This window comes from Geobacillus sp. WSUCF-018B (assembly GCF_002809985.1).
Taxonomy (GTDB): Bacteria; Bacillota; Bacilli; order Bacillales; family Anoxybacillaceae; genus Geobacillus; species Geobacillus thermophilus.
Genome location: NZ_PIJF01000026.1, coordinates 1 through 40544, shown reverse-complemented (window position 1 = coordinate 40544; position 40544 = coordinate 1). Strand labels below are relative to the sequence as shown.

General features: G+C 53.4%; 36 protein-coding genes and 3 pseudogenes. 23 read left to right on the top strand and 16 right to left on the bottom strand.

Annotated elements, in window-relative coordinates; genetic code table 11:
• Positions 1 to 126: 126 nt before the first annotated feature.
• Together CV944_RS09400 and CV944_RS09395 are read right to left on the bottom strand one after the other, a co-directional pair.
• Positions 127 to 273: a BH0509 family protein gene (locus CV944_RS09400; protein WP_033008327.1), complete on the bottom strand. Its 147-nt coding sequence runs from the start codon at positions 271 to 273 to the stop codon at positions 127 to 129.
• Positions 274 to 390: 117 nt separating this feature from the next.
• A complete protein-coding gene (locus CV944_RS09395; protein WP_100664106.1) occupies positions 391 to 1524 on the bottom strand; it encodes an MFS transporter in 1134 nt (377 codons plus the stop codon).
• 151 nt (positions 1525 to 1675) lie between these two features.
• Here CV944_RS09395 and cax point away from each other — a divergent pair, with 151 nt between their 5' ends.
• A complete protein-coding gene (gene cax, locus CV944_RS09390; protein ID WP_033013951.1) occupies positions 1676 to 2728 on the top strand; it encodes a calcium/proton exchanger in 1053 nt (350 codons plus the stop codon).
• Between the two features lie 141 nt (positions 2729 to 2869).
• Positions 2870 to 3658, top strand: a complete 789-nt coding sequence (locus CV944_RS09385) for a YfkD famly protein (protein ID WP_033008303.1) — start codon at positions 2870 to 2872, stop codon at positions 3656 to 3658.
• Between the two features lie 90 nt (positions 3659 to 3748).
• On the opposite strand, the gene yfkAB is transcribed toward CV944_RS09385, so the two are convergent.
• A complete protein-coding gene (gene yfkAB, locus CV944_RS09380) occupies positions 3749 to 4873 on the bottom strand; it encodes a radical SAM/CxCxxxxC motif protein YfkAB (protein WP_033008306.1) in 1125 nt (374 codons plus the stop codon).
• A 231-nt stretch (positions 4874 to 5104) separates the two neighbouring features.
• On the opposite strand from yfkAB, the gene CV944_RS09375 reads away from it, so the two are divergent.
• The 8 genes and pseudogenes from CV944_RS09375 to CV944_RS09340 form a co-directional block, all read left to right on the top strand.
• The gene (locus CV944_RS09375; protein ID WP_094239571.1) at positions 5105 to 6652 is read left to right on the top strand and encodes a fumarate hydratase; all 1548 of its coding nucleotides are present in this window, start codon (positions 5105 to 5107) and stop codon (positions 6650 to 6652) included.
• A 289-nt stretch (positions 6653 to 6941) separates the two neighbouring features.
• Positions 6942 to 7733: a delta-lactam-biosynthetic de-N-acetylase gene (gene pdaA / locus CV944_RS09370; protein WP_100664105.1), complete on the top strand. Its 792-nt coding sequence runs from the start codon at positions 6942 to 6944 to the stop codon at positions 7731 to 7733.
• Positions 7734 to 7832: 99 nt separating this feature from the next.
• Complete coding sequence (locus CV944_RS09365; protein WP_100664104.1) at positions 7833 to 8699, top strand: DNA-3-methyladenine glycosylase family protein; 867 nt, start codon at positions 7833 to 7835, stop codon at positions 8697 to 8699.
• Positions 8696 to 10099 (top strand): 23S rRNA (uracil(1939)-C(5))-methyltransferase RlmD, encoded by a 1404-nt coding sequence (gene rlmD, locus CV944_RS09360; RefSeq protein ID WP_100664103.1) that lies wholly within the window; start codon positions 8696 to 8698, stop codon positions 10097 to 10099. The genes CV944_RS09365 and rlmD overlap by 4 nt, the downstream gene beginning before the upstream one ends.
• Before the next feature lie 435 nt (positions 10100 to 10534).
• Positions 10535 to 11572 carry a M14 family zinc carboxypeptidase gene (locus tag CV944_RS09355; protein ID WP_015373944.1) on the top strand — a complete coding sequence of 346 codons (1038 nt, stop codon included), beginning with the start codon at positions 10535 to 10537 and terminating at the stop codon, positions 11570 to 11572.
• A 71-nt stretch (positions 11573 to 11643) separates the two neighbouring features.
• Positions 11644 to 12966 carry a M14 family zinc carboxypeptidase gene (locus tag CV944_RS09350; RefSeq protein ID WP_015373945.1) on the top strand — a complete coding sequence of 441 codons (1323 nt, stop codon included), beginning with the start codon at positions 11644 to 11646 and terminating at the stop codon, positions 12964 to 12966.
• A gap of 174 nt (positions 12967 to 13140) precedes the next feature.
• A complete protein-coding gene (locus tag CV944_RS09345; protein ID WP_063330001.1) occupies positions 13141 to 13497 on the top strand; it encodes a lmo0954 family membrane protein in 357 nt (118 codons plus the stop codon).
• A 25-nt stretch (positions 13498 to 13522) separates the two neighbouring features.
• Positions 13523 to 13783, top strand: a pseudogene (locus tag CV944_RS09340) (PspA/IM30 family protein); the annotation flags it as partial.
• A 170-nt stretch (positions 13784 to 13953) separates the two neighbouring features.
• On the opposite strand, the gene CV944_RS09335 reads toward CV944_RS09340, so the two are convergent.
• Positions 13954 to 14421, bottom strand: a complete 468-nt coding sequence (locus CV944_RS09335) for a DUF1640 domain-containing protein (protein WP_100664102.1) — start codon at positions 14419 to 14421, stop codon at positions 13954 to 13956.
• 187 nt (positions 14422 to 14608) lie between these two features.
• Here CV944_RS09335 and CV944_RS09330 point away from each other — a divergent pair, with 187 nt between their 5' ends.
• From CV944_RS09330 to CV944_RS09295, 7 genes are all read left to right on the top strand, one after another.
• Positions 14609 to 16066 carry a protein adenylyltransferase SelO gene (locus tag CV944_RS09330; protein ID WP_100664101.1) on the top strand — a complete coding sequence of 486 codons (1458 nt, stop codon included), beginning with the start codon at positions 14609 to 14611 and terminating at the stop codon, positions 16064 to 16066.
• Positions 16067 to 16586: 520 nt separating this feature from the next.
• On the top strand, positions 16587 to 18302 hold the full coding sequence (locus CV944_RS09320; RefSeq protein ID WP_100664100.1) for a putative bifunctional diguanylate cyclase/phosphodiesterase: 1716 nt from the start codon (positions 16587 to 16589) through the stop codon (positions 18300 to 18302).
• 83 nt (positions 18303 to 18385) lie between these two features.
• On the top strand, positions 18386 to 20092 hold the full coding sequence (locus tag CV944_RS09315; RefSeq protein WP_100664099.1) for an ABC-ATPase domain-containing protein: 1707 nt from the start codon (positions 18386 to 18388) through the stop codon (positions 20090 to 20092).
• Between the two features lie 158 nt (positions 20093 to 20250).
• Positions 20251 to 20619, top strand: coding sequence for a Na-translocating system protein MpsC family protein (locus CV944_RS09310; protein ID WP_020754892.1), 369 nt, complete (start codon positions 20251 to 20253; stop codon positions 20617 to 20619).
• 327 nt (positions 20620 to 20946) lie between these two features.
• The gene (locus tag CV944_RS09305) at positions 20947 to 22449 is read left to right on the top strand and encodes an NADH dehydrogenase subunit 5 (protein ID WP_100664098.1); all 1503 of its coding nucleotides are present in this window, start codon (positions 20947 to 20949) and stop codon (positions 22447 to 22449) included.
• Positions 22442 to 25066, top strand: coding sequence for a DUF2309 domain-containing protein (locus CV944_RS09300; protein WP_100664097.1), 2625 nt, complete (start codon positions 22442 to 22444; stop codon positions 25064 to 25066). Before CV944_RS09305 ends, CV944_RS09300 begins: the two co-directional genes overlap by 8 nt.
• A gap of 150 nt (positions 25067 to 25216) precedes the next feature.
• Positions 25217 to 25534, top strand: coding sequence for a DUF3870 domain-containing protein (locus tag CV944_RS09295; protein ID WP_033005473.1), 318 nt, complete (start codon positions 25217 to 25219; stop codon positions 25532 to 25534).
• A gap of 85 nt (positions 25535 to 25619) precedes the next feature.
• Here CV944_RS09295 and CV944_RS09290 read toward each other — a convergent pair whose 3' ends face one another.
• Both CV944_RS09290 and CV944_RS09285 read right to left on the bottom strand, forming a co-directional pair.
• Positions 25620 to 26819: an acyl-CoA dehydrogenase family protein gene (locus tag CV944_RS09290; RefSeq protein WP_033005485.1), complete on the bottom strand. Its 1200-nt coding sequence runs from the start codon at positions 26817 to 26819 to the stop codon at positions 25620 to 25622.
• A 107-nt stretch (positions 26820 to 26926) separates the two neighbouring features.
• On the bottom strand, positions 26927 to 28111 hold the full coding sequence (locus CV944_RS09285) for a CaiB/BaiF CoA transferase family protein (protein WP_100664096.1): 1185 nt from the start codon (positions 28109 to 28111) through the stop codon (positions 26927 to 26929).
• A gap of 481 nt (positions 28112 to 28592) precedes the next feature.
• Between CV944_RS09285 and CV944_RS09280 the strand changes: the two genes are divergently transcribed.
• Positions 28593 to 29423: a glycosyltransferase family 8 protein gene (locus tag CV944_RS09280; protein ID WP_047817790.1), complete on the top strand. Its 831-nt coding sequence runs from the start codon at positions 28593 to 28595 to the stop codon at positions 29421 to 29423.
• 109 nt (positions 29424 to 29532) lie between these two features.
• Here CV944_RS09280 and CV944_RS09275 read toward each other — a convergent pair whose 3' ends face one another.
• From CV944_RS09275 to CV944_RS09260, 4 genes are all read right to left on the bottom strand, one after another.
• Positions 29533 to 29718 carry a YfhD family protein gene (locus CV944_RS09275; RefSeq protein ID WP_011229952.1) on the bottom strand — a complete coding sequence of 62 codons (186 nt, stop codon included), beginning with the start codon at positions 29716 to 29718 and terminating at the stop codon, positions 29533 to 29535.
• A gap of 89 nt (positions 29719 to 29807) precedes the next feature.
• Complete coding sequence (locus tag CV944_RS09270; protein WP_078172606.1) at positions 29808 to 29936, bottom strand: YfhE family protein; 129 nt, start codon at positions 29934 to 29936, stop codon at positions 29808 to 29810.
• A gap of 131 nt (positions 29937 to 30067) precedes the next feature.
• Positions 30068 to 30622: a GNAT family N-acetyltransferase gene (locus CV944_RS09265; protein ID WP_100664095.1), complete on the bottom strand. Its 555-nt coding sequence runs from the start codon at positions 30620 to 30622 to the stop codon at positions 30068 to 30070.
• A 245-nt stretch (positions 30623 to 30867) separates the two neighbouring features.
• Entirely contained in the window at positions 30868 to 31785 is a 918-nt protein-coding gene (locus CV944_RS09260; RefSeq protein ID WP_100664094.1) for a TIGR01777 family oxidoreductase, read from the bottom strand.
• Between the two features lie 93 nt (positions 31786 to 31878).
• Between CV944_RS09260 and recX the strand changes: the two genes are divergently transcribed.
• The gene (gene recX, locus CV944_RS09255) at positions 31879 to 32706 is read left to right on the top strand and encodes a recombination regulator RecX (RefSeq protein WP_047817793.1); all 828 of its coding nucleotides are present in this window, start codon (positions 31879 to 31881) and stop codon (positions 32704 to 32706) included.
• Positions 32707 to 32708: 2 nt separating this feature from the next.
• Complete coding sequence (locus CV944_RS09250) at positions 32709 to 33047, top strand: YfhH family protein (protein WP_033009882.1); 339 nt, start codon at positions 32709 to 32711, stop codon at positions 33045 to 33047.
• 80 nt (positions 33048 to 33127) lie between these two features.
• Here the strand turns inward: CV944_RS09250 and CV944_RS09245 are convergent, their stop codons facing one another.
• From CV944_RS09245 to fdhF, 5 genes are all read right to left on the bottom strand, one after another.
• Positions 33128 to 33289 carry a YpzG family protein gene (locus tag CV944_RS09245; protein WP_071880153.1) on the bottom strand — a complete coding sequence of 54 codons (162 nt, stop codon included), beginning with the start codon at positions 33287 to 33289 and terminating at the stop codon, positions 33128 to 33130.
• A 71-nt stretch (positions 33290 to 33360) separates the two neighbouring features.
• Positions 33361 to 33522, bottom strand: coding sequence for a small, acid-soluble spore protein K (locus CV944_RS09240; RefSeq protein WP_033009883.1), 162 nt, complete (start codon positions 33520 to 33522; stop codon positions 33361 to 33363).
• A 116-nt stretch (positions 33523 to 33638) separates the two neighbouring features.
• Complete coding sequence (locus CV944_RS09235; protein WP_063330010.1) at positions 33639 to 34619, bottom strand: metal-dependent hydrolase; 981 nt, start codon at positions 34617 to 34619, stop codon at positions 33639 to 33641.
• A 247-nt stretch (positions 34620 to 34866) separates the two neighbouring features.
• The gene (locus CV944_RS09230) at positions 34867 to 35355 is read right to left on the bottom strand and encodes a helical membrane plugin domain-containing protein (RefSeq protein WP_033009885.1); all 489 of its coding nucleotides are present in this window, start codon (positions 35353 to 35355) and stop codon (positions 34867 to 34869) included.
• Positions 35348 to 38311 carry a formate dehydrogenase subunit alpha gene (fdhF, locus tag CV944_RS09225; protein WP_100664093.1) on the bottom strand — a complete coding sequence of 988 codons (2964 nt, stop codon included), beginning with the start codon at positions 38309 to 38311 and terminating at the stop codon, positions 35348 to 35350. The genes CV944_RS09230 and fdhF overlap by 8 nt, the downstream gene beginning before the upstream one ends.
• A gap of 268 nt (positions 38312 to 38579) precedes the next feature.
• Here fdhF and CV944_RS09220 point away from each other — a divergent pair, with 268 nt between their 5' ends.
• The 3 genes and pseudogenes from CV944_RS09220 to CV944_RS09210 form a co-directional block, all read left to right on the top strand.
• Positions 38580 to 38927 carry a Na-translocating system protein MpsC family protein gene (locus CV944_RS09220; RefSeq protein WP_100659752.1) on the top strand — a complete coding sequence of 116 codons (348 nt, stop codon included), beginning with the start codon at positions 38580 to 38582 and terminating at the stop codon, positions 38925 to 38927.
• 261 nt (positions 38928 to 39188) lie between these two features.
• Entirely contained in the window at positions 39189 to 39980 is a 792-nt protein-coding gene (gene fdhD, locus CV944_RS09215) for a formate dehydrogenase accessory sulfurtransferase FdhD (protein ID WP_050368230.1), read from the top strand.
• A gap of 16 nt (positions 39981 to 39996) precedes the next feature.
• Positions 39997 to 40155: pseudogene (locus tag CV944_RS09210) on the top strand (MFS transporter); the annotation flags it as partial.
• 29 nt (positions 40156 to 40184) lie between these two features.
• Here CV944_RS09210 and CV944_RS09205 read toward each other — a convergent pair.
• Positions 40185 to 40544 (bottom strand): annotated as a pseudogene (locus CV944_RS09205) (IS982-like element ISBs1 family transposase); the annotation flags it as partial.

Genomic DNA, 40544 nt, shown 5'->3' with positions numbered 1-40544 from the left:
ACAGAGTCGGAATTTTGTTCCGTTTGGTAAAATATACAAAAACCAGAGAGGGCTGACTCCAAAAGTCCGCTTTTTGGCGGACTTTTGGGTCAGCCCCTTTCGCTGGGGCGGTCAGCGAACGGCGCTTTACTCCACAATTTCTTCATGATGGTGGTAATACCGCTCGTAAATGTACTCGATCTCGGCGTCAGTCATGCAGGCGAGCTCTTCCCGCGACAACCCCCGCACTTTTTCGATAAACTCGATCATGTTTTTCCGTTCTGCTCTGCTCATCATCGCCACTCCTTTTTCTGTTTTAAAACAGTAACTTGTTATCTTGTTTTTATTATATAACAGTGAAAATAAAATGGTCAATGATTTTTTTAAAAAAAACAAAAAATAAAAAAGCGGTCAAGCCGCTTTTTCCTGTTCCTGCCGTCCGGCAAGGCAGACGGCGGGGATGAGAAGAACAGCGGTGACCGTCAGAAAAAAGGCGTTCGTTGCCGCATCGACGGCGCTTCCGGCAAGGGGCGGGCCCACCATGCTGCCGAGGCTGTACAGCATTCCGCACAACAAGTTGCCGGTCGGGAGGAGCGCTTTCGGCAACAAGTCGGTCATATAGGCAATGCCAAGGGAGAAAAGGGAGCCAGTAAACATGCCGGCGGCAAACAGACAGGCAGCGAGCCCGACAGTGGACGCACCGACCGTGAGCGCGGCCAAAAAACAGCTGGCGCCGGCCAGCAAGGCGCAAGTGATGACGGTCCGCCGCCCGAACCGGTCGCTGAGCGCCCCGAGCGGGAGCTGAAAGACGATGCCGCCTAACGAGAAAAACGGCAAAATGAAGGCGATCTGTTCGGCGCTCATCTGCTTGCGCAAGGCATACAGCGGGAACACGGAATGAAGGGACGCTTCCAAAAAGCCGTAGGCAAGCGGCAGCAAGAGCGCTGGCCATGCATGTTTCCATGCACCGACCCACCGGCCGGCGGCTGAGGAAGAGCGTTCAAACGGCTTCGGTTTTTCCTTTGGCAGCCAAAAGACGGCCACCCATCCGCTGAAACTGAGGAGAGCGGCCAAATAAAACGGCCACGCCTCATTGATCGAGGCGAGCGAAGCGAGAAGCGGGCCCGCTGTAAAACCAAGGCCGAATGCCAAACCATACAGTGACAGACGCCGCCCGCGCTTAGCCGGCAGCGAAAAGTCGGTGATCCATGTCTGCGTCGCGAAATGAAGCATATGGTCGCCGACCCCGATCAAAAAACGGAGAGCCAGCCAAATAAAAAATGAAGAAAAAAGTGGAAAAAGAGTAAGCGAACATATTACAATAGAACCACCAAGGAGAATGATGGGTCGATACCCATACTTCACCAACGGCCGCTCCAGAAACGGTGAAATGGCCAGCACGCCGATATATAGAGCAGCAGCATGCACCCCGTTGACGGACGAAGGGACGCCGCGTTCATCAAGCAACATGGCTAACAGCGGAAGCAACATTCCTTGGGACAAGCCAGAGATGGCCACGACCGCAGTTAAAATGGCAAAACGCATCGTCATACCCTCACTTCTTTAAATTGGCCAGCCCGCGAACAAACAGAATCCGTCTTTTCACGGCGGAACGGCTGGCCCGTATTCCATCGTACATACAAGCAACGATCAATGCAACGAAAAAATGTTGATGGGAAAGGTGGAAGAAACACAAATGAACAGGTTGTTTGCCTGGATGGCATGGATCGGCGTGCCGGTGTCAGTAATCGGCGGCTTTCTTCACTGGCCGACCGTCTTGATGTTTGGGCTGTATTGTTTGACGATCATTGCGCTCGCCAGCTATATGGGGCGGGCGACAGAGAGTTTGGCCATCGTCGCCGGACCGCGCATCGGCGGGCTGTTAAACGCCACCTTTGGCAATGCGGTCGAGTTGATCATTTCGATTTTTGCCTTGCAAGCCGGACTCGTGGATGTCGTGCTCGCCTCCTTGACCGGCTCGGTGCTGGGAAATTTGCTGTTGGTTGCCGGGTTATCGTTTTTTGTCGGCGGTTTGAAATATAAACGGCAAGAATTCAATATTTATGACGCCCGCCATAACGCCGGGCTGCTGACGTTTGCCATTTTCGTCGCGTTTGTCATTCCGGAAGTGTTTACAATGCAAATGGACGGCGGCGAACGGCTTGCGTTGAGCGTCGGCATTTCGATTATTATGATTTTGCTTTACATCGCTGCCCTTTACTTCCGGCTTGTCACCCACCGCGGCGTATACCAGCATAAATCGGACGAAGCGGAAGAACATGAGGAGCCGGAATGGGGAAAAGGAAAAGCGACCGCCATTTTGGCACTGGCTACGCTCGCGGTTGCCTACTTGTCAGAGCGGCTCGTCCATACGTTCGAAACCGTGGCGGAGTCGTTTGGCTGGAGCGAGCTGTTTATCGGGATCATCATCGTCGCCATCGTCGGCAATGCGGCGGAGCATGCTTCGGCTGTCATGATGGCATACAAAAATAAAATGAACGTCGCCGTCGAGATCGCCGTCGGCTCGACCTTGCAAATCGCCATGTTCGTCGCGCCGGTGCTTGTGCTCGTTTCGCTTTTGTTTCCGGAAAAAATGCCGCTTGTCTTTTCACTTCCCGAACTCGTCGCGATGGCCGCTTCGGTGCTCTTGATGATCGTATTGTCCAACGACGGCGATACGAACTGGTTTGAAGGGGCGACGCTGCTGGCGGCCTATATCATTATGGGCATTGGTTTTTATTTGCTTTGACGGATTCACCCGGGAGGTTGGCGCTCGGGTTTTTTGGACAGAGGCACGGCGCCGGGACGGAAGAAATTTTCACTGTCACGGATAAACGGTGCGTTTTGACGGAAAATAACAGTGAATATGAGATAGAAAGGAGCGAATGCGATGAAAAAATGGGCGGTTTCGCTGTTTGCGAGCGCACTGCTTCTGTATGCGGCAGCGTTCCCGGCATTGGCGGCTTCCGGAAAGCCGGCGCCCGGTGCGGTGATCGATATCTCGAAAGAGAACACATACCCGAATCCAACGCAAGACTTGCCGCATCTAGAGCCAAGCTCGTTTACGAAACAGCTGCTGAAATCGGCCAATGTGAACATTGAGAATCCCGAATTGATCCATCTCTTTAATGAATCTTCGGCGACCGACACGCCATGGGCCGTTGGCTATCGAGCGACGATTTATTTAGGCCAATGGCCGCTCAACTACCAATCGCTCGAAACATCAACAAATTGGGAGTATCAAAAGGTCAATACGAATTTTCTCGACAACCGCGGCGGCGACACAGCACAAAAACTGTATTACAAACAGGAAATGCAAAAATACGTCCGTGGCGGCTTGACGGTGAAAGTGCCGAATGAAGACGCCGTCAAACGGATGATGTTGAACAAGGCCATGGAAAAAACAAATTTACCGCTCGCTTTCAGCACCGTTGTCGGTCTTGGCACGAAAAAGGATCAGCCGTACAACGTGCCGGCGAAAAAAATGGGCTATTTGTATGCGTATGCTCCGGCTGTGAATGAAAAAGGGAAAGTGACGTACGGGGAAGTGTATATCGTCTTGAAAGGAAACAAAAAGAAAATCGTTGTCAAAAACGTGACGACAAGAGGGGTCGGGGCATGGATTCCGGTGCAAGACCGGCTGTATATGTCCTATGTCGTCAGCGAGCAGCCGCGATAAAAGAGTCGGGCCCAAAAAGCAGGCGCGTTTTGGGCCTCCTCTTTTTTATGCGCATGGCCGATGATGCGCTTGCCTCTGCGGCGTTGCTGTTTATCGGGCGATGCGCGCCGCCCGTTTTGTAAAATCGACGCCGCGGTAATACGTCTGCTTGACGAGCACATTGGGCCCTAAGCAGCGCGCGGCCGGACAGTGGCAAAGAAGTTCATTGGCGATTTTCGAGCGCCGCCATCGGTTATACACATCCGGCAATGAATCGCGGACGATGTTGCCAAGCGGCGGTTCATCGCCGAAATCGGTGACGATGACATCGCCGGTGAAAATGTTGACATTAAGCCGCGAACGGCCGTCAGGGTCGTTGCGGACGGTGACGTTTTTGCTTTCATACAGCCGCTTTAATAGGCGAAGATCGTCTTCATTGTCGCTGCACGGGTAAAATGGCAGCGTGCCAAACAACATCCAGACGTTTTCATCGCGAATGTCAAGCAAATGGTGGATCGCCGCGCGCAGCTCATCGAGACTTAGCGTCTCTAAGGCGCTGGCAAAATCGCTTGGGTACATCGGGTGAATTTCATGGCGCCGGCAGCCCATTTCCTCAACGACTTGGCGATGGATCGTTTCCAAATGGCGGACGGTCCGTTTGTTTAACATCGTTTCCGCCGATACCATCACGCCGGCATTGGCCAGCGCTTTTGCATTGTCAAGCATGCGCTGGAAGTATTTCTCGCGTTGGGCGCGCGTCGGTTTCCGCTCCATCATAGCGAATCCACCGTCGATGAAATCGTCGATTGTCCCCCAGTTGTGGGAGATATGGAGCACATCCAAATACGGAATCACTTTTTCGTAGCGGGACAAGTCAAGCGTCAAATTCGAATTCAGCTGCGTTCGCACCCCGCGCTCATGTGCATAGCGGAGAAGCGGAACGACGTATTGTTCAACCGATTTTAATGACAGCATCGGCTCGCCGCCGGTGATGCTTAATGAGCGTAAATGCGGAATTTCTTCAAGCCGGCGGAGCAACAACTCAAGCGGCAGCGCCTCGGGATCTTTCGCTGTCAACGTATAGCCGACGGCGCAATGTTCACAGCGCATATTGCAAAGCGTCGTTGTCGTAAACTCGACGTTCGTCAGTTCCAACTTTCCATACTCTTCTAGATCAACGTACGCCTCCCACGGATCGTACGCCGGCGTAATGGCCGGCATGGCGGATGAACGCATCGCTTTCTCCTCTCTCTATAAAAAAGTTCCATCGTTCATTATTAGCCGCCTTAGCAGCCCTTGTCAATCGTTTTAGCTGTTTTGCCTCTACCCCATTCGTATGATGAGAAAGGAGCCATCATGAGATGGAAAAGAAAGATTTTTTACACAACAGCGAGAAACGGAGTATAATAGAAAAAGATAAGGACAACTGCCTATGCACGATGAACAGGGGAAGGGGCGTTTAGACAAATGGAAAAGTTCCAGCAAAGCATGTACGACTTGATCGTCGAGACGTCGACGAAGCTGCCGAAGGACGTCCGTCGAGCGATCGCTCGGGCGAAAGCGCGCGAAAACGCCGGCACGCGGGCGGCGATGGCGTTGGATACAATCGTTGGCAACATTCAAATGGCGGACGAAAACGTATCGCCGATTTGCCAAGATACGGGCTTGCCGACGTTTAAAATCAAAGTGCCGGTCGGCGTCAACCAAATCGAAATGAAAAAAGCGATCCGGGCTGCCATTGTCGAAGCGACGAAAAATGGCAAACTGCGCCCGAACTCGGTCGATTCGCTCACCGGCAAAAACAGCGGCGATAACTTAGGGGAAGGCGTGCCGGTCATTAAATTTGAACAGTGGGAAAACGATTACATTGACGTTCGCCTTATTTTAAAAGGCGGCGGCTGTGAAAACAAAAACATCCAATACAGCCTGCCGTGTGAACTCGAAGGGCTCGGCCGCGCCGGCCGTGATTTGGACGGCATCCGCAAATGCATTTTGCATGCGGTGTATCAGGCGCAAGGGCAAGGGTGCAGCGCCGGCTTCATCGGCGTCGGCATCGGCGGCGACCGCTCATCCGGCTATGAGCTCGCCAAAGAACAGCTGTTCCGTCCGGTTGATGACGTCAACCCGATTGAAGAATTGCGCCAGCTGGAAGAATACATTATGGAAAACGCCAACAAGCTCGGCATCGGCACGATGGGCTTTGGCGGCGAATCGACGCTGCTTGGCTGTAAAATCGGCGTCATGCATCGCATCCCGGCGAGCTTCTTCGTCTCCGTCGCCTACAACTGCTGGGCGTTCCGGCGCATGGGCGTGAAAATCGATCCGGCCACCGGTGAGATCATCGAATGGCTGTACCAAGACGGCGAAGACGTCGATTTTGCAAAAGAGTTGGAAAAAGCGGAAGCCGCTGCGGCGCTTGAACAAGGAGAGGCGCGCGTCATCGATCTCGTTCCGCCGCTGTCGGAAGAACAAGTGCGGAAGCTCCGCGTCGGCGACGTCGTCCGCATCAGCGGCGTCATTTACACCGGCCGCGACGCCATTCATAAATATTTGATGGATCACGATGCCCCCGTCGATTTGAACGGGCAAATCATTTACCATTGCGGCCCGGTCATGCTAAAAGACGAAGACGGCCGCTGGCACGCCAAAGCCGCCGGCCCGACGACCAGCATCCGCGAAGAGCCGTATCAAGGCGACATTATGAAAAAATTCGGCGTCCGCGCTGTCATCGGCAAAGGCGGCATGGGCGCAAAGACGCTGCAAGCGTTAAAAGAACACGGCGGCGTGTACTTAAACGCCATCGGCGGCGCGGCCCAATATTATGCGGACTGTATCAAATCAGTCGAAGGCGTGGATCTCATGGAATTTGGCATTCCAGAAGCCATGTGGCATTTGCGTGTTGAAAACTTCACCGCCGTCGTTACGATGGACTCGCACGGCAACAGCTTGCATGAAGATGTAGAAAAATCATCGTTGGAAAAACTGGCCCAATTCAAAGAACCGGTGTTCAAATAAACGTGAAGAAACGATTGGCAGCGTGACTCCCCAAAAGCATCCGCTTTTGGGGCTTCTTTTTTGTGAAAATGCCTTGCTTTGATCAACCCTTCTCATGCTGGCGGTGAGCAACGCCTGCCGATGGATGTTTTCCGTGCAAATCCGCCGCCTTGATCAGCTATTTTCATGCCAAGGTGGCGAGCAACGCTCGCTCATGAATGCTTTTTTTGCAAAAAATGGCGTGCGTAAAGCAGCTGAGGGCGAAAACAATAAAAAAGAGGAAAAGACGGCGGCCAAGGAGGAACCAGGCATGAGATGGCTCATTTCTCTCGTTTTGGCGATCGCGCTTTTTCCCGCTTCTGCGTTTGCCGCAAGCAATCAAGCGATCCATTGGGGATTCAAGCGGAGCGAAAACCACGAGCCCCCGTCGGCGGGAAAAGAGCTCGATGAGCTGCTTGCCAAATATGACGCGTTTTATTTAGGCGATACGAGTGAAAAAACGATTTACTTGACGTTTGACAACGGCTATGAAAACGGCTATACGGCGCAAATTTTGGACGTATTGAAAGAAAAACATGTGCCGGCCGCCTTTTTTGTCACCGGCCATTATTTGCAAACCGCGCCCGATTTAGTCAAACGGATGGCGGCGGAAGGACACATCATCGGCAACCATTCGTGGCACCATCCCGATTTAACAACCGCAAGCGATGAGCGGGTGCGCGAAGAGCTGGAAAAAGTCAAGGAAAAGACGGAAGAGCTGACCGGGCAAAAAGGGATGGTGTACCTTCGTCCGCCGCGCGGCATTTTTAGTGAACGGACGTTGTCCCTCGCCCGCGAGCTCGGCTATTACCACGTCTTTTGGTCGCTGGCGTTTGTCGATTGGCAAACCGACCGTCAGCGCGGCTGGCAATATGCCTATGACCAAATCATGAAACAAATTCACCCAGGCGCGATTTTGCTGCTGCACTCCGTGTCCAAAGACAACGCCGAGGCGCTGCCGAAAGTGATCGACGACTTGCGCAAACAAGGGTATACGTTTGCCAGCTTAGATGAATTGATGGCGAAAAAGATGGGACTCCATCCGTGGCTGTTTCGCCCATAAGCGGTTTCGTTTGAAAAATGGCCCCACCCGTGAGCCGCTTGGTTCAGCGGGTCTTTTTCGTTATAATGAGGATACGGACGAAAGAAACAGGTGAATGCGATGTGGACAAAAACAGTGACGGTGCCGGCGCCGTACGATTTCGCCCACGCCCTTGAGCGGCTTTCGCTCGACCCGCTGTTGGCCGTGGATCGGGAACGGCAGCGCATCACCGTGCCGCTCGCCCTCGACGGCTGTTTCGTGCCCGTAACGGTGGAAGGCGTCGGCACAAAAGATGACCCGAGATTTGTCGTTTCAGCTCCTTTTCCCGAGCGGCAAGACGAGGTGATGGAGCGGATTTCGCATCTGTTTCAATGGCGGACGCCGCTCGGGCCCATTTACGAGCATTTCCGCCGCACTGACCTGGCGCCGCTGTTTGCCGAGTATGAAGGAATGCCGCTTGTGCTCGATTTTGATCTATATTTTTGCCTCATCAAATGTTTGATCCATCAGCAACTTCATCTCAAAGTCGGCTATCGGCTGACGGAGCGGTTTGTGAAAACGTTCGGAACAGAAGTGGATGGCGTTTGGTTTTACCCGCGCCCGGAAGAAGTGGCCGCCCGTTCGTACGAGGATGTGCGCGCCTTGCAGCTGAGCGGGCGGAAAGCGGAATATATCGTCGATGTGTCGCGTCTCATCGCTGACGGAAAGCTGCGGCTTGATGAACTTAAGCAGATGGAAGACGGCGAGGTGATGGAGCGGCTGACCGCCGTGCGCGGCATCGGCCCGTGGACGGTGCAAAACTTCCTCCTCTTCGGCCTTGGCCGTCCAAACGTCTTCCCGCCGGCGGATATCGGCTTGCAGCGGGCGGTTGAAAAACAATTCGGGCTTCCGAAGCGGCCGACCGCAAAAGAGATGGCGGCGCTTAGCGAGCGGTGGAAGCCGTACGCCAGCTATGCGGCGCTTTATTTATGGAGAAGTATCGAATGAGAGGGACCGATATGGCAAAGCAACAAACGAACATCAAAATCAAAAAAGGCGACCAATTTCCTGTGACCATTCAACGGATCGGCATTAACGGCGAAGGGGTCGGCTATTTCCAAAAACAAGTCGTCTTCGTCCCCGGCGCGTTGCCGGGGGAAGAAGTCGTCGTCGAAGCGACGGACATCCATCCAACCTACGCCGAGGCGAAAATCAAGCACATCCGCAAGCGCTCGCCAAACCGTATCAAGCCGCCATGCCCGCTCTATGATCAGTGCGGCGGCTGCCAGCTCCAGCACTTATCGTACGAAGCGCAGCTTGAAGCCAAACGCGACATCGTCATCCAAGCATTGCGCCGCCACGCCCGCCGCCTCGATGTCGACAAACTCGACATCCGCCCGACGATCGGCATGGCCGACCCGTGGCAATACCGAAACAAAAGCCAATTTCAAGTCGGGATGAAAAGAGGGAAGGTGCTCGCCGGGCTGTACGGCCTGAACTCACACCGGCTCATCGACTTGTCGGAATGTCGCGTCCAACACCCACAAACGACGCGCGTGACCAACATTGTCAAAACGATTTTGCAAGATTTGCGCATCCCCATTTACAACGAGCGGACAAGAACAGGCGTCGTGCGGACGATCGTCGTCCGTGTCGGCTTCCATACGGGCGACATTCAGCTTGTGCTGGTGACGGCGACAAAAGACATTCCGCGCAAAGAGTTGTTGATCGAGGAAATCCACCGCCGCCTTCCGGAAGTGAAATCAATCGTGCAAAACATCAACGGCGAAAAAACCTCGCTCATTTTCGGCGACGAGACAGAAGTGCTAGCAGGAGATGAATACATTCAAGAAACGCTCGGTGATTTGTCATTTGAGCTCTCCGCGCGCGCCTTTTTCCAGCTTAATCCCATCCAAACGGTGAAATTGTACGATGAAGTGAAAAAGGCATCCGCTCTCACCGGAACAGAGAGGATCGTTGATGCCTATTGCGGCGTCGGCACGATCGGGCTGTGGCTCGCCCGCGATGCGAAAGAAGTGCGCGGCATGGACACGATCCCCGAAGCGATTGAAGACGCCAAGAAAAACGCGGACAAACATGGCTTTACGAACACGCACTATGTCGTCGGCAAAGCCGAATATTGGCTGCCCAAATGGGTGAACGAAGGCTGGAAGCCGGACGTCATCATCGTCGACCCGCCCCGCGTCGGCTGCGACCGAGCGCTGCTTGAGACGATCCTTCGCGTTCGCCCGCAAACGGTCGTCTACGTCTCATGCAACCCATCCAGCCTTGCCCGTGATCTCGATGCCTTGGCGGCCCAATACCGCGTCGACTACATCCAGCCGGTCGACATGTTTCCGCACACGGCGCACGTTGAGGCGGTGGCGAAGCTGGTGTTGGAAATGTAAACATGAAGTAAACTTGTTCCGCTCCTTAGGAATGATTCACAGCAGACAAGAAAGTCATATATTTTTTGAACCGATTGAAACTGATGGCTTATTGTAAAAAACGCACGTAGCAAAGCGCCTTTTCCTGTCAAGGAAAGGCGTTTTTTCTGTTTGCTGGTGGGAAAGGCGGAGGTTTGCCGCATATTGTAGGTGAAAGGGAAAGAAAGGTTGAATCCGAGGGCGTGCTTAACATATAGGAGAGCTCACTTCTAGATAAAGGGAATAGGCTCTTTGTATGGCTGGATTCTTCCGAGTCTTCATACTGATCCAAGGAGGATAGCTCGTTTATCCTATCTTTTTTGTTGATATTAGTTATAAATTCCTGTTTTATCCATAGACGAAAGGAAAATGAAAAAAATTTAGAATAAAATGAGTAAATGATAAGGAGGGTGAGCAATGAAGAAAAAATTACTCATGTTGACCGTTGCTGGGGGCCTTCTGGCGAGCAGTGCCGCTATCCAGTTGCCGTTTGTAGAGGCGGTCGGCAATGGGCCGAATTATGGAGGGCATGAAACGGTTAGAACCGCTATACTCCACACTTATGAAGAGATGGTTGCCTTCTTAAAGGAGCAGGACGCTAAACAAGAACAGATGGAATTAGAAGTGATTGGGCAATCCATCAAAGGAAGAGACCTATATCTCGTCAAGTACATCAAAAACCCGGATCATCCGACCATTTTATTTTTGACTCAACAGCATGGCAATGAGCAATTGACGACAGAAGGAGCTCTGGAGTTTATTAAACATCTTGGGACAAGGAAAATGAAAGACGTCTTGAACCATGTCAATGTACTAATCGTGCCGATGCTAAACCCGGACGGGGCGATGGGGGATGTTGATTTTCCGCTCGATGATTATATCGCAAGCGGAGACCGCCATTTGACGAGGTATAATGCCGTTGGCGCTGATTTGAATCGCGATCATGTAAATAAACAATATCCGGAGACAAAGGCGCTACATAACAACGTGCTCCGCAAATATCACATCGATTATATGATCGACTTGCACCATCAAGGGGCAAACAGTGAACGGGACGGCAAGTTAGTATCCGGCTCTATTCTTTATCCAACTTCTCCTAATGCAGATGAAGAAGTTGTTTACCGTTCCAAACAATTAGGGGCTGTAATTTTTGATGCCATCGAGCCGACAGGATGGGGGCATCTTGGAAAATATGTTGGCGGCTCATCAGAGGCCATTGGCCGAAATGGCATTGCAGTTGAATATGGAATTTCGACATTGCTATTTGAGATGCGTGGGATGTCAGACCATTACATTGGTAGCTATGTTATTGGACAAAAAAGCAACGGTTATTTAATTCGACAAACGGTTGTCGCTTTGGATGCGGCAGTTAGGGCAATCGCTGACGGCTCGATTCATGAAAAAGATGTTTCTTTTTGGGACACCCTGCCTTATCAAGAGCGGAGATCTGAGTAGTAGATCGGCTCTCCGTTGAAACGCGCAGAGAGATTATATCACTTTTTTTTAAATTGAAAGGGGATACGCTCATGAAAGGAAAACGCCCAAAACTTATATGGCCAACTGCTTTGGCGCTTACGCTTGGATTGTCCTCCCCCGTTTTTGCGGATCCGCAGTCAAGACCGAACGGCCCGTATGTCGAAGATAGCCAAAATATTTCGTTATCAAGCTTTATGTCTAATGAGGAATTGGCGGCTACCCTTCAGAAGCTGGAAGCTGCTTCCCAAGGAAAGATGAAGGTTGAAATCGCCGGGTATTCAAACTGGGCGCCTGATGGATACAAGACGGCCGAGGATAAAGGCTATCCTCTTTACTTAGTGAAGTTTGGAGACGCCGACCCGAATAAGAAACGTATATTCATTACAGCCCAAATTCACGGAAATGAGCAAATCGGCGCCGAAGCAGCCATTGATATTATGAGAAAGCTGTCTTCCAATGACCAGGAAGTTCAAAACATTTTAAAGAAGGTATCGATTTGGATTATGCCACGCATTAACCCTGAAGGGGCCGATAATACGTATGAAGGAAAATGGTATCCGACCCGTTATACACACCAGACGTGGGAACCGGAGAAGCTAGGGCTTTCGGAGGACACAGCTGCCCCGTGGTATTATAGGGCGGACGGGAGCGAGAGAGCTCAAAATAATGACGGCCGCGTCTATTATGGCATCCCTGGTTATGACCAAAATCGGGATTATAACCCGAACTTGAACTTTCGGATAGAGGATTATCATCCAAGTGATGTTGCGGCGTTTTTAAATAACAAAGAAACGAATAACAGCTTATATGGCGGTTTTTACGTTACGGCGGAGGCGAGAACGGTGACAAGTGTGTTTCAACAATTCAAGCCAGACGTATACATCGATCTTCACCATCGGGGATTTAACACTGTTTCCGATGATGACAACCGCTCCGTTCCCGTACAGCTGGCCGCCGTTGTCGCGGATCCATATACAGATCCGTTTACAGGAAAACATTATGAGGTGGATGAAGATGTCTTGACACTTAGCAAGCAAGTCAATGCCTTGGCTGCACAATCACTTCAAAGAGGCCAGTCACATTTCGGAGCGGTGCAAAAGTATCCTGACGTAAACTTGCCTGGCACGGCCCTCGGGGCGTTTGCATTGAACGACACCGCTATTATGTTGATTGAAATCAAAGGACAATCGCAAACGCTAGGACAAAAACAGTCCGGCATGTTAAGGCAAACGGTTACAACACCGCTCTACGAGGTGTTCAAAGCCATGGCTGACGGCTCCATTCATGATATTGACCCGGCGCTGTATGATGCCATTCCGGAGGCTGACAATCGCATCAGTGATCCAACAACAAGGGATGATCAACACTTCTAAAGGGATGGAATTGTTTCTGAAACTGGCAGTCATGTCAACATGGCTGTCAGTTTTATTTTTTAAGGCCTCGTGAAACGAAAAATACGCCTCCAGTCGTAGACAAAATATATCTATGGAACATGATGGGAAACGGATTGTCCGCAGTATGATGGAAAACGAAAGGAGGCGAAAGGATTGGCAAAAAAGATCGGGCTGTTCGTTGCTGGCGCGGTGGCGTTGTTTGTGCTGCTGTTTCATCTTGGACCGCTTGTCGGGTTGGCAATCACGCTGGCGGTGCTGTACTATGCGTTCAAGAAATGGTTGAAAGCCCCGTCGACATTCGGGAAAGTGGTGTGGGCGCTCATTGGCTGTGCGGCGTTGGTGGCCAGCGCTTGGAATGTGCCGGCGCTTATCGCGCTTGTCGCGGCGTATGTGCTGTATGTTGTGTATCGGAAATGGAACGGAGTGAAAGATGAGCGCATCGTTCCAGAAGCAGACGACCCGTTTGTCAACTTTGAAAAACAATGGGCGGAGCTGCAGAAGCATTATTAAATGATGGAAAGGGAGCGGATCAACGGTGAGTGTATTCTCTCGCTTGAAAACGATCATTGAAGCCGATGTTCATGAATGGCTTGACGAAAAAGAAAAGAAAAACCCGATCGCGCTTCTCAATCACTATTTGCGCCAATGTGAACAGGAAGTCGAGCGGGTGCGGCAGCTGCTTGAGCGCCAGTATGCGCTGAAAGAGCAATTTGCCCGCGAACATCGCGAAGCCGAACAGATGGCGGAAAAACGAAGCAAGCAGGCGGAGGTGGCGGCGCAAGCGCGGTGCATGGAGAATGTGCGAGGTCGAACGCGATTCATTTTTGGATCAGGAATAGCTGCTCTGTGAACGTGAAAACCGCTCCGTTTGCTCGGCGTAAAGCGAAGACCAAGAAGAATGATAAAACGGGAGCGGTTTTCGTTTGCGGTGGATCGGGACATTTGGGTTGATCGGCGAAAGAGGAGTTACGCTTGCTTGGCCAATTGGCGAAGTTTTCGGTCGTGATGGAGCACCTTCGTGGTCAACACTTCGACCGAGGTTTGCGTGTCTGTCAGTTCTTCTTCTAAGCGGTCGATTCGCTCATTCAGTTGTTGGTTTATCTGATGCATTTCTTCGCGAAGGGCGTCGATTTTGGCCTCAAGCCGAGTTTCAACAGCGTGGATTTCCGACCGCAGCTGCTGCCCCATTTCTTGCATCTCGCTGCGGAGTTGTTGCCCCATTTCTTGCATCTCATTGCGCAGCTGTTGTCCCATTTCCTGCATCTCGCCGCGGAGTCGTTGCTCCATTGTTTGCATTTCATGGTGAAGTCGCTGTTCCATCGTTTGCATTTCATGATGCAGTCGTTGCTCCATTTCCTGCATTTTCGAGCTGATTTTGTCGGAATGTTGTTCGAGCGCGTGGAGCACGGCTTGAATGATCGTGTTCTCTTCCATTTGTTTCACCTCCTTATGGCCATTATAGGAGAAACGGAACGGGAAGGAAAGAGAAAAGATGGTGGTTTTCGTCGAAGGAAGGCAAGCGGTTTTGGTTGAAGACAGCACGTTTTCGATTTATGATGCCGGCTGTCTTGCTGTACAATAAAACGTAAAAGAACAGGCGTTGGCCGCAAAGGAGATGACGATGTTGGACGCAGGATGGAAGTTCGACAACAGTTATGCAAGGCTGCCGGAGCGCTTTTTCAGCCGTGTTCTCCCCACGCCGGTGCGCGCGCCGAAGCTCGCGGTGTTGAATCGTCCGCTGGCCGCGGAGCTTGGGTTGAATGAGGAAGCGTTGCGAAGCGAAGAGGGAGTGGCGGTGTTCGCCGGAAACCAAATTCCGAACGGGGCGGAGCCGCTGGCGCAGGCGTATGCGGGGCATCAGTTCGGGTACTTTACGATGCTTGGCGATGGACGGGCGGTGCTGCTTGGCGAGCACATCACGCCAAGCGGGGAGCGGGTGGACATTCAGCTGAAAGGTTCGGGCCGGACGCCGTATTCGCGCGGCGGCGACGGACGGGCGGCGCTGGGACCGATGCTGCGGGAGTACATCGTGAGTGAGGCGATGCACGCGCTTGGCATCCCGACGACGCGAAGTCTGGCGGTCGTCACAACGGGAGAGACGATTGTGAGGGAGACGGAATTGCCTGGGGCGATGTTGGCCCGCGTCGCCTCAAGCCATTTGCGCGTCGGGACGTTCCAATACGCGGCGCAATGGGGAACGGCCGAGGAGCTGCGCGCGCTGGCTGACTACGCGCTCTGGCGCCATTTTCCCGGTTTTGAGGAAGCTGAGAACCGCTATTTGTTTTTGCTTGAACAAGTGATCGAACGGCAAGCGGCATTGGTCGCGAAATGGCAGCTTGTCGGGTTCGTCCACGGGGTGATGAACACCGACAATATGACGATCAGCGGGGAAACGATCGACTACGGGCCGTGTGCATTCATGGATGCGTATGACCCCGCGACGGTGTTCAGCTCGATTGATACGCAAGGACGGTATGCATACGGAAACCAGCCGTATATCGGGGGCTGGAATTTGGCAAGGTTTGCGGAAAGCTTGTTGCCGCTGTTCGATGCCGATGAAGACAAAGCGATTGCGCTTGCTCAAGAGGCGCTTGATGAGTATCCGAAGCAGTACCATCGCCATTGGCTTTCCGGAATGCGGGCGAAGCTCGGCCTTGCCGAGGAGCAGGAAGGGGATCAGGAGCTGATTGCGGATTTATTGCGGCTGATGGAGCTGCATCGCGCTGATTATACGAACACGTTCCGGGCGTTGACGTTAGGCGAGTATACGGGAATGACGCTCTTTGATGCTTCCGAGTTTCGCGAGTGGCACGAGCGCTGGCAAACAAGGCTCAGCCAAGAATCGGTCTCGCGGGAAGAGGCGTATGAACGGATGCGCCGCCATAATCCGGCGGTCATTCCGCGCAACCATCGGGTTGAAGAGGCGTTGGCCGCCGCGGTCAACGGCGGCGATTACAGCGTGATGAATCGTCTCCTTCAAGCTCTTTCCGACCCGTACGCCTACTCGCCGGAGCAAGAGAAATACGCGGAACTGCCGCCGCCGTCCGACCGCCCGTATCGGACGTTTTGCGGGACGTGATGAAGGAGGGCTTTACGGCCATACCCGTCAAGTTAGCGGTATAAAATTTTTTAGGATGATACGCATGTTCGAAAAATCAATCAAAGGATGAAGAGAAAACCAAATGCTGGGCAATGCCAAACAACCCTCAAGAAGAGGGTTGTTTGGCATTTATATCCATAACCCACACTACCATATCCCCAAAAAAATAATCCTTTCCAACGCTGATTTTCGTTAGAAAGGATACCATGTTTTTGGCGCTGAAAAAAGATCAATTTCTTAACTTGATGGCTATGGTTAGCCGCCCTCTCCTACTCGATGGATGTCTGCCTTTGATGATGTTGCCTATTCCCCAGTGCACAATCGAATCCTTTCTGTGCGGCATCGCGTCAGCGATTGGAAAGCAATGTTTTCAAACAGAAGCGTTTCATGCAACACAATTTAGGACGATGATGTATTTCAGCGCTATGCCATTGAAATGGTCATACGTTATCATTAAAATTTGGAGCATAAGAATTCAAAGTACAATGAGGTGAATGGTATGCCTTCTCTTCCGGAAGAGTTGAAAGATCTAGAATCCAAACTGCAACATACATTAAGAAAATTAGAGTCAATTCAAAAAGCGTTGGATGAATCGACGATTGTTGTGATTACCGACCAGACGGGAAAAATTACATATGTGAATGAGGCTTTCTGCCGCATCTCACAATATAGCCGTGAGGAACTGATTGGAAACACCCATCGCATTGTCAATTCAGGATACCATAGCCGAGAATTTTTTAAACATATGTGGAAAACCATCGGGACAGGGAAGATATGGAGGGGAGAGATCAAAAATAAAGCGAAAGACGGGAGTTACTACTGGGTTCAGTCTACCATTGTCCCCTTTTTGGATGAACGAGGAAAGCCGTATCAATACGTGTCGATTCGAACGGATATTACCCGTTTGAAACAGTATGAAGAGCAAATCAAATATATGGCCAACCATGATGATTTGACGGGCCTTCCCAATCGCCGTTTTTTAAGAGAGCAGTTTTCTAAATTGCTGAAAGAGACGAAAGAGGAGGAACGACTGCTGGCCGTTTATTTTATTGATTTAGCGCGGTTTAAAAACATTAATGATTCATTGGGGCATTCGGTGGGAGACGAAGTGTTGAAACAAATGGCTGCTCGTTTTCGAACAGTATTAGATCAAAAGCTGTTTTTGACTCGCGTGGGCGGTGATGAGTTTGTCGCTGTGGCGCCGCGGGTGAATTATCAGTCTATCCTTGCGTATGTGCGGACAATCCAACAAATGTTGGCCCGACCATTGGAGATTGAAGGAAGAGAGTTTATTCTCTCCGCCAATATCGGAATCAGCGTTTTTCCTTTTGATGGAGAAGATTTAAACACGTTGCTCGGCCATGCGGACATGGCCCTGTATCATGCGAAAGAGGAAGGAAAATTTTATCAATTTTATCATCGAACGATCAATCAGCGCTTAATTAGGGAAACGATATTAGAAAGCCATTTGCATCGTGCTATCGAAAGAGATGAATTTATTCTGTATTATCAGCCGCAGTACGATTTGTTCACTGGGGAACTGATTCGCCTAGAAGCGCTGATTCGTTGGTATAATTCAGAGCTTGGATGGATCCGCCCGGATCAGTTTATTCCTTTAGCTGAAAAAATAGGATTGATGCCAAAACTCGATGAGTGGGTGCTGTCTACGGCATGCCGGCACAGGAAAATGTGGAAACAAAGAGGGGGGGTCGAAGCGGATTTATCCATCAACCTGTCTGCTTCCCATTTCCAAATACCAGGCATGGCTAAACGGCTCCTTTCCATTATTGAAAGCAATGGAGATGATCCATGTCGATGGGAATTTGAAGTGACTGAACATATTATGATGCAAGATAGTGCGGTCGTGTACGAAAACATAAGCCAGTTAAAAGAGGCAGGCGTTAAACTGGCGATTGATGATTTTGGCGTAGGATATAGTTCATTAGGATATATAAAGAAGTTAAAAGTGGACCGTTTAAAAATCGATCGTTCGTTTATCAAAAACTTACCGCAATCCGCTGATGACCAAGCCATTGTGGCTGCTGTGATCACGATGGCTCATCAATTGTCGATCGATGTCGTTGCAGAAGGAATTGAAAATGAGAAGCAAATTCAAATATTAAAGGAAATGGGGTGCAACGGAGGGCAAGGGTATTTTTGGAGGCAACCTGTGTCGGAAACGGAGATTGGATCGTTGTTGCAATGCAATGAGTGAACAGTTCAAAATGGCAATATAGGTTGTCTTGCCATACTCGGGTATGTTGAGGAAACGAATGAAGAGGAAAAGGAGCTGGTTTCATGGAAACGCTCAGACAACGGCTGCGATCCATTGATCAAAAGGGATATAAAGCGTATAAAACGATCGAAGGGACGTATTCGTTTCCACTGTTTACGCTCGCGATTGACCACGTGCAAGGCGATCCGTTCGCTGAGCCGTCCAAGGTCCGCGTGATCATGCCGCGGGCGAAAACGGCGTTGGCAGCGGAGTGGACGAATACGAAACCGCGCCGCGTTCGCTGCGAAGACGTGCTCGCGCGCCGCGTCCATCGTGAATTGCGGCAATGGCCGCTGCGGGCGCGTGGATCGGGAAAAAGCGGACTCGTCTTGATCGATGCCCCGGAGCAGAAGGTGCTCGAGCGGACAGCAGTGCAAGTGACAGACGAGACGGTCACTGTCTGTTTGTCGGTCGGTTTGCCGGCGAATGGACGGCGCATTTTGGCGAAAGAAGCCGAGGTCATCTTTTTCGAGCAAATTCCATCCGTCATCGAGCGGGCGGTGTACGGCCTTCGGGAGGAGGATATTCGTGCGGCAGTCGAGCTTGCCGATCAGCAGCACGCCATTCGCCGCTATTTGCGTGAACACGGATTGGTGGCGTTTGTCGCGAACGGTGCGGTTTTGCCGCGGGAGAGCGGAGTGAGCGACAAGCCGCTGCAACGTGGAGCGGTGCCGTTTCAAAGTCCGCCAGAGCTGGAGATTGCGATCCCCGTTCCGCATCGCGCTGAACCGATCAAAGGCATGGGCATCCGCAAAGGGATTACGCTGATTGTCGGCGGCGGCTACCACGGCAAATCGACGCTGCTGCAGGCGCTTGAGCACGGCGTGTATGATCATGTCGCCGGCGACGGGCGGGAGTTTGTCATCACAGACAGCGGGGCGGTGAAAATTCGCGCCGAAGACGGCCGGAGCGTCGCCAATGTTGACATTTCCCCGCTCATTGGCACGCTGCCGTATGGAAAAGAGACGAAACAGTTTTCGACGGAAAACGCGAGCGGCAGCACCTCACAGGCCGCGAGCATGATCGAAATGATTGAAGCGGGGGCATCGGCGTTTTTGATTGATGAAGATACGAGCGCGACGAATTTGCTCGTCCGCGATGCACGCATGCAGGCGCTTGTGGCGAAAGATGCCGAACCAATCACGCCGTATATCGACAAGGCGCGTCAACTATTTCGCGATTACGGCATTTCGACCGTTCTTGTCGTCGGCGGATTGGGGGATTACTTGGATATCGCGGATTGCGTGATCAAAATGGAGCAGTACGTCCCGTTTGATGTGACGGCAGAGGCAAAACAAATCGCCTTGCAGATGCCGTCGGGACGGAAAGCGGAAGGCGGCGAGTCGTTCGGCTGCATTCATGAGCGCATTCCTCTGCCTGGGAGTTTAAACAGCCAAAAAGGAAAAAAAGAAAAAGCGGTCGCGCGCGGACGGCACGTCATTCAATACGGGCAAACCGATCTATTGCTTTATGCGCTTGAGCAGCTGGTCGATGACAGCCAAACTCGGGCGATTGCCGCGGCGCTGCTGTATATGGAACGAAAAGGATGGTTCGACGGAAAGAAAACCGTCCGCCAACTGCTCGATGCGATCGAAGAACAATGGGATCGCCAAGGCTTGGGCTCCGTTTCGTTCCGAAAAGGGCATCCGGGTGAACTTGCCCGCCCGCGCCGATTCGAGCTGGCGGCGGCGCTCAATCGGCTGCGGACGCTCCGTTGCCGCCAACGCTGAACCATTGCGGGCGGAAGCGGATTGAACCCGCTTTCGCTTTTCGTTTCCGTTGATTTTGTCTAGCGTCCCCTTTCGATTATCGTTATAATTATGTTTATCAGTGCAATGAAACGGCTGGCGGCGGGGAGGCCGCGGTTTGGCTGAAGGGGGATCGAGGCATGGGCAAATCAAAAGGTTCGATTGAATCGGAAATCAGCAAAGCATTGACAAAATGGGAAAAAGATTTTCTTGGCCGCGGTTCGGTATCGGTGAAAACCGATATTTTGCGCGATATGATCATCGTTTCGTTGCACGGCATCCTGACGCCCGCCGAGTACGCGCTTTGCGAATCAAAAGAAGGAATGTTATCGGTGAAGCGGTCGCGGACGAGTTTAGTGGAGTCTGGAGTCGATGACTTGAAAGAAATGATTTTTGAAATCACCGGCGAGAAGGTGAAGAGCTTCCATACGGATTTAAGCACCCGGACGGGCGAGCGGATTATCGTCTTCAAGCTGTTCAACGATTTAGAAAAGCAGCTTGCAAAATAAATTCATGGATGAAATGTTGACAAAGTTGTTGTATAATTAAAACAACTTTTGTATAGTGAATATAGAATCAAATGGAAACGATAAGGTCGGGAGTCCTTCAAAAAACCTACATAAACGTCGTTTAGGTTCGTTGAAGGGAAACCGACCGGTGTCTGTTGCACAGCGGGAGATCTTCAAACAATCGCCTCACGATTGGTTGAAGGTAAACCGGCTATGGGCAATCTATAGGCAATGGTGCGGCCTTTTTGGTCGCGTTGCCTGATTGACATAGCCGGTTTTTTCTTTTTTCTCCCGAACGAAGACAAAGGACGAGGGGAGGAGAATGTGATGGCAGCACAATGGTTCATATGGGGATGGCTCGCCGCAGTGGCCATCGTTTTCATCAGCGCAGCCGCATGGCTGCATCCGCGCATGCCGGAGCGGTATGTGCATGTGCACGTCTGGCTGTTGCTTCTTCCGGGAGCGGCGGCTGCCGCCGGATGGATCGGCGCCGGCAACGCAGAGGCCGGGCCGTGGCGGTTTGATGCGGTCAGTTGGTTGGTGGCCGTCTATATTTCACTTCTCAGTTGGGCGATTCAACGGTTTGCCGTTCGCTATTTGCATGGCGACCGCGCTTACCGGCGCTATTTTTCCTTGTTGACGTGGACGGTGTCGGCCGCTTCTCTGACATGGGCAAGCGGCGACATGCGCCTCGTTGCTGTCTGCTGGGGGCTTCCATTGATGGGCCTTGTGGCGTTAACGGCATTGAAAAAAGAATGGAGGCCGGCGCAGTTTGTCGCCCGGCAAATGGCGGTCGTGTTCAGCCTGAGTTGGCTGGCCGTCGTCATCGCTGCCGTCTGGCTCGGAACGGCGGCCGGCGAATGGCAGCTTGCTTCTGCGCTGTCGGCGGAGCGCCTTGCCCGCCTATACGCCTGGGAGAAGGCGGTGATGAACGGACTGCTTATTTTGGCCGCCATTATCCCGGCTGGACAATGGCCGTTCCATCGTTGGCTGATGGAATCAGCCGTGACGCCGACGCCGGTGTCGGCGGTGATGCATGCGGGGCTCGTCAATGCCGGCGGGCTGTTGCTTTGGCGCTTTTCCCCGCTCTTTAGCGGGACGGGGGCGCATATCGCATTGTTTGTGATCTCCTTTTGCTCGATTTTGATTGGTATGGGCATTAGTTTGGTGCAGGCGGACTATAAACGCCAGCTGGTCGCGTCCACGATGGCGCAAATGGGTGTCATGCTTGTGCAATGCGCCCTGGGCGCTTACGGGGCCGCAGTAGTGCATTTAGTGCTGCACGGGTTGTTTAAAGCGACGCTCTTTTTGCAGTCCGGGTCCGTCGTGCCGCGAGTCGGTCGGGCAGGATTGCGAAAAACAGGCAGTTCGTGGCCGGGCGGCATCATCCTCGGCGTGCTGCTTGGGTGGGCGTTTTGGCAGGCGGCTCCGCACGAACCGGCCCGCCTGCTGAGCGCGCTTTTGCTTGGGGCCTCGGCGGCGGTCGCTTGGGGACGGCTAGCCGATTTCCGCGAAGGCCGCTGGATGGGCCTGGCGGCGGTGGCTGTGTTGGCGTTTGGTTCGGAAACGGTGCGCCATCAGTTTTTGACGCTGCTCGGCCAGGGGGAAGCGACGGTTTTTGTGCCGCCTGCCGCGTTTGAATGGACAGTAGGCGTCTTGTTTGCGATGGCGGCATTGACCGCTGCCTGGCTGGCAAACCGGCGCACATCGGCGCTTGCCGTTCGGGTGTATATGCATCTCGTTCATCTCGGGGAGCCGCGCCCAGCGGCTATGGAGGCGCATCCCCGTTATTTGGCATCCTATCTGAAGGAGGGAATGGCTCATGAGTAAAAGTGCAATGCCGCTTGAACGGCTAACGGGGGAATCGAAGCCCACCGGCGCAGAAGCCCGCCCGCTTGCTATGCTTGTCAGCGAAGCGGCAAAGGCGGTTGCGCCGCTTTGGCCGATTTCCGCCTTTATCGCCCGCCATCCGTGGATGGGGCTTGAAGAGCAGACGTTTGCCGACGCAGCCGACCGCCTGCAGCAGGCGCATGGAATTGATTTGTATCCGCCGATGACGGTTTTCCATGCGGCGATGGCAAAAGGGGAGATTGACCTTGTATTCGTCGAGCGGCGGCTGCAGCGTTGGCTTGACAACAAGCCGCTCCCGGTGCGGCGCCAAGAAGCAGAGCGAATGTGCCGCGCCCTCCTTTGGAATGAGACGGTGCCCAACGAGGCGCTTCGTCTGCCGGAACTGGCGGAGCTGGCGCATGCGGCGGCATGGCGTCCGGCGGCTGTTCGGACGGCGGGCGCCGCGTTGCACGGCGTAAGCCAACGCCTTGACCAACAAACCGTCAAATGGTGCAAACTGTTTTATGGTTCGAACACGGCGCCATGGGCGCTTCCACATCGTGAGCTGGGGTTTTACGGAGCATGGCGCCGGCTCATCGCCGCCGACCCGGCGCTCTCGAAAGAGGAACGGAAGCGGCTTGCCGATTGGCCGCACGACGGGGAAGAGGCGCTGCGTCAAGCGTTGATGAAGCTTGGCGTACAGGAGGAAGAGACCGCCGCTTACTTGGAGGCGCATTTGTTGGCGTTGCCCGGCTGGGCTGGCATGGTTGTATGGCAGTCGCGCCGGACGGGCGACGAATTGCGGGGATTGATTGACTATTTGGCGGTCCGTCTGTCGCTTGAATGGACGCTTGTGGCGCCATATTTGCCGCTTGAACGGGAGGATCATGCGGACATCGGTGCTGCTCTTTCACTGTTGGCCGCTTGGCTGCATTGGGGAGGGATGACGCTGGAAGACTGGCGGAACCTGTCCGGCAAAGAGCAGCGCGCCCGGTTGGCGTTTATCGATCGGTTTTGGCGAATTGACCGGTGTCATCTTTGGCTTGAAGCGTGGGAAGATACGTATGAAGCGAAATTGAAAGAAGCGGTATTGGCGCATCAGCCGATGGATGAGACGAAGAAGGCGGCAGCGCAGCTATTGTTTTGCATCGATGTCCGTTCCGAGCCGTTCCGCCGCCATTTGGAAGCGGCCGGACCGTTTGAAACGTATGGCTGCGCCGGCTTTTTCGGCTTGCCGATTCAAACGCGCGCACTTGACAGCGATGACGCTCACCCGTCATGCCCGGCGATCGTCGCGCCGCAGCATGAAATCAACGAAACCGCCGCTTTGGAAGCGGCGCGTCCGTACCGTCGCCGGCGCGATGCATTCCGCTTTGTCGGCCAGACGTTTAAAAAGATCAAACAGCATATGTTGGCCGGCTTATTGCTTCCGGAAATGAGCGGACCATGGCTCGGCCTTCATACCTTCGCCCGCAGCGCCGCGCCGGCTTGGGCTGGCCGGGTCGTCCGCCAGGCGGAAGCGGCAGCCGAACATAAGCCGAAGACGGACTTGTCGCTCCACCGCCATGGAAAGGATGAATCGTCTGGACTGCCGATCGGCTTTACAACCGAGGAACAAGTGCAATACGTGAAGCAGCTGCTCGTCAACATTGGCTTGACGTCTTCGTTCGCTCCGCTTGTGGTTGTTTGCGGCCATGAAAGCGAGACGGCCAACAACCCGTACGCTTCGGCGCTCGATTGCGGGGCGTGCGGCGGTGCGGCCGGGGCGTTCAACGCCCGCGTATTCGCCGCGTTGGCCAACTTGCCGGAAGTGCGCGCTGGACTGGCGGCTGAAGGGATCAACATTCCGGATGAAACGGTGTTTGTCGCTGCGGAACATATTACGACCGTCGATGAAGTCCGCTGGCTTGATGTGCCGCCGTTGCCCGCAGCGGCTGAGGCGGCGTTTCGACAGCTGAAGCAGGCGCTTGGCGAAGCGAGCCGCCGTGCGAACGCTGAGCGGATGGCAAAGCTCCCCCATGTCGGACAGACGCCGCGCGATCCGGTGGCGGAAGCGCAACGGCGCGCCATTGATTGGAGCGAGATCCGTCCAGAATGGGGATTGGCCCGGAACGCTGCGTTCTTGATCGGCCGCCGCAAGTTGACAAAAGGAAAGGACTTAAACGGCCGGGTGTTTTTGCATAGCTACGATTGGCGCGAAGATCCGACCGGTGAGGCGCTCGCCGGCATTATCGCCGGGCCGGCGACCGTCGGACAATGGATTAACTTGCAATATTACGCTTCAACAGTCGCACCGCACTACTACGGGAGCGGCGATAAAACGACCCAGACGGTGACCGGCGGCATCGGCGTCATGCAAGGGAACGGGAGCGACTTGTTAGCCGGCTTGCCATGGCAGTCGGTCGCCGCGTCCGATCGCGAACTGTTTCATGCTCCGCTTCGGTTGCTTGTCATCATCGAAGCGCCGTCCTATTATATCGAGCAGCTGCTCGACAGAAATGAAGAGTTTCGTCGCAAAGTGCAAAACGGTTGGCTCCGTCTCGCCTCGATTGACCCAGACAGCGGGGCGTGGGTGAACTGGGAGGCAGGCCGTCTTGCGTCAATGCAGCAACACTAAAAAGCAACGATTTGCCGCTTGCCGAGTTTGCTTGGCGGGCGGCTTTTTTTGCTGCCTGCCAAACGAGGCAGGGAAAATGGATGTACGCCGCGAAACAAGATAATAGTTGGTATAACAGCAACAAGAAAGACGAGGAAAGAGGGAAAGCGGATGAAAACGCAGTTTATCGCCGGCCATGCGCGGCTGCCGGCCGGAATGGCGGCCAAAAGCCTTTACGATACGCTGACGATTACGGCGGAAATTGATAAAAAGTACGGGGTGATCGTGGAGGCATCATGCACACTGGCTACTGAACACGGGCGCGATTATGTCGCCCGGCTGCTGCGCGGCCATTCACTGCGCGACGGCATTGACGAGCTGTTGGCGGAGCTTGACGAAGGGTATTTAGGGAAAGCCCATTCTGCTCTGTGCGCGGCGCTGAAAGATTTGTACAAACAATATTGCAAAATGGAGGAGAAAGAGCCATAAGCCGCTGCCCCCTCATCGGTTGATGGGGGGCAGCGGCGTTTTGGTGCGGGTCAGCGGTTTGGCCCCCCATGATTTCGTTCGTGATTCAGTTTTCAGCTGGCCGCCATGCCGGCAGCGTTTTGCGCAACGGTTTGTCTTGGCGGTAACCGAGCACATATTCGGCCTGCATGATCGTATGAATTTCCCGTGTTCCTTCGTAAATGACCGGCGCTTTCGAATTGCGCAAGTAGCGCTCGACCGGATATTCGTTCGAGTAGCCGTAGGCGCCGTGGATTTGGACCGCATCGTCAGCCGCTTTGTTGGCGTAATCGCAGGCGATCCATTTGGCGAGCGATGTTTCCCGCGTGCAGCGGCGGCCTTCGTTTTTCAAAAAGCCGACTTTGTACACGAGCAGGCGGCTGATTTGCAGGCCGGCTTCCATACGGGCGATCATTTGCTGGACGAGCTGATGGCGGCCGATTTCTTTGCCGAACGTTTTTCGTTCATGGCAGTATTTGACGCTGGCTTCCAAGCACGCCATAATGAGGCCGACGGCGCCGGCGGCGACGGTGAAACGGCCGTTGTCAAGCGCGGACATGGCGATTTTGAATCCTTCGCCTTCTTCCCCGAGCAAGTTTTCTTTCGGGACGCGGACGTTGTCGAAAAACAGCTCGCCAGTGTTTCCGGAACGAATGCCAAGCTTCCCTTTGATCGGGCGCGACGAAAAGCCGGGCATCGTCCGTTCGACGATAAAGGCGGAAATACCGCGATGTTTTTTCGATTTGTCCGTATAGGCGAACACAAGGAAGTGGTCGGCGATATCAGCGAGGGAAATCCACGTTTTTTGTCCGTTTAAAATATAGTCATCGCCATCGCGGACAGCGGTCGTCTGGATCGAAGCGACGTCCGAGCCGGCGTTTGGTTCAGTGAGGCCGAACGCGCCGATTTTTTCCCCGCGGGCTTGCGGGATGAGGTATTTTTGTTTTTGTTCCTCAGTTCCCCATTGCAAAAGAGTGAGGCTATTGAGCCCGGTGTGGACCGACACGGCGGTGCGAAACGCTGTATCGCCGCGCTCAAGCTCTTCGCAGACGATGGCGAGCGAGTTGTAGTCCATGCCCATGCCGCCGTATTCTTCCGGGATGCACACTCCCATTAAATTGAGCTCGGCGAGCCGTTTGAAAATGTTGCGGTCGAATTCGCCGCGTTCATCCCATTCTTTGATATACGGCATGATCTCTTTGTCGACGAATTTGCGCACCGTTTGCCGGAGCATTTCTTGTTCCGGTGTAAAGTCGAAGTTCATCATCGTTTCCATCCCCCTATGCAATTGTTTGTTTTTCATGGTTTTCGTGTCAACGTTCGTTTCCCTTGTTTCAGCGGGCGCTGAAGCGGTTGAGGAGAACAACGGTTTATTCATTGGTTTTTGTCGTACGGACCGTTTTCAGCGGCCGGTTTGCCTTGCCATCCAGCTTCGACCTCGCCGTTATGCTCGCCGGCCAGCGGGGGCGGCAGCCGATAAGACACCGCCGTGTCAGACAGTTTCAGTGGGCTGGCGACAAGCGTTAACGGACCGACGATTGGATGGTGCAACGTGACTGTCATCTTGCGCGCCGCCGTTTGCGGATGGCGGAACAGTTCGTCCATCGTTTGCACCGGGCCGCACGGGATCCCTTTTTCAGCGAGAAGGCGCTGCCATTCGGCGCGCGTCCGCCGCTTGATTTCTTCATTCAGCCGCCGGTTTAGTTCGTCCCGATGGGCGACGCGGCCTGGGTTTGTCTGAAAACGCGGGTCAGACCCGATCGAGCGGTCGGACAATAGCGAGCAAAGCGCTTGAAATTGTCGGTCATTGCCGACGGCGATGACGATCGGACCGTCGCTTGCCATGTACGTTGAGTATGGCACGATGTTCGGGTGTTCATTGCCGAGCGGCTGCGGAATGTCACCTGACATTAAGTAGTTCGCCGCCACATTCACCAATGCACTGACAGCGCAGTCAAAGAGCGATAAATCAATTTTTTGTCCGCGCCCCGTTTTTTCACGAGCCAAAAGCGCCGCTTCGACGGCGATGGCCGCATACAACCCTGTAAACACGTCGGTGACGGCCACTCCCACTTTGAGCGGGCCGGTGTCCGCGGTGCCGTTGATGCTCATCCAGCCGCTCATCGCCTGAATGATGTAGTCGTAGCCGGGAAGCGAAGCGAGCGGACCGGTTTCGCCGAACCCGGTGATCGAGCAGTAGATGAGGCGCGGGTTGAGGCGGGACAGCGCTTCATAGTCAAGCCCCCATTTGTCCATCGTCCCGGTTTTGAAATTGTGGATGACGACATCGGCTGTCTCCGCCAGACGGCGAACGGTTTCCCGCCCTTGTTCTGTTTTTAGATCGACGGTTACACTTCGCTTGTTGCGGTTGACGGCCGTGTAGTAGGCGCTCATCCCATTTTGGAACGGCGGCCCCCAAAACCGGGTGTCGTCCGACCCGCCCGGCGCTTCGATTTTGATGACATCGGCCCCTAAATCGCCTAAAATCATCGTCGCATACGGGCCCGCCAATACGCGCGACAAGTCAAGGACGCGCACGCCATCAAGCGCTCCCGCCATTCGTTTCCCCCCTTTCCTGACATGCAAAAAGCCGGTTCCTATACAGCGTGCAAGATCGGAACCGGCTTGAACGGACTGAGAAGGCATTCCGGCGCGGAAATGCCGTCAGGCCGTACAGTTCTTTTTGTGGTCGATGCATAAAAGCTGCCAACGCTGCCTGTCAGGCAACGGGGCTATCGGACAGATGGCAGGGGCCGTCCGGTCTGCACAAGCGGCCAAGCTGGCAGGAGACGGCTTATACGTTTATTATAGTGATTTGTTTGATAATTGTAAATAGTCGAACAAGAAATTCGTCAGCGAAAGCCGGCTGGCGAGGAGAAGATGCACGTAGCCGCGTGAATAGCTCTTCGATACAAATGAATGAAAAGAAATCGTCGCCCGGTCGGACAATTTGGCATGAAAAGGGCGCAACATTCACCTAAATTTCTATATAATTGTAGAGAAAGGGGAATCGATGACGCAAAAAAGGAAGTGATGGTGCATGTTTCAAGTGTTAGTCACGACAGACGCTAATTATCTTCCGCCGCTGAGAGTCTTGATGCATTCGCTGTTTTGCAACAACCGGCGCCCGTTTACGTTTTACTTGCTTTACTCGCGCATTGCCGAGGAAGAGATTCAGGCGCTTGGCGAGTTTGTTCGCCGGCAGGGGCATGAGCTGGTGCCGATTTACGTTGATCCGCAACTGTTTCATGATGCGCCTGTTTTCCGCCACTATACGGTGGAGATGTATTACCGTCTGGCGGCGCATTTGTTTTTGCCGCCAGACGTCGACCGTGTCTTGTACCTTGATCCGGATATTGTGGCGATCAACCCGATGGATGAGCTGTATGACATGGATTTTGAAGGGAACTTGTTCATTGCGGCTGAGCATACCCATTCGACGAAGGTGGCAAACTTGTTCAACAAGTTGCGGTTAAAAACGCCGAACGCGAAAGGCTATTTCAACACGGGCGTCATGATGATGAACATCGCGGCGATGCGCGAACACGTCCGGCTCGCGGACATTTACCAGTTTATCCGCGACAACCGGTTTAAGCTTGTCCTTCCTGACCAAGATGTGCTCAACGGGCTGTATTGGGACAAAATCAAACCGGTCGATGGCTACCGTTACAACTATGATGCCCGTTATTACGATTTTTTGCAGCTGTTGCCCAACCCAAAACATAATTTGGCGTGGATCGAAGAAAACACCGTCTTTATTCATTATTGCGGCAAGGAAAAACCGTGGAAAGACAATTACAAAGGGGAGTTGGGGCGGTTTTACAAACGGTACAGCCAAGTGTTGGAGCTCGAGGGCGAGGCGACGGTGTAGCGCGGCTTGAGAGACGTGTTTCACAAAGAAAGTCTCTCACTCCAAGCAAAGCGAAGTGGAAGCGGTTCACAGGAAAAAGGCGCCCCATCAAAGCGGGCGCCATGTTCGATTACTGTTTGCGCTCTTGCCGGCGGATGCCGGCTGCCGCAGCGCGCGCCTGCGCCTCGAGGTCTTCATGGTCGGCAAATTCTGCCGAGTATTCCACATCGATGCCGTCAGATTTCAGCTGTTTCGGCACTTGCGGCAAAGTCGCCTTGTTTTTGTCGCGCGTCCGTTGTCCGCGAGATCGGCCCATCGTCCATGCCCCCTATAAAGAAGTGTGAATCGTACGATTCATTCATTAGCATGGCATGGACGGCGCCGCCATATAAATAGCAATCATTTCTAATGGCGCGCTTTTTTGGCCGTATAGCCGCCCGCTTGGTCCGCCATTTTAAAATCGCGGGCATAGCTTACTTCTTGGGCGCTTGTCAACGTATGCTTCACTTTTTCGCGTTTTCGTTTTTCCGCCATCGCTCGTTCCCTCGCTTTGCATGATATGCCTTTAGTTCCATTTTGGACGAGGCCAGCCGTTTTTATGCATAAATAAAAGAGGATGTCCGAACGGACAGCCTCTTTTTCGATCGTCGTGCGTCCTTCCGCGCTTACGCTTCTTTTCGTTGTTCCTCTTCCAGCGTAAAGGAGGGATGGCGCATCGTATAAAGCGTGTAGTTGTCTTTTGTAATTTCGTACAAATTGTATACATCCGCGCCGATTTGCTCGAGCAGCGCCCGCCGCGTTTCATTGGCCGGCATGACGTACGGCAGTTTTTCTGCCGCTTTGATCGAGCGGACGTTGACTTTGCGAATGCGCAAAAACACGGTCTCGATCGACAGCACATAAAACAGCTCATGGAAAAACGCTTCTTTGGCGCGCCGATTGTAACCGCGCCCGTGGTACGGTTTGCCGAGCCACGTTCCTAAAAAGCCGGCGCCGTCTTGAATGTCAAAGAGGCTGATCGTGCCGATCGGGTTTCCCCATTCGTCCAAAATCGTGCGCGAAATGAGCTCGCCTCGTTCTTCCGCTTCGATGAGCTGTTTCGTCATGAACAAAAACTCCTCATACGAGCCGGCTTTTTGGCGCACAAAAGGGAAGACATCCGGGTGCACCATCAGCTCGTACAGCGCATGACAGTCTTGCAGCTCGCGTTTTTTCAGCATGGCCAATCCCTCCTTTGGATGCCGAGGGCAGCCTCCTAGCGGGAAACCACCCTCGAAATTTTTTTATAAAAACATCGTTAAAAAAATTTCGGGGTGGGAATCGAACCCACTAGAACCAGCGCGAGCGCTGGTGGCGCACCATTTGCCTTCCCCTCATTCTTGTCAGTATGCGGTTATGAACAACAACTGGCCTGAAGTCTCTTTTATCATACACGATCAAGTGTAAAAAGGGAATTGCTTTTTTGTTAATTTTTTTTGGATATTTTTTGTCGAGCGTCTGAAAAAAACAGGTCCGTGAGACAGTCTTCCAACGTCGGAAACGAAAAGCGAAAACCGGCCTGCAACAGCTTTTCCGGGATGACGCGCTGCCCATCAGCAACGAGCATGCTCATTTCACCGAGGAGAAGGCGAAGCGCCCAAGCGGGAACCGGAAGCCAATGCGGACGGCGAAGAAGACGAGAGACTGTGCGGCCGAACTCGTCCATTTGCACTGGATGGGGCGCGGTGAAATTGATCGGGCCGGACAATTCCTCGTGTTCGATGATGTACGAGACTGCGCGCACGACGTCTTCAAGATGAATCCACGATAGCCATTGCCGTCCGCTGCCGATTGGGCCGCCGACAAACAGCCGGTACGGCTTGATCATCATCGGCAAGGCGCCGCCATGTCGGGCAAACACGACGCCAAAGCGAGCGTAGACGGTGCGAATGCCAAGCTGCTCAATCGGACGGGCCGATGCTTCCCATGCTTGGACGGTCTGGGCTAGAAAGTCGCCGCCGTAATCGGTCGTTTGTTCGGTAAATGTTGCGGAGTCCGAAGTGCCGTAAATGCCGATGGCGCTGGCGTTGATAAACAACGACGGGGGGCGGGACAGTGAATCGATGTAGCGGCCCATCGCTTCGGTGGATCGAAGGCGGCTGTCAAGGATGATCTCTTTTTGCTTCGCCGTCCAACGTTTTCGATTGAGCGGCTCCCCGGCTAAATTAATGGCGACATCGACAACTTCAGGCTTTCGGTCGTTGTCGAAGGAAAGATAATGAATGCTGCCTTCGGAAGGTTTGGGAGAGCGGGTGAAAATGTAGATCTCATGTCCTTGCTTGGAAAAATGGCGGGCGAGCGCCTGGCCGATCAGCCCAGTGCCGCCGTTGATGGCGATGCGCATCTTGATTCCCCTTCCATTGGTTTATTTTACGACTTCGCTTTTGGTGTCAGAAGTTCCTGCTTATGATACCATAAAAGATAAGGGGGACAAACAATGGGAACGATTGCCGACATTGTCGCAACCGAACAAAATGCTGAACGATTTTGGATTGTCGTGCACCGTGACGGCGCACCGTCGTTGAGATTGACAGTTGATCAAGATGTATTGCTTCAATTCCGCTTGAAAAAAGGGCTGGAGATCAGCGACGACCTGCTTCAACATATTGTGTATGCCGATGAGGTGAAAAAGGCGTATCAACAGGCGCTTTACTTTTTGGCGCACCGGATGCGTTCGGAGCATGAGGTCGCTGCACATTTGCGAAAAAAAGGCGCTCCGGATTCGGTGATTGATGAAGTGCTCAAAAAGCTTCGCGCCGAGCGGTATGTTGATGACGGGGCGTTTGCGGCCGCCTACGTGCGCACGCAAAAAAAGACGGCGGCGAAAGGGCCGCTTCTTGTGCGCGCCGAACTGGAACGGCTCGGTGTTTTGGGCTGCTTGATCGAGCAGAGTTTGGCGGAGTATACGTTGGATGAACAGATGGCCATCGCCCGCTCGCTTTACGAAAAAGCGAAAAAACAGCGCCGGGCTGAATCGGCTCGCGCGTTTTTGGAACGGGTGCGGCAGCAGCTGATGCGCAAAGGGTTCCCGCATGAGGTGATTGCCGCCGTTTTGGCGGATGGCGGCGCTCATACTGAACAAGAAGAACGGGAGGCGCTCAGTGTTCAGGCGGAGAAAGCGCACCGCCGTTATGCGCACCACCCGCGGCCGCTTTATGAGCAAAAGATGCGCCAAGCCCTTTATCGGAAAGGGTTTTCACTCGACTTGATCGATGAATGGCTGCGCGGGCAAGGCAGCGGTGAAAACCAAAAAGGGGGATCGTGACCATGAGAGAGGACCAAAAACGGTATAGCGAGATGACGAAAGAGGAGTTGCAGCGGGAAATCGCCGTGTTGGCTGAGAAAGCGCGCAAGGCGGAGCAGATGGGCATGGTGAATGAATATGCTGTCTATGAGCGAAAAATGGCCATGGCGAAAGCGTATATGCTTAACCCTGCTGATTTTCCCCCGGGAGAGATTTATGAAATTGAAGGAGCACCTGGGGAATATTTCAAAGTTCGCTATTTAAAAGGAGTGTTTGCCTGGGGCTGGCGGCTGAAAGGAAACGGGGAGGAAGAAGCGTTGCCGATTTCGCTGCTCCGCAAGCCGAATTTGCCCTCCTCATGACAGGCGGGCTCAGTTTGCAACCAGACGGAAAGCGAGTCGAAAGAAAAAAACTTAGGGGGAACAACCCCTAAGTTTTTTCGCTACGACTGCTTGCGCGTCTGCCGCTCTAAAATGATGAGGTCGAGCGTTTGCTGCGTTTCACCGTTCACCTGCGAATGAGCGTGTTTCGGATTGGCCCACGGCTGCTGGAACGGATTCGAGTAAAAGTTGTCATAAAATTTTTTGCGCCGATGGTGACCCATGACCGTTCACCTCGCTGCTGAATGTGCCGGGGAGCAGGCGAATGTGTCCATGCTCCCCGGTTTTTCTCTCTTTAGAAGAAGTCGCTGCGCTTGCCTGAAGCGCGCATCCGCTCTTGTGGGTGAGTGTTGGTCGTCCCGTCAGCCCGCTTGGACGCGTATTCCGCTTTGGCGCGCGGCTCGCCTTCGAGCTTGTTGTTGTTTTGGTTCGGGAAGTTGCGCTCCTTATTTCGCACGGCCCATTCCCCCTTTTGAGGCGAGCTCGTGTTGGATGGCCAACACGTATTCTTATTATGAAACGAAGGGGGGCGCTTATGTGTGCAAATTGTTGGGATCAAAACAAGCCGCTCTGTCAGTTTGGCGTCACCTCGAGCTTTTTCCGCAGCCTTCCTTCACTGAACATCCAGCCCGTGTATGAGCTGACAATGTTGAGGTTGCGGTCTAGCTGAACGACGGCCACGAATGGATAGTATCCTTTGCTCCGGTAGCGCAAATCAGTAAAGCGCACTTCATAATAGTCGTCGTATTCGTTCATTTCCCAACGGTACACCGGGGAAAACGACAAAAAGGCGGCGGCGTTTTCATCGCGCTTGGCGGCGTTGATCACCGGGTGGTCGGGAAGCGGCCGTTTTTGGAAGCGGTCGAGGATGATGAGCTCGCCGTGTTTGACGCGGGCAACGTAAAATTCGTCGCAGGTTGAAATGGCTAAATGCCATTCGCGCGGCCGCCACGTCGGCACAGTAATGATGTCCGTCACTCCTTGTATAGAGGCGTGCACGAGCTGTTTAATGTTGGCTTGCTCGCGGAAGCGGAACACATAATACGCGGCCACGAGCGCATAAACGACGAGAAACGCATAACCGGGGTGGACGTTGAGAAACAGGGCGCCGACGCCGAGTAAATGAAGCGCAAAAATAACTGGGTCAAACGTATGAACGACGCCAAGGGCGATCCATTTTTTTGTGAACGGGCGCAGCGCTTGCGTCCCGTAAGCGTTAAAAATATCGACAAACACGTGAAAGGCAACAGCCACAAACGTCCAAAGCCAAACGCGGAGCCAGTCCGTTTCCGGATAGACGGCGGCCATGATGCCGACGATCAACAGCGGCCAAATGACAACGGCGGGAATCGAATGGGTGATGCCGCGATGGTTGCGAATATATTTGGCGTTATTGCGCAACTTTAAAATCGTATCGATATCGGGTGCCTGTGATCCGGCGAGCGTGCCAATCAATACGGCATGGGATAAAAACGGGTCATGGGCAATGGCGGGGTCGAGCGATGCTAAGCTACCGAGCGCCACTCCCATCAAAACATGTGTGCCTGTATCCAACGTGAAGGCGCCTCCTTTGTCAGCGTCGTTTGTTAGTATATCCCGCCCGGGGTCGGGCCAATAACCGTTCTCTTGTCCAGTTGGGGCAAACAACGGTATGGCTATTGTATCATACGACGCCGACAGCTGGGAGGGGCGGAATCACTAAAATTCATTGCCGACGCAAGCCGGCAACGGATGGTGTTTTGGCAAACAAAACAGCGCCCTGCTTTTGCACAGGACGCTGTTAGTTTTGGAAGAAGAGGTTTCAGTTGTCAGCTCCAAGCCGCTGGCCAATCGCTTTAAGCGCGGACAGGAAAAAGCGAATGGCGCGGTTGACATCAGGATCGTTCAGCGCCTTCAACAGGTCAAACAGCCCGATCTTTTTCGTCTCAACAGCTGTCTGTTCGTACGCCTCCATGGCGCCTTCGGCGATATGCTCAAGCAATTTGGCCGTTTTTTCTGGATCGAGCGAAGAAGCGAGGCCAGCCAAGGCGAACGCGTGGTTGATCATGGTCGTCACCGGTTTTTGATTGAGTTGGCCGACCACGATTTTGGCCACCTTTTCGCGCGACTTTAACAAAGCGCTGGCTGCTTCAAGCAAGCCGCTTTCGTGGAGCTGTTCGATGACGTCCAATAGTTCGCGGACTGCTTCTTCGCTGTCGCCGACCGCTGCTTTTAGCTTTGCGAGCGCTTCGGACCGCTTTTCTTCTTCGTTCATCTGGCGTTTCTGAATCGTGGCAATCGGTTTAGCCACCGACTTTCACCCCTTTTTCCTCGTCTGTGAGCGGCACGTAGTCGCGGCGCTGCCATTTCCGCTCGACTTCAACGCCGTTTTGCGGATGGCGCTGTTTAAAGCGCGGGTTCGTGCGCGGAAGCGGCGTTTTCCCGGACCGTTCAATGACCTCCATGCGCACCCGCGTTTGTTTGTAGGCCGGCGTATTCGTGCGATGGTCGGTTTGCGGTCCGGTTAAAATGTTAATGGCGCTCTCATTGGCCATTGAATGCATCGGCAAAAACAGCTCGTTGCCTCTGACTCGATCGGTGACGAGCACGCGCACTTTGACGCGGCCGTACGGCGAGATGAGCCGGACGAGCGCCCCATCTTCAATGCCGCGTTCTTTGGCGAGTTCAGGGGATACTTCGACAAACACTTCTGGGAATTTATGCTCGATGCCTTTTGATTTGTACGTCAAGTTTCCTTCATGGAAGTGTTCAAGCAGCCGGCCATTGTTGACGAGCAAATCGTACTCTTCCGGATATTGCACCGGTTCGACCCAATCAGCCAGCGCAAAGCGGGCCTTGCCGTCCGGGAAATTGAACCGCTCTTTGTACAACAGCGGCGTATCGGCGCCATCATAGCTGCCCCAGCATAAGCTGTTCCAGCCTTCGAGCCGGTCATAGTGCGCCTGCGAGTACAGCGGGGCGAGGCTGGCGATTTCATCCATAATTTCCTTCGGACCGGCGTAATGCCAATCGGCGCCAAGCCGTTTGGCGATTTCTTGAATGATCCACCAGTCCGGTTTTGAATCGCCGAGCGGTTCGAGCGCTTGATAAAACCGTTGGATGCGGCGCTCGGTATTCGTGAATGTTCCTTCTTTCTCCAAGTTCGGCGCCGCTGGCAAGATGACATCCGCAAATTGCGCTGTTTTGGATAAGAAAATGTCTTGGACGACGACAAAATCAAGTTTCGCCAACGTCTCTTGCACGTGGTTGGCGTTGCAGTCGACGAGCGCCATGTCTTCGCCGACGATGTACATCGCTTTCAGTTCGCCGCGCTCGGCCGCTTCGAGCATTTGGATGTTGTCAAGGCCTGGTTTCGCATCAATGCGGACGCCGTACGCTTTTTCAAATTTTGCTCGCGCCGCATCATCGGTCACATGTTGGTAGCCCGGCAGCCAAGCTGGAAGCGACCCCATGTCGCACGCCCCTTGGACGTTGTTATGACCGCGCAATGGGAACGCGCCCGCCCCTGGACGGCCATAGTTGCCGGTTGCCAAAAGCAAGTTGGAAATCGCCGCCGATGTGTCGCTGCCGCCTGTGTTTTGCGTGACCCCCATGCCCCAGAGGACGCACGTGCCGTCCGCTTCATGGATCATTTCGGCGATGCGGATGAGATCGGCTTTGGCGACGCCGGTGACTTGTTCGGCATAATCAAGCGTATATTTTTCCAGCAATTGTTTAAACTCTTCAAAGAAATGGACGCGTTCGCGAATGAACGCCTCATCGTGCCAGCCTTGGTCGATGATGTATTTCGTCACGGCCATCAGCCATACTTGGTCGGTTCCTTGTTTGGGGCGGATGAACAAATCAGCCCGCTCGGCCATTTCATTGCGGCGCAAGTCCGCGACAATGAGTTTTTGCCCAAACAGTTTATGCGCCCGTTTGACGCGGGTGGCGATGACCGGGTGCCCTTCCGCCGGGTTGGCGCCGATGATGATGACTAGACCTGCAGAAGCGATGTCATGAATCGTGCCGGAGTCGCCGCCCATGCCGACCGTGCGGAACAGGCCGTCGGTTGCCGGCGATTGGCAGTAGCGCGAACAGTTGTCGACATTGTTCGTTTCAAATACTTGCCGCGCCAGTTTTTGCATTAAATAGTTTTCTTCGTTGGAAATTTTTGATGACGAAATAAACCCGATGGCGTTGCCGCCGTATTGCCGCTTGATCGCGCCCAATTTTTCGGCAACGAGGTCGAGCGCTTCGTCCCATGTCGACTCGACGAAGACGTCGCCTTTGCGGATGAGCGGTTTCGTCAGGCGCTCTTCGCTGTTGACGAAATCCCAGCCGAATTTCCCTTTGACGCATGTCGAAATGGCGTTGACCGGCGCTTCAGAAACCGGCTGGATTTTTAAAATTTTCCGCCCTTTCGTCCACACTTCAAACGAACAGCCGACACCGCAGAACGTGCAAACCGTTTTCGTCTTTTTGATCCGTTGTTCGCGCATGGCGGCTTCAATTTCGGAAACGGCGAAAATGGCGGTGTAATTCGGCTCCACTTCTTTGACGAAATCGATCATCGGATTGAGCACGTCTTTGTCCAGCCCCGTCATAAATCCGGCTTCGCCGAGCATCGATTTTTCCATTAAGGCGTTGCACGGACAGACGGTGACGCAATGCCCGCAGCTGACGCACGACGACTCGTTGATCGGCACGCCCCCGTCCCAGACGACGCGCGGCCGCTCGGCGCTCCAGTCAATGGACAGCGTCTCGTTCACTTGCAAGTTTTGGCACGCTTCTACGCATTGCCCGCAGGCGATGCATTGGTTCGGGTCGTAGCGGTAAAACGGATGCGACATGTCCACCTCGGACGGGTCGACTTTTGGCCGGTACGGATACGTTTGATGTTCAATTTGCATCATTTCCGCGGTGTTGTGGAGCTTGCAGTTGCCGTTGTTGTTGTCGCAAACCGTACAGTACAAGAGATGATTTTCCAACAGGCGGTCCATCGCTTCTTTTTGCGCTGCTTTTGCCCGCGGCGAGCCGAGTTCGACGGTCATGCCGTCCTCAACCGGCGTCGCACAGGCGCGCACGAGTTTTCCGTCCGCCTCCGCGATGCACGTGTCGCACGTTTGAATGGCGCCAAGCTCCGGCGTGTAACAAACTTGCGGATGCGGGATGCCGTGCTCATTGACGACTTCCAAAATGGTCATCCCTTCTTTGGCGCGGTACGGACGACCGTTAATGGTCACTGTCACGAGTTGCGCTTCCATCGATCGCTCCTCCTTCGCAAAATAAAAACCCCACCAGCGATGAGAATCGTGCTTCATCGTGGTGGAGTAGTTCTTTAGCATGGCGGTACTAAACAACCAATCCAGCGTCTGCTAGAATCGTAGAAAAATAACAAGGTGGCGTTCGGCCTTATTATTTTTCCACTGTGTATACGTTTGCTATGATTTATTATTATTATAGTATGGCCGGATGGAGAACACAATGGATTCGCAAGAAGTTTTTCAGGCGCTGGTGAAAGGAGGGAGGCAGATGTCAAAAAAGGAAGCCGCGTTTAATGATATTGTCCGTAAAGTGCGCAAACAGCTGTTTGGCAAAGGGCCCGAGCGGATCAAAACGTATTTTGTCGACAATTTGGCGATTACGATTTTGCACGGCAATTTGACGCCGACGGAGAAATTTATCGCCCGCACGCCGGAGGGACGGGAGATGGTGCATGCGGCGAGAACGAAAATGATCCAAGATGTGTACGTCCAGCACGTGCCGGACGGCATGGAAGAGCTTGTCGGTTCGAAGCTGCTCTATTTGTTCAGCGATATTAAAGTGGAAGAAGATATGGCGGTGTCCGTTTTCGTTTTTGAGAAGCCGATTGAATTGTGACGATTTTGTGAACAAAAACAATTGTTTTTCGTTGCTGTTCGTGATATGCTTATGAATAGTTAGCACGATGAAAATAGTGGAAGCCTCGCCGGCTAAACGGTTTTGCCGCTTGGCAGGCAGGTTTCGGAAACGGATGTGCGTTGGTTTCGCTGCAGAAGTGCTGGGCGCAAACTACCGCTGCTTTTCGCTGACAGGGGGCGAGTGTGTCCTCTTGTCCGGAAGGCGGCGGTTTTATTTTGCATGGAAAGGGGGAATGGCAAGGTGAGCGGGTTTGCGTCGAAACGGCGGCTGATCGTTCGATATGATGGCGGCCAGTTGGCTGAGGAGGAAGATGAGATTGCGCTTGAGTTTCCGTTGACGGTCATGGTCAATGGCGAGGAGTTCGCCACCATCGTTTGCACGCCGGCGCATCTAGATGAATTGGTAATCGGATTTTTAGCCTCGGAAGGAGTCATTCGGACGTGCAGTGACATCAAAGGGATGACCATTGATGGGGAGCGGGGCTTTGCTTATGTCGAACTCGCCGCGGGCGGACTGCCGGCCAAACAGTTTTATGCCAAGCGGTTCATCGGCTCTTGTTGCGGAAAAAGTCGGCAGTTTTATTTTTACAACGATGCGAAAACGGCGAAAACGATCGTCGGCGGCATCACGGTGAAGGCGGATGACTGCATTCGCCTCATGAAAGCGCTGCACGAGCGGTCGACGGACTTTGCGGCGACGGGCGGTCTTCACAACGCCGCGCTCGCCACACCGGATGAGATGGTCGTGATTCGCTCTGACATCGGGCGTCATAACGCGCTCGATAAGCTGTATGGCTATTGCCTGCGTCATCAAGTTGCGATGAAAGACAAGCTCATTGTATTCAGCGGCCGCGTTTCATCGGAAGTGCTGTTAAAGGCGGCGAAAATGGGAGTGAGCGTCCTGCTCTCAAAATCGGCGCCGACGACGCTGGCCTTGGATTTGGCGGATGAACTCGGCATAACCGTCGTTGGCTTTTTGCGCGGGCAGGCGTTTAACGTGTATACGCATGAGAGTCGGATCATCATCGGGTAAAAGGGGAGGAGAGGCTGTGAAAAACCGTTGGCTCATTGCGTTATCGGCTGTCGGCGTTCATATTTCGATTGGGTCTGTTTATGCGTGGAGCAATTTCACCAATCCGTTAAAACAATTGTTTGGATGGTTCGATCAGGAAGTGGCGCTCACGTTCAGCATTGCCATCTTATTTTTAACCCGTGGACCCGTGGTGCTAGTTGAGCTTTAGCGCTCAACTAGCCCAAGTGTAACCAGGGAATAAGCTAACAATATACCGTCTAGTGCCACTTCAAATCCGATAATCGAATTGGCTCGGATCCCCGTGATGCGATAGTGGTCAACCAGAACCGAGAACACCGTCTCGATCACTTTGCGTTTTTGTTGGATCCACTGCTCCCATGTCTCAGACGCACGATGTTTCTGGTTTTTTCGAGACGGAGTCCAAAGCGCCATTTGGTATTCTTCGTACAGCCTTTTTTGCAAGTCACGGCTAATGAATCCTTTGTCCCCAAAGTTATACGGGTGGGGAATTTGGGTCATCACGCTTTCGGCTGCGATTCGATCGTGGCAAGATGCTTCCGTCAC

Excerpts from the sequence above, each read along its gene's own strand:
- CV944_RS09400 (WP_033008327.1), bottom strand. The coding sequence starts at position 273 with ATGAGCAGAGCAGAACGGAAAAACATGATCGAGTTTATCGAAAAAGTG.
- CV944_RS09395 (WP_100664106.1), bottom strand. The coding sequence starts at position 1,524 with ATGCGTTTTGCCATTTTAACTGCGGTCGTGGCCATCTCTGGCTTGTCC.
- cax (WP_033013951.1), top strand. The coding sequence starts at position 1,676 with ATGAACAGGTTGTTTGCCTGGATGGCATGGATCGGCGTGCCGGTGTCA.
- CV944_RS09385 (WP_033008303.1), top strand. The coding sequence starts at position 2,870 with ATGAAAAAATGGGCGGTTTCGCTGTTTGCGAGCGCACTGCTTCTGTAT.
- yfkAB (WP_033008306.1), bottom strand. The coding sequence starts at position 4,873 with ATGCGTTCATCCGCCATGCCGGCCATTACGCCGGCGTACGATCCGTGG.
- CV944_RS09375 (WP_094239571.1), top strand. The coding sequence starts at position 5,105 with ATGGAAAAGTTCCAGCAAAGCATGTACGACTTGATCGTCGAGACGTCG.
- pdaA (WP_100664105.1), top strand. The coding sequence starts at position 6,942 with ATGAGATGGCTCATTTCTCTCGTTTTGGCGATCGCGCTTTTTCCCGCT.
- CV944_RS09365 (WP_100664104.1), top strand. The coding sequence starts at position 7,833 with ATGTGGACAAAAACAGTGACGGTGCCGGCGCCGTACGATTTCGCCCAC.
- rlmD (WP_100664103.1), top strand. The coding sequence starts at position 8,696 with ATGAGAGGGACCGATATGGCAAAGCAACAAACGAACATCAAAATCAAA.
- CV944_RS09355 (WP_015373944.1), top strand. The coding sequence starts at position 10,535 with ATGAAGAAAAAATTACTCATGTTGACCGTTGCTGGGGGCCTTCTGGCG.
- CV944_RS09350 (WP_015373945.1), top strand. The coding sequence starts at position 11,644 with ATGAAAGGAAAACGCCCAAAACTTATATGGCCAACTGCTTTGGCGCTT.
- CV944_RS09335 (WP_100664102.1), bottom strand. The coding sequence starts at position 14,421 with ATGGAAGAGAACACGATCATTCAAGCCGTGCTCCACGCGCTCGAACAA.
- CV944_RS09330 (WP_100664101.1), top strand. The coding sequence starts at position 14,609 with ATGTTGGACGCAGGATGGAAGTTCGACAACAGTTATGCAAGGCTGCCG.
- CV944_RS09320 (WP_100664100.1), top strand. The coding sequence starts at position 16,587 with ATGCCTTCTCTTCCGGAAGAGTTGAAAGATCTAGAATCCAAACTGCAA.
- CV944_RS09315 (WP_100664099.1), top strand. The coding sequence starts at position 18,386 with ATGGAAACGCTCAGACAACGGCTGCGATCCATTGATCAAAAGGGATAT.
- CV944_RS09310 (WP_020754892.1), top strand. The coding sequence starts at position 20,251 with ATGGGCAAATCAAAAGGTTCGATTGAATCGGAAATCAGCAAAGCATTG.
- CV944_RS09305 (WP_100664098.1), top strand. The coding sequence starts at position 20,947 with ATGGCAGCACAATGGTTCATATGGGGATGGCTCGCCGCAGTGGCCATC.
- CV944_RS09300 (WP_100664097.1), top strand. The coding sequence starts at position 22,442 with ATGAGTAAAAGTGCAATGCCGCTTGAACGGCTAACGGGGGAATCGAAG.
- CV944_RS09295 (WP_033005473.1), top strand. The coding sequence starts at position 25,217 with ATGAAAACGCAGTTTATCGCCGGCCATGCGCGGCTGCCGGCCGGAATG.
- CV944_RS09290 (WP_033005485.1), bottom strand. The coding sequence starts at position 26,819 with ATGATGAACTTCGACTTTACACCGGAACAAGAAATGCTCCGGCAAACG.
- CV944_RS09285 (WP_100664096.1), bottom strand. The coding sequence starts at position 28,111 with ATGGCGGGAGCGCTTGATGGCGTGCGCGTCCTTGACTTGTCGCGCGTA.
- CV944_RS09280 (WP_047817790.1), top strand. The coding sequence starts at position 28,593 with ATGTTTCAAGTGTTAGTCACGACAGACGCTAATTATCTTCCGCCGCTG.
- CV944_RS09275 (WP_011229952.1), bottom strand. The coding sequence starts at position 29,718 with ATGGGCCGATCTCGCGGACAACGGACGCGCGACAAAAACAAGGCGACT.
- CV944_RS09270 (WP_078172606.1), bottom strand. The coding sequence starts at position 29,936 with ATGGCGGAAAAACGAAAACGCGAAAAAGTGAAGCATACGTTGACAAGC.
- CV944_RS09265 (WP_100664095.1), bottom strand. The coding sequence starts at position 30,622 with ATGCTGAAAAAACGCGAGCTGCAAGACTGTCATGCGCTGTACGAGCTG.
- CV944_RS09260 (WP_100664094.1), bottom strand. The coding sequence starts at position 31,785 with ATGCGCATCGCCATCAACGGCGGCACTGGGCTGATCGGCCAGGCGCTC.
- recX (WP_047817793.1), top strand. The coding sequence starts at position 31,879 with ATGGGAACGATTGCCGACATTGTCGCAACCGAACAAAATGCTGAACGA.
- CV944_RS09250 (WP_033009882.1), top strand. The coding sequence starts at position 32,709 with ATGAGAGAGGACCAAAAACGGTATAGCGAGATGACGAAAGAGGAGTTG.
- CV944_RS09245 (WP_071880153.1), bottom strand. The coding sequence starts at position 33,289 with ATGGGTCACCATCGGCGCAAAAAATTTTATGACAACTTTTACTCGAAT.
- fdhF (WP_100664093.1), bottom strand. The coding sequence starts at position 38,311 with ATGGAAGCGCAACTCGTGACAGTGACCATTAACGGTCGTCCGTACCGC.
- CV944_RS09220 (WP_100659752.1), top strand. The coding sequence starts at position 38,580 with ATGTCAAAAAAGGAAGCCGCGTTTAATGATATTGTCCGTAAAGTGCGC.